This is a genomic window from Nitrosomonas sp. TNE100 (assembly GCF_055387135.1).
The window spans coordinates 125,001-182,331 of record NZ_AP040997.1; the positions used below are offsets into that span (position 1 = coordinate 125,001).

At 46.9% G+C, this 57,331-nt stretch carries 57 protein-coding genes, 2 rRNA genes and 2 pseudogenes (1 of these 61 running past the window's edge); 33 read left to right on the plus strand and 28 right to left on the minus strand.

The window, feature by feature from the left end; translation table 11 throughout:
• The first annotated feature begins 36 nt into the window (after positions 1–36).
• The 5 genes and pseudogenes from ACZ5EJ_RS00595 to tviB all read left to right on the plus strand — a co-directional run bounded on the left by ACZ5EJ_RS00595 (position 37) and on the right by tviB (position 7,436).
• Positions 37–2,920: ribosomal RNA gene (locus ACZ5EJ_RS00595) — 23S ribosomal RNA — on the plus strand.
• A gap of 66 nt (positions 2,921–2,986) precedes the next feature.
• Positions 2,987–3,099, plus strand: a 5S ribosomal RNA gene (gene rrf, locus ACZ5EJ_RS00600).
• 1,130 nt (positions 3,100–4,229) lie between these two features.
• Positions 4,230–4,957 (plus strand): annotated as a pseudogene (locus tag ACZ5EJ_RS00605) (IS5 family transposase).
• 188 nt (positions 4,958–5,145) lie between these two features.
• Positions 5,146–6,153 (plus strand): NAD-dependent epimerase, encoded by a 1,008-nt coding sequence (locus ACZ5EJ_RS00610; RefSeq protein ID WP_011633353.1) that lies wholly within the window; start codon positions 5,146–5,148, stop codon positions 6,151–6,153.
• Between the two features lie 8 nt (positions 6,154–6,161).
• Positions 6,162–7,436 (plus strand): Vi polysaccharide biosynthesis UDP-N-acetylglucosamine C-6 dehydrogenase TviB, encoded by a 1,275-nt coding sequence (gene tviB / locus ACZ5EJ_RS00615; protein WP_011633354.1) that lies wholly within the window; start codon positions 6,162–6,164, stop codon positions 7,434–7,436.
• Between the two features lie 6 nt (positions 7,437–7,442).
• Here the strand turns inward: tviB and ACZ5EJ_RS00620 are convergent, their stop codons facing one another.
• On the minus strand, positions 7,443–8,339 hold the full coding sequence (locus ACZ5EJ_RS00620) for a DMT family transporter (protein WP_011633355.1): 897 nt from the start codon (positions 8,337–8,339) through the stop codon (positions 7,443–7,445).
• 94 nt (positions 8,340–8,433) lie between these two features.
• Here ACZ5EJ_RS00620 and dapC point away from each other — a divergent pair, with 94 nt between their 5' ends.
• The 8 genes from dapC (at position 8,434) to hemB (ending at position 15,300) form a co-directional block, all read left to right on the plus strand.
• Positions 8,434–9,639 (plus strand): succinyldiaminopimelate transaminase, encoded by a 1,206-nt coding sequence (gene dapC, locus ACZ5EJ_RS00625; RefSeq protein WP_464557260.1) that lies wholly within the window; start codon positions 8,434–8,436, stop codon positions 9,637–9,639.
• A gap of 27 nt (positions 9,640–9,666) precedes the next feature.
• Positions 9,667–10,488 carry a 2,3,4,5-tetrahydropyridine-2,6-dicarboxylate N-succinyltransferase gene (gene dapD / locus ACZ5EJ_RS00630; RefSeq protein ID WP_011633357.1) on the plus strand — a complete coding sequence of 274 codons (822 nt, stop codon included), beginning with the start codon at positions 9,667–9,669 and terminating at the stop codon, positions 10,486–10,488.
• 188 nt (positions 10,489–10,676) lie between these two features.
• The gene (smbP, locus tag ACZ5EJ_RS00635; RefSeq protein ID WP_011633358.1) at positions 10,677–11,048 is read left to right on the plus strand and encodes a small metal-binding protein SmbP; all 372 of its coding nucleotides are present in this window, start codon (positions 10,677–10,679) and stop codon (positions 11,046–11,048) included.
• An 86-nt stretch (positions 11,049–11,134) separates the two neighbouring features.
• Complete coding sequence (smbP, locus tag ACZ5EJ_RS00640) at positions 11,135–11,482, plus strand: small metal-binding protein SmbP (RefSeq protein ID WP_011633359.1); 348 nt, start codon at positions 11,135–11,137, stop codon at positions 11,480–11,482.
• Positions 11,483–11,668: 186 nt separating this feature from the next.
• Positions 11,669–12,658: a biotin--[acetyl-CoA-carboxylase] ligase gene (locus tag ACZ5EJ_RS00645; protein ID WP_011633360.1), complete on the plus strand. Its 990-nt coding sequence runs from the start codon at positions 11,669–11,671 to the stop codon at positions 12,656–12,658.
• A 27-nt stretch (positions 12,659–12,685) separates the two neighbouring features.
• Entirely contained in the window at positions 12,686–13,459 is a 774-nt protein-coding gene (locus ACZ5EJ_RS00650; RefSeq protein ID WP_011633361.1) for a type III pantothenate kinase, read from the plus strand.
• An 18-nt stretch (positions 13,460–13,477) separates the two neighbouring features.
• Entirely contained in the window at positions 13,478–14,149 is a 672-nt protein-coding gene (yihA, locus tag ACZ5EJ_RS00655; protein ID WP_011633362.1) for a ribosome biogenesis GTP-binding protein YihA/YsxC, read from the plus strand.
• A 143-nt stretch (positions 14,150–14,292) separates the two neighbouring features.
• Positions 14,293–15,300: a porphobilinogen synthase gene (gene hemB, locus ACZ5EJ_RS00660; protein WP_011633363.1), complete on the plus strand. Its 1,008-nt coding sequence runs from the start codon at positions 14,293–14,295 to the stop codon at positions 15,298–15,300.
• A gap of 118 nt (positions 15,301–15,418) precedes the next feature.
• Here hemB and pstB read toward each other — a convergent pair whose 3' ends face one another.
• From pstB to pstC, 3 genes are all read right to left on the minus strand, one after another.
• On the minus strand, positions 15,419–16,216 hold the full coding sequence (pstB, locus tag ACZ5EJ_RS00665; protein ID WP_074455769.1) for a phosphate ABC transporter ATP-binding protein PstB: 798 nt from the start codon (positions 16,214–16,216) through the stop codon (positions 15,419–15,421).
• 9 nt (positions 16,217–16,225) lie between these two features.
• The gene (gene pstA / locus ACZ5EJ_RS00670) at positions 16,226–17,152 is read right to left on the minus strand and encodes a phosphate ABC transporter permease PstA (RefSeq protein WP_074455768.1); all 927 of its coding nucleotides are present in this window, start codon (positions 17,150–17,152) and stop codon (positions 16,226–16,228) included.
• A 78-nt stretch (positions 17,153–17,230) separates the two neighbouring features.
• Positions 17,231–18,166: a phosphate ABC transporter permease subunit PstC gene (gene pstC / locus ACZ5EJ_RS00675; protein WP_011633366.1), complete on the minus strand. Its 936-nt coding sequence runs from the start codon at positions 18,164–18,166 to the stop codon at positions 17,231–17,233.
• 219 nt (positions 18,167–18,385) lie between these two features.
• Between pstC and ACZ5EJ_RS00680 the strand changes: the two genes are divergently transcribed.
• Entirely contained in the window at positions 18,386–18,637 is a 252-nt protein-coding gene (locus ACZ5EJ_RS00680; protein ID WP_074455767.1) for a hypothetical protein, read from the plus strand.
• Positions 18,638–18,769: 132 nt separating this feature from the next.
• Here ACZ5EJ_RS00680 and ftsZ read toward each other — a convergent pair whose 3' ends face one another.
• The 17 genes and pseudogenes from ftsZ to ACZ5EJ_RS00765 all read right to left on the minus strand — a co-directional run.
• Positions 18,770–19,918, minus strand: a complete 1,149-nt coding sequence (ftsZ, locus tag ACZ5EJ_RS00685; protein WP_011633368.1) for a cell division protein FtsZ — start codon at positions 19,916–19,918, stop codon at positions 18,770–18,772.
• Positions 19,919–19,987: 69 nt separating this feature from the next.
• Positions 19,988–21,226 (minus strand): cell division protein FtsA, encoded by a 1,239-nt coding sequence (ftsA, locus tag ACZ5EJ_RS00690; RefSeq protein ID WP_011633369.1) that lies wholly within the window; start codon positions 21,224–21,226, stop codon positions 19,988–19,990.
• A 61-nt stretch (positions 21,227–21,287) separates the two neighbouring features.
• The gene (locus ACZ5EJ_RS00695; RefSeq protein WP_074709883.1) at positions 21,288–22,016 is read right to left on the minus strand and encodes a cell division protein FtsQ/DivIB; all 729 of its coding nucleotides are present in this window, start codon (positions 22,014–22,016) and stop codon (positions 21,288–21,290) included.
• 55 nt (positions 22,017–22,071) lie between these two features.
• Positions 22,072–22,992 (minus strand): D-alanine--D-alanine ligase, encoded by a 921-nt coding sequence (locus ACZ5EJ_RS00700; RefSeq protein WP_011633371.1) that lies wholly within the window; start codon positions 22,990–22,992, stop codon positions 22,072–22,074.
• The gene (murB, locus tag ACZ5EJ_RS00705; protein WP_177165353.1) at positions 22,989–23,987 is read right to left on the minus strand and encodes a UDP-N-acetylmuramate dehydrogenase; all 999 of its coding nucleotides are present in this window, start codon (positions 23,985–23,987) and stop codon (positions 22,989–22,991) included. Before murB ends, ACZ5EJ_RS00700 begins: the two co-directional genes overlap by 4 nt.
• A 9-nt stretch (positions 23,988–23,996) precedes the next feature.
• Positions 23,997–25,418 carry a UDP-N-acetylmuramate--L-alanine ligase gene (gene murC, locus ACZ5EJ_RS00710; protein ID WP_074709881.1) on the minus strand — a complete coding sequence of 474 codons (1,422 nt, stop codon included), beginning with the start codon at positions 25,416–25,418 and terminating at the stop codon, positions 23,997–23,999.
• Entirely contained in the window at positions 25,415–26,527 is a 1,113-nt protein-coding gene (gene murG / locus ACZ5EJ_RS00715; protein WP_011633374.1) for an undecaprenyldiphospho-muramoylpentapeptide beta-N-acetylglucosaminyltransferase, read from the minus strand. Before murG ends, murC begins: the two co-directional genes overlap by 4 nt.
• Positions 26,528–26,549: 22 nt before the next feature.
• Positions 26,550–27,710 carry a putative lipid II flippase FtsW gene (ftsW, locus tag ACZ5EJ_RS00720; RefSeq protein ID WP_011633375.1) on the minus strand — a complete coding sequence of 387 codons (1,161 nt, stop codon included), beginning with the start codon at positions 27,708–27,710 and terminating at the stop codon, positions 26,550–26,552.
• 4 nt (positions 27,711–27,714) lie between these two features.
• On the minus strand, positions 27,715–29,127 hold the full coding sequence (gene murD / locus ACZ5EJ_RS00725; protein ID WP_011633376.1) for a UDP-N-acetylmuramoyl-L-alanine--D-glutamate ligase: 1,413 nt from the start codon (positions 29,125–29,127) through the stop codon (positions 27,715–27,717).
• Positions 29,124–30,209, minus strand: a complete 1,086-nt coding sequence (gene mraY, locus ACZ5EJ_RS00730; protein ID WP_074455759.1) for a phospho-N-acetylmuramoyl-pentapeptide-transferase — start codon at positions 30,207–30,209, stop codon at positions 29,124–29,126. Before mraY ends, murD begins: the two co-directional genes overlap by 4 nt.
• Before the next feature lie 71 nt (positions 30,210–30,280).
• Positions 30,281–31,654 (minus strand): UDP-N-acetylmuramoyl-tripeptide--D-alanyl-D-alanine ligase, encoded by a 1,374-nt coding sequence (locus tag ACZ5EJ_RS00735; RefSeq protein WP_011633378.1) that lies wholly within the window; start codon positions 31,652–31,654, stop codon positions 30,281–30,283.
• Positions 31,651–33,213, minus strand: coding sequence for a UDP-N-acetylmuramoyl-L-alanyl-D-glutamate--2,6-diaminopimelate ligase (locus ACZ5EJ_RS00740; protein WP_074455758.1), 1,563 nt, complete (start codon positions 33,211–33,213; stop codon positions 31,651–31,653). The genes ACZ5EJ_RS00735 and ACZ5EJ_RS00740 overlap by 4 nt, the downstream gene beginning before the upstream one ends.
• Complete coding sequence (locus ACZ5EJ_RS00745) at positions 33,210–34,949, minus strand: peptidoglycan D,D-transpeptidase FtsI family protein (RefSeq protein ID WP_011633380.1); 1,740 nt, start codon at positions 34,947–34,949, stop codon at positions 33,210–33,212. Before ACZ5EJ_RS00745 ends, ACZ5EJ_RS00740 begins: the two co-directional genes overlap by 4 nt.
• Entirely contained in the window at positions 34,946–35,233 is a 288-nt protein-coding gene (gene ftsL, locus ACZ5EJ_RS00750) for a cell division protein FtsL (protein ID WP_011633381.1), read from the minus strand. Before ftsL ends, ACZ5EJ_RS00745 begins: the two co-directional genes overlap by 4 nt.
• Complete coding sequence (rsmH, locus tag ACZ5EJ_RS00755; protein WP_074455757.1) at positions 35,230–36,183, minus strand: 16S rRNA (cytosine(1402)-N(4))-methyltransferase RsmH; 954 nt, start codon at positions 36,181–36,183, stop codon at positions 35,230–35,232. Before rsmH ends, ftsL begins: the two co-directional genes overlap by 4 nt.
• A gap of 15 nt (positions 36,184–36,198) precedes the next feature.
• On the minus strand, positions 36,199–36,645 hold the full coding sequence (gene mraZ, locus ACZ5EJ_RS00760) for a division/cell wall cluster transcriptional repressor MraZ (RefSeq protein ID WP_011633383.1): 447 nt from the start codon (positions 36,643–36,645) through the stop codon (positions 36,199–36,201).
• A 345-nt stretch (positions 36,646–36,990) separates the two neighbouring features.
• Positions 36,991–37,338, minus strand: a pseudogene (locus ACZ5EJ_RS00765) (transposase); the annotation flags it as partial.
• 151 nt (positions 37,339–37,489) lie between these two features.
• On the opposite strand from ACZ5EJ_RS00765, the gene ACZ5EJ_RS00770 reads away from it, so the two are divergent.
• Complete coding sequence (locus ACZ5EJ_RS00770) at positions 37,490–37,759, plus strand: Rho-binding antiterminator (RefSeq protein WP_464557264.1); 270 nt, start codon at positions 37,490–37,492, stop codon at positions 37,757–37,759.
• A gap of 40 nt (positions 37,760–37,799) precedes the next feature.
• Here ACZ5EJ_RS00770 and ACZ5EJ_RS00775 read toward each other — a convergent pair whose 3' ends face one another.
• Both ACZ5EJ_RS00775 and ACZ5EJ_RS00780 read right to left on the minus strand, forming a co-directional pair.
• Positions 37,800–37,922, minus strand: a complete 123-nt coding sequence (locus ACZ5EJ_RS00775) for a hypothetical protein (protein WP_464557265.1) — start codon at positions 37,920–37,922, stop codon at positions 37,800–37,802.
• Positions 37,909–38,634, minus strand: a complete 726-nt coding sequence (locus ACZ5EJ_RS00780) for a glycosyltransferase (RefSeq protein ID WP_464557266.1) — start codon at positions 38,632–38,634, stop codon at positions 37,909–37,911. The genes ACZ5EJ_RS00775 and ACZ5EJ_RS00780 overlap by 14 nt, the downstream gene beginning before the upstream one ends.
• A gap of 187 nt (positions 38,635–38,821) precedes the next feature.
• Here ACZ5EJ_RS00780 and ACZ5EJ_RS00785 point away from each other — a divergent pair, with 187 nt between their 5' ends.
• From ACZ5EJ_RS00785 to ACZ5EJ_RS00810, 6 genes are all read left to right on the plus strand, one after another.
• Positions 38,822–39,271, plus strand: coding sequence for an NUDIX hydrolase (locus ACZ5EJ_RS00785; protein WP_464557268.1), 450 nt, complete (start codon positions 38,822–38,824; stop codon positions 39,269–39,271).
• Positions 39,272–39,548: 277 nt separating this feature from the next.
• Positions 39,549–40,160 carry a hypothetical protein gene (locus ACZ5EJ_RS00790; protein ID WP_011633388.1) on the plus strand — a complete coding sequence of 204 codons (612 nt, stop codon included), beginning with the start codon at positions 39,549–39,551 and terminating at the stop codon, positions 40,158–40,160.
• A gap of 146 nt (positions 40,161–40,306) precedes the next feature.
• Positions 40,307–40,789, plus strand: a complete 483-nt coding sequence (locus ACZ5EJ_RS00795; RefSeq protein ID WP_074455753.1) for a YbhB/YbcL family Raf kinase inhibitor-like protein — start codon at positions 40,307–40,309, stop codon at positions 40,787–40,789.
• 89 nt (positions 40,790–40,878) lie between these two features.
• Complete coding sequence (locus tag ACZ5EJ_RS00800; RefSeq protein WP_011633390.1) at positions 40,879–41,403, plus strand: adenine phosphoribosyltransferase; 525 nt, start codon at positions 40,879–40,881, stop codon at positions 41,401–41,403.
• Between the two features lie 194 nt (positions 41,404–41,597).
• Positions 41,598–42,911, plus strand: coding sequence for a serine--tRNA ligase (gene serS, locus ACZ5EJ_RS00805; protein ID WP_074455752.1), 1,314 nt, complete (start codon positions 41,598–41,600; stop codon positions 42,909–42,911).
• A 46-nt stretch (positions 42,912–42,957) separates the two neighbouring features.
• Positions 42,958–43,644: a DUF6781 family protein gene (locus ACZ5EJ_RS00810; RefSeq protein ID WP_011633392.1), complete on the plus strand. Its 687-nt coding sequence runs from the start codon at positions 42,958–42,960 to the stop codon at positions 43,642–43,644.
• Between the two features lie 44 nt (positions 43,645–43,688).
• On the opposite strand, the gene ACZ5EJ_RS00815 is transcribed toward ACZ5EJ_RS00810, so the two are convergent.
• Genes ACZ5EJ_RS00815 through ACZ5EJ_RS00835 form a run of 5 tightly spaced genes read right to left on the minus strand, consistent with a single transcriptional unit; the run spans position 43,689 to position 48,010 of the window.
• A complete protein-coding gene (locus ACZ5EJ_RS00815; protein WP_074455751.1) occupies positions 43,689–44,399 on the minus strand; it encodes a 2,3-bisphosphoglycerate-dependent phosphoglycerate mutase in 711 nt (236 codons plus the stop codon).
• A gap of 52 nt (positions 44,400–44,451) precedes the next feature.
• A complete protein-coding gene (locus ACZ5EJ_RS00820; RefSeq protein WP_074455750.1) occupies positions 44,452–45,519 on the minus strand; it encodes a fatty acid desaturase family protein in 1,068 nt (355 codons plus the stop codon).
• Between the two features lie 21 nt (positions 45,520–45,540).
• Positions 45,541–45,978 carry an HIT domain-containing protein gene (locus ACZ5EJ_RS00825; RefSeq protein ID WP_074455749.1) on the minus strand — a complete coding sequence of 146 codons (438 nt, stop codon included), beginning with the start codon at positions 45,976–45,978 and terminating at the stop codon, positions 45,541–45,543.
• A gap of 21 nt (positions 45,979–45,999) precedes the next feature.
• Positions 46,000–46,806: a phosphocholine cytidylyltransferase family protein gene (locus ACZ5EJ_RS00830; RefSeq protein ID WP_074455748.1), complete on the minus strand. Its 807-nt coding sequence runs from the start codon at positions 46,804–46,806 to the stop codon at positions 46,000–46,002.
• A 43-nt stretch (positions 46,807–46,849) separates the two neighbouring features.
• Positions 46,850–48,010 carry a cysteine desulfurase family protein gene (locus ACZ5EJ_RS00835; RefSeq protein WP_074455747.1) on the minus strand — a complete coding sequence of 387 codons (1,161 nt, stop codon included), beginning with the start codon at positions 48,008–48,010 and terminating at the stop codon, positions 46,850–46,852.
• A gap of 155 nt (positions 48,011–48,165) precedes the next feature.
• On the opposite strand from ACZ5EJ_RS00835, the gene ACZ5EJ_RS00840 reads away from it, so the two are divergent.
• From ACZ5EJ_RS00840 to glmS, 12 genes are all read left to right on the plus strand, one after another.
• Entirely contained in the window at positions 48,166–48,339 is a 174-nt protein-coding gene (locus ACZ5EJ_RS00840) for a hypothetical protein (RefSeq protein ID WP_464557749.1), read from the plus strand.
• Positions 48,340–48,617: 278 nt separating this feature from the next.
• Complete coding sequence (locus tag ACZ5EJ_RS00845; protein WP_011633398.1) at positions 48,618–48,998, plus strand: ATP synthase subunit I; 381 nt, start codon at positions 48,618–48,620, stop codon at positions 48,996–48,998.
• 31 nt (positions 48,999–49,029) lie between these two features.
• Entirely contained in the window at positions 49,030–49,839 is an 810-nt protein-coding gene (gene atpB, locus ACZ5EJ_RS00850) for a F0F1 ATP synthase subunit A (protein ID WP_011633399.1), read from the plus strand.
• 43 nt (positions 49,840–49,882) lie between these two features.
• Positions 49,883–50,155 (plus strand): F0F1 ATP synthase subunit C, encoded by a 273-nt coding sequence (atpE, locus tag ACZ5EJ_RS00855; protein WP_011633400.1) that lies wholly within the window; start codon positions 49,883–49,885, stop codon positions 50,153–50,155.
• Between the two features lie 39 nt (positions 50,156–50,194).
• Positions 50,195–50,668, plus strand: a complete 474-nt coding sequence (locus ACZ5EJ_RS00860) for a F0F1 ATP synthase subunit B (RefSeq protein WP_011633401.1) — start codon at positions 50,195–50,197, stop codon at positions 50,666–50,668.
• Positions 50,669–51,205 carry a F0F1 ATP synthase subunit delta gene (locus ACZ5EJ_RS00865; protein ID WP_074455746.1) on the plus strand — a complete coding sequence of 179 codons (537 nt, stop codon included), beginning with the start codon at positions 50,669–50,671 and terminating at the stop codon, positions 51,203–51,205.
• A 12-nt stretch (positions 51,206–51,217) separates the two neighbouring features.
• On the plus strand, positions 51,218–52,759 hold the full coding sequence (gene atpA / locus ACZ5EJ_RS00870; protein WP_074455745.1) for a F0F1 ATP synthase subunit alpha: 1,542 nt from the start codon (positions 51,218–51,220) through the stop codon (positions 52,757–52,759).
• A 3-nt stretch (positions 52,760–52,762) separates the two neighbouring features.
• Positions 52,763–53,647, plus strand: coding sequence for a F0F1 ATP synthase subunit gamma (gene atpG / locus ACZ5EJ_RS00875; RefSeq protein ID WP_074455744.1), 885 nt, complete (start codon positions 52,763–52,765; stop codon positions 53,645–53,647).
• A gap of 30 nt (positions 53,648–53,677) precedes the next feature.
• The gene (gene atpD, locus ACZ5EJ_RS00880) at positions 53,678–55,060 is read left to right on the plus strand and encodes a F0F1 ATP synthase subunit beta (protein WP_074455743.1); all 1,383 of its coding nucleotides are present in this window, start codon (positions 53,678–53,680) and stop codon (positions 55,058–55,060) included.
• A 25-nt stretch (positions 55,061–55,085) separates the two neighbouring features.
• Positions 55,086–55,508, plus strand: coding sequence for a F0F1 ATP synthase subunit epsilon (locus ACZ5EJ_RS00885; protein WP_011633406.1), 423 nt, complete (start codon positions 55,086–55,088; stop codon positions 55,506–55,508).
• Between the two features lie 247 nt (positions 55,509–55,755).
• A complete protein-coding gene (glmU, locus tag ACZ5EJ_RS00890) occupies positions 55,756–57,132 on the plus strand; it encodes a bifunctional UDP-N-acetylglucosamine diphosphorylase/glucosamine-1-phosphate N-acetyltransferase GlmU (protein ID WP_176752577.1) in 1,377 nt (458 codons plus the stop codon).
• Between the two features lie 39 nt (positions 57,133–57,171).
• Positions 57,172–57,331: the 5' portion of a glutamine--fructose-6-phosphate transaminase (isomerizing) gene (glmS, locus tag ACZ5EJ_RS00895; protein WP_074455742.1), read on the plus strand. 1,688 nt of this gene lie beyond the right edge of the window; 160 of the gene's 1,848 nt are visible here — the first part of the coding sequence; its start codon is at positions 57,172–57,174; its stop codon lies beyond the right edge, outside the window.

Sequence of the window (57,331 nt, forward strand, 5' to 3'; positions counted from 1 at the left end):
TTTTGTGATGGTGGTGGTAAGTTTTCAAGATTATAGGATCAAGCGAACAAGTGCATGTGGTGGATGCCTTGGCGATTACAGGCGATGAAGGACGTGGAAGCCTGCGAAAAGCTCCGGGGAGCTGGCAATAAGCTTTGATCCGGAGATGTCCGAATGGGGAAACCCACCCGTAAGGGTAATCACTCCTGAATATATAGGGGGTTGATGGCTAACCTGGTGAACTGAAACATCTAAGTAGCCAGAGGAAAAGAAATCAAAAGAGATTCCCAGAGTAGCGGCGAGCGAAATGGGAGCAGCCGGTAATATTTAGTATTTGAATTAATCGAATTATCTGGAAAGTTAAACCGTAGTGGGTGATAGTCCCGTAGATAAAAATTCAAGTATGGAACTAAGATTACGCAAAGTAGGGCGGGGCACGTGAAATCCTGTCTGAATATAGGGGGACCATCCTCTAAGGCTAAATACTCGTAATCGACCGATAGTGAACCAGTACCGTGAGGGAAAGGCGAAAAGAACCCCGGGAGGGGAGTGAAATAGATCCTGAAACCGCATGCATACAAACAGTGGGAGCCTCGCAAGGGGTGACCGCGTACCTTTTGTATAATGGGTCAGCGACTTACATTCAGTAGCAAGCTTAACCGATAGGGGAGGCGTAGTGAAAACGAGTCTTAATAGGGCGATAAGTTGCTGGGTGTAGACCCGAAACCAGATGATCTACCCATGGCCAGGATGAAGCGAGGGTAATGCTTCGTGGAGGTCCGAACCCACTAATGTTGAAAAATTAGGGGATGAGCTGTGGGTAGGGGTGAAAGGCTAAACAAATCTGGAAATAGCTGGTTCTCTCCGAAAACTATTTAGGTAGTGCCTCATATATCATTTTTGGGGGTAGAGCACTGTTATGGCTAGGGGGTCGTCAAGACTTACCAAACCATTGCAAACTCCGAATACCAAAAAATGTAAGTATGGGAGACAGACATCGGGTGCTAACGTTCGGTGTCGAGAGGGAAACAACCCAGACCTTCAGCTAAGGTCCCAAAGATACAGTTAAGTGGTAAACGAAGTGGGAAGGCATAGACAGTCAGGAAGTTGGCTTAGAAGCAGCCATCCTTTAAAGAAAGCGTAATAGCTCACTGATCGAGTCGTCCTGCGCGGAAGATGTAACGGGGCTAAACTGTACACCGAAGCTAAGGACTTGCAATTAGTTGCAAGTGGTAGGAGAGCGTTCCGTAGGCCTGTGAAGGTGATTTGTGAAGATTGCTGGAGGTATCGGAAGTGCGAATGCTGACATGAGTAGCGATAAAGGAAGTGAAAAGCTTCCTCGCCGAAAACCCAAGGTTTCCTGTGCAACGTTCATCGGCGCAGGGTTAGTCGGCTCCTAAGGTGAGGCAGAGATGCGTAGCTGATGGGAAACTGGTTAATATTCCAGTACCTTTATTTAATGCGATGCGGGGACGAAGAAGGCTAGCTTAGCCGGGTGTTGGATGTCCCGGTTGAAGCAGGTAGACATGCTATCTAGGAAAATCCGGATGGCTAAGTTGAGATGTGATAACGAAACTTCCTTAGGGAAGCCAAGTAAGTAATGCCATGCTTCCAGGAAAAGCCGCTAAGCTTCAGTTAAATAAAGACCGTACCGTAAACCGACACAGGTGGGAAGGATGAGAATTCTAAGGCGCTTGAGAGAACTCAGGAGAAGGAACTCGGCAAATTGACACCGTAACTTCGGGAGAAGGTGTGCCTTTAGTATGTAAAGTACTTCGCGTATGGAGCAGAAAAAGGTTGCAATAAAATGGTGGCTGCGACTGTTTAATAAAAACACAGCACTCTGCAAACACGAAAGTGGACGTATAGAGTGTGACGCCTGCCCGGTGCCGGAAGGTTAAGTGATGGGGTGCAAGCTCTTGATCGAAGCCCCGGTAAACGGCGGCCGTAACTATAACGGTCCTAAGGTAGCGAAATTCCTTGTCGGGTAAGTTCCGACCTGCACGAATGGCGTAACGATGGCCACACTGTCTCCTCCTGAGACTCAGCGAAGTTGAAATGGTTGTGAAGATGCAATCTACCCGCGGCTAGACGGAAAGACCCCGTGCACCTTTACTGTAGCTTTACATTGGATTTTGATTATTCTTGTGTAGGATAGGTGGGAGGCTGTGATATATGCTCGCTAGAGTATATGGAGCCAACCTTGAAATACCACCCTGGAATGGTCGGAATTCTAACTCAGGTCCATAATCTGGATCGAGGACCGTGTATGGTAGGCAGTTTGACTGGGGCGGTCTCCTCCCAAAGAGTAACGGAGGAGTGCGAAGGTACGCTAGGTACGGTCGGAAATCGTGCTGATAGTGCAATGGCATAAGCGTGCTTAACTGCGAGACTGACAAGTCGAGCAGATGCGAAAGCAGGTCATAGTGATCCGGTGGTTCTGTATGGAAGGGCCATCGCTCAACGGATAAAAGGTACGCCGGGGATAACAGGCTGATTCCTCCCAAGAGTTCATATCGACGGGGGAGTTTGGCACCTCGATGTCGGCTCATCACATCCTGGGGCTGTAGTCGGTCCCAAGGGTATGGCTGTTCGCCATTTAAAGTGGTACGTGAGCTGGGTTTAAAACGTCGTGAGACAGTTTGGTCCCTATCTGCCGTGGGCGTTGGAAATTTGAGTGGGGCTGCTCCTAGTACGAGAGGACCGGAGTGGACGCACCTCTGGTGTACCGGTTATGACGCCAGTCGTATCGCCGGGTAGCTAAGTGCGGGAGAGATAACCGCTGAAAGCATCTAAGCGGGAAACTTGCCATAAGATTAGATTTCCCGGGAGTATAACTCCCCTGAAGGTTCGTTGGAGACTACAACGTTGATAGGTCGAATGTGGAAGCGCAGTAATGCGTTGAGCTAATCGATACTAATTGACCGTGAGGCTTGATCCTATAATCTTGAAAATTGAGTTATATTTTATATATAGTTGCTGTTATTACCCAATTCTACCGTTTATGCTTGGCGGCCATAGCGCTTTGGACCCACCTTTTCCCATCCCGAACAGAGAAGTGAAACGAAGCAGCGCCGATGATAGTATGTTTTCACATGTGAAAGTAGGTCACCGCCAAGCTTCCTATTTATAGAGTATTTTGAAAGATTATTTTTTTAAAATACTCTATTGTTTTGTTGAGGCTAAAATTATTTTTAATTTTAGCTTGTAATATTTTTTACATATTTTATAAAAATAAACCTGTAGATCTTGCATGGATAATATTTAAATATTTTTGTTTAATGAATTAACAAACATCCTCGTAGTATTCTCATGCCTATTTATTTCATTTGTTGCAGCTATATTTTTACATGGCTGTAATGAATGATTTTTCTCTCTTCTCACCTAGCTATCTTCATAGTATCGTTTTAATTTCATGGATTGAATTTGAATTACCTAGGGTTACATGGATGTAATTCTAATTATCAATGTTCTTATGTGATTTCTGTTTCTATTGAAAACAGGAATAAGTTGGCCAAGATGTTTGGGTGTGATCTTGATGTACAGATCAAGTGACTTATTCTCTATGCTCATTATCCCGTATGATGATTACATCATTTTCCTTAACTGCCTGTCTGGTGGATTCTTTTTTATTTGTAAAACTTTGTAAACTATGGAGAAGCTTTATTTTCTAGTTTAATCTTCTATTTAAACAAATGAACAGTAGTGATAATCTAGGTTGTGGTGTTATCTTAAAATTTGTTCTGCATTCATAATAGAAGTTTTGGCCGCAATATCTGAGCTATGTGTTGCATATTAAAAACGCGAATATAAGGGCGATATGGTGGCCAGACAGTATTTGAAATTATGCAAATAGTGGTTGCAGGCGTTGATTATGTTGGGTTATCTAATTTAGTGTTGCTGGCAACATGCTGAAGGTTTGTCAGCGTCACTATCTATACGCCTACAAACATCAATCACTTCAATGCGAGTTTTATTAAGATAGGTTACCTCGAAAAATCCTGTTTTTGAAAATCTACTGATCACAATAAAATCAATGTGTTACGTACAAATATTTTCAGAATTTATAGATTTTTCGGGATAATCAGTAATCATTCGTGATGTCATAATCATCAATCCGTGAGCAGTGATGGCGATCAAATACGCCACCCAGCTGGTTATCTTGCCAAAATTAGTAAGGTATTGGGTTACAGATAACCTGTTTTTCTCATAAATTTTTAGTGAGGGTAGTAGAGTGCCATCAGGCAGGAATTCCACCGCTATTTATCGACAGTACCGAGATCGAGGCGATCAAGCCGTTGCTGGAGAGTGCGCTGGAAGACCCATCCCAGACGCATAGACCTGTCCGAAATATTCTGTGTGGTGTGCTCTCTGTATTTATTCAGGAGTGGCTGCCAATGACGCATGCTGCTCGAAAAGTTTCCCAAATAGCGCAAGTACACTCGTACTTTTCCATCTGGAGTGAAACGCGAAGGTGGCGGTTCTGCTAGAGCAGGCTTTAAAAATCAGGTTAGTGTGGTCCGAGAGAAGCTGGGTCCAATGCCAGCAACACGTTCTTGGTTGTGGGCGTACAAAGTGCCAAAAACACTGACACAGCACGGTTCAAGGGTTATGATGCGGGCAACGAAGTTTCGGGAATCAAACGCCACATTGCAGTAGATACTAAGGATTATCCGATGCAATCGCAGTCACTATAGCTGAAGAGGCCGTAAGGGAGCTTTGCTGGCGGCTGCGTCGAGGCTGCAGCAGGGACAAAGTTTGCTGTACGACAGCGATTATATGGACAAACCTTTCGCTCAAGGAAAGTGCGAAGTCCTGGAAAAGTTTGTGTCGGCACAAATCGCCAAACATAGCGAGCGGCCATACCTTTAAGGTCATATCCAAGCGCTGGATTATGGGATGTGGTTTCGCGTGGCTAGAAAAGAATCGGCGGCTGTGGAAAAACTGTGAGCGATTACTCAATATCAACATATCGTAGGACTTAAACAACTAAGATCGTAGGCGTCTATCAGCTGATTATGAAGACAGGATCGGATAATTTATTCAACGAGTCATGAAGTGCATCAGGGCTAAAGGAATTGCTGAGTTTTTCAACTTGCGGATCCCTTGTGTCAGGCAAGTTGCCACTTCAAGATTTATACACGTGATCTATTCGGGAGCAATTAATTGAAGATACTTATTACTGGTTCAGCCGGTTTTATTGGATCTGCATTGACGCTGCGGCTGCTTGAACGTGGTGACACCGTCATTGGTATCGATAATCACAATGATTATTATGATCCACAGATTAAGGAGGATCGTCTTGCCCGGTTTGCGGATCATCCTGCTTACACCCATTTGCGTCTTGACTTGGCAGATCGCGAAGGGATCAATTCCTGTTTTGAAATGCATAAACCACAACGGGTGGTGAATCTGGCTGCTCAGGCCGGGGTGCGCTATTCCATTGAGAATCCATTGGCTTATATTGACAGCAATATCGTTGGTTTTGCCCATATTCTTGAAGGTTGTCGTCATAACGGTGTCGAACATCTGGTGTATGCCAGCAGCTCTAGCGTGTACGGTGCCAATACGCAGATGCCGTTTTCGGTGCATCACAACGTTGATCACCCGCTCAGCCTTTATGCAGCCAGCAAAAAATCTAATGAGCTAATGGCGCATACTTACAGCCATTTATATAACTTGTCGACTGCTGGCCTACGTTTTTTTACTGTATATGGTCCTTGGGGGCGGCCGGATATGGCGCTGTTTAAATTCACTAAGGCTATTCTTGCCGGAGAAAAGATTCCGGTATTTAACTATGGAAAACATCGCCGAGATTTTACTTATGTAGATGACATTGTGGAGGGCGTAATCCGTGTGCTGGATCAACCCACTCGGCCTGACCCGGCCTGGAGCGGGGAAAATCCGGATGCAGGCACCAGTATGGCACCCTGGCGTGTTTACAACATTGGCAATAACAGCCCGGTAGAGCTGATGGACTATATTGCTGCACTGGAAAAAGCGCTTGGTAAAAAGGCCGCAATGGAAATGCTACCCCTGCAGCCAGGTGACGTACCGGATACTTATGCCGATGTTTCTGATCTCGTCGAACAATTCGATTACAGGCCCGCCACGTCGGTCGAACAGGGAATAGCCAGCTTTGTGACGTGGTATCGCAATTACTTCAATTTGTAGGAGACAACATGCAACTCCAGGATATCAAACTTGCCATTATCGGGCTTGGATATGTCGGCCTTCCACTGGCTGCTGAGTTTGGCCGCAAGCGTCCTGTGACCGGGTTCGATATTAACCAGCAGCGTATTGATGAGCTTAAAAATGGCAATGACTTTACGCTGGAAGTCACGCAGGAAGAACTTGCAGCGGCAAAGCATTTGACTTTTACCACCAATATAGACGATTTACGCACCTGTAATTGCTACATTATTACCGTTCCCACACCAATTGATGATCACAAGCGCCCTGATCTTATGCCACTTATCAAAGCCAGCGAGACTGTCGGTAAGGTATTGAGAAAAGGAGATATTGTTATTTATGAATCTACTGTCTACCCTGGTTGTACCGAAGAAGATTGTGTGCCTGTGCTGGAGCGTGTTTCTGGCCTGAAATTTAACCGGGATTTCTACTGTGGCTACAGTCCAGAGCGCATCAACCCAGGTGACAAGGAACATCGTGTCACGACTATCAAAAAGGTTACCTCGGGCTCCACTCCGGAAATCGCTGATCTGGTAGATAGCTTATACAACGAAATTATTACTGTAGGCACACACAAAGCGGAAAGTATCAAGGTGGCTGAAGCTGCCAAGGTGATCGAAAACACCCAGCGTGATCTGAATATTGCTCTTATCAACGAGCTGGCGTTGATTTTCAACAAAATGAATATTGATACTGAAGCCGTACTCAAAGCAGCGGGCAGTAAGTGGAATTTTCTGCCGTTTCGTCCCGGTCTGGTGGGTGGACATTGTATTGGGGTGGATCCGTATTACCTGACACATAAAGCGCAGGCAATTGGCTATCATCCGGAAATTATTCTTGCTGGACGGCGACTAAATGACAGCATGGGAGCCTATGTTGTTGCTCAGCTGGTTAAAGCCATGACCAAAAAACGTCTTCAGGTAGATGGCGCCAAGGTATTGGTCATGGGACTTACCTTCAAGGAAAACTGTCCGGATCTGCGTAATACCCGAGTGGTGGATATCGTGACCGAACTCAAGGATTACAACTGCGTAGTGGATGTATACGATCCATGGTTGTCTTCTGAAGAGGCACAACACGAATACAGTATCAAGCTGATTGAAGCACCCGAATCCGGTAATTATGATGCTATTATCCTGGCTGTGGCACATCGGCAGTTCAAGGATATGGGGGCTTCCTCTATCCGTGCACTGGGGAAACCCAATGCTGTTCTATATGATTTGAAGTATGTGCTTAATCCACAGGAATCAGATCTGAGGCTGTAAATAAGATTACTTTCGCAGATCCTGGTTCTGATTGATCCGGGCAGAAAACAGGCTGGCAGATGCAATCACGAGTCCTCCCGCCCAGTCTCTACTTGTCAGATGTTCGTCGGTCAGAAAACAGGCGGCTACAGCTGCGACCACCAGCTCAAACAGCATAATTACAATAGCCTGATTGGCCGGTACATGGGTCATTCCATACTGCAGCAATATACTGAGGGAAAAAACTAGCCCGCCTGCACCGAGCAATATCAGCCATACGTTGGCAGGCAGATGGGTGATATCAGAAGTATTTCCCATGAGCAGGGTGGCGACAAACCCGGTCAGGGCAGCGCCAGAGAGTACCGCCATCAGCTTTAAGTGGATGTTGTGCTGCTGATCTTTGCGAATCAGGACATTGGTCAGTGCAAAAGCAAATCCACCCGATAGCCCCATCCAGTCACCGTAGGAAGTTGGCAGGGGCAACCCGCCTTCCGGCTGCCAGAGCAGAAGTAAAGCACCCGTCAGAGATAACAGAATGATCAGATAACCTTGTCTGCTTAGCCGTTCTTGCAGCAGAATGCGGGAAAATAAAATAGTCCACAGCGGTGCCAGATAGAACAGGAGCAGAACCCGCATAACTTCGCCGTGAATAATCCCGAGCACATAGGCGATACTAGTCCAGCCTGCGCCCAGATTGATCCAGAGCAGAATCCAGGCTGTCGTATTAAGTACTTCAGAGATCCGGATTTGTTTCCTGAATAAAGCCAGGCTGATCAACAACGCAATGGAGTAAGTCAGCGCAGTGGATAATTCGCCCCGCATACCGGCCTGTTCCAGTAGACGGTAAGGATACCAGGCTACTCCCCAAGCGGCAGCACCCAGTAATAGACTGGCTATCGGCAATAATTTTTTTTGTTTGGTCAACGTTGCCAGTGCCCTTTATAATTGGTGCTTAACATTTTTACTGCCTCCCTAACCTGCTCCACAAGCACCACATTTGTGGATAATCCTGAAAAGTATGAACCCTTTACTGGAAAGCCTTCAGTTATACCCGTTTCAAAAACTTACCAGACTATTTGAGAATCTCGTGCTGAGTGATGCCTCTCTGACCCCCATTGGTTTGCATATTGGAGAACCAAGACACGATACGCCCGAGTTTATCAGACAAGAGTTAGTGAATAATCTTGAAGGGCTGGCACATTATCCCACAGTACTTGGAACCAGCCAGCTGCGGATCAGCATTGCGAGCTGGCTAACACAGCGCTATCGCTTGGCTGCTATCAATCCAGATACCGAAGTTATCCCGGTCAATGGCAGTCGGGAAGCATTATTTTCATTTGCCCAGGCGGTTATTGATACCGATGCGCGCGAGGTTATGCAACCTGTAGTGGTTTGCCAAAATCCTTTTTATCAAATCTACGAAGGTGCTGCATTGCTGGCTGGTGCCGAACCCTATTTTTTGAATCAGCTTCCAGAAAATGGTTTTTCAGTGGATGCCGCTCAGTTGCCTGATTCGGTGTGGAAACGTACTCAGCTGACTTATATCTGTTCACCCAATAATCCGACTGGTAAGGTGCTAACACTAGATGAATGGCAACTTCTGTTTAATTTGTCTGATCGTTATGGATTTGTAATTGCAGCGGATGAATGCTATTCAGAAATCTATTTCAATGAGGATCACCCTCCTCTGGGGGCGTTGGAGGCGGCAGAGAAGTTAGGCCGCAATGGTTTTCCCCGGCTGGTTGTGTTCAGCAGTCTTTCCAAGCGCTCCAATGTGCCGGGCATGCGTTCTGGTTTTGTGGCAGGGGATGCTGCCATTCTCAAAAAGTTTTTGCTTTACCGGACGTATCATGGCAGTGCCATGAATCCGGCTGTGCAGGCAGCTAGCACTGTTGCATGGGGTGATGAGCAGCACGTGGTTGAAAACCGGCGACTGTATCGTGAAAAATTTGCCGGTGCCATGCGTATACTGAGCGATACCTTGCCTGTTAGCATGCCGGATGCCGGGTTTTATTTATGGTTAAAGGTGCCTGTCAGTGGTATCGAATTTTCCGGGCGTTTATATCGGGAAGGAAGTGTTACTGTACTGCCTGGCAGTTATCTGGCACGAGAGGCACACGGCCTTAACCCTGGTGAGCATTTTGTGCGGATTGCGCTGGTTGCGCCGGTGGCAGAGTGCATGGAGGCAATGGAGCGAATCAAGGATATCGCTAGAAAGTTCTGATCTGATTATTTTTTAGTTAGGAGTCACATGGAGCAATTACAAGCTGTCATCGAAGATGCTTTTGAAAGGCGTGCTGAAATTACCCCTCGTAATGTTGAGGCCAATCTCAAGGAATCGGTCGCCCAGGTTATCAATATGCTGGATACCGGCAAGTTGCGAGTTGCCGAGAAAATTAACGACGAATGGGTAACCCGTCAGTGGGTTAAAAAGGCTGTTTTGTTGTCTTTCCGCATGGAAGATAATTATTTTATCAAGGGTGGATTCTCTAATTATTTTGACAAGATTCCATCCAAATTTGCTGATTACAGCTCACGTGATTTTCGTGATGGCGGATTTCGTGTGGTTCCACCAGCTGCTGTTCGTAAAGGAGCTTTCATCGCGAATAACGTGGTGCTGATGCCGTCCTATGTGAATATTGGCGCGTATGTTGACGAAGGCACCATGGTGGATACCTGGGCAACTGTAGGTTCCTGTGCGCAAGTTGGCAAAAATGTTCATCTGTCCGGTGGCGTTGGTATTGGTGGTGTACTGGAGCCAGTGCAGGCCAGCCCCACCATTATTGAGGATAACTGCTTTATTGGCGCACGTTCTGAAATTGTTGAAGGTGTCATTGTTGGTGAAAATTCAGTCATCTCAATGGGTGTATACATTGGCCAAAGCACCAGGATTTACAATCGTGAAACCGGAGAGGTTACCTATGGCCGGATTCCTTCAGGATCAGTGGTGGTTTCCGGGAGCCTACCGGCTGATAATGGCCGCTACAGTCTGTATTGTGCGGTGATTGTGAAACAGGTCGATGCAAAGACTCGCTCCAAAACCGGGATTAATGAATTATTGCGCGGTATCTGATTATTCAGATCGGTGAATGCTATCTGTTAATAATGATCTGTGGTATAAAAATAATCGTGTGAGTTCTGCACAAAATGTGGCGGGGTTTGTCTGTAACATCAGTTGGCTTTATTCCCTGCTTATTCGTCGTATTATTGTTACAAAAGATTCATACATCTTGACCAACCAATACAAGAGGAGAAGCTATTATGAAAAGAACTCTGATAAGTATGATCACAATCTTTGCTGCCGCATTGTTCTTGAACATGCAGGTGTATGCAGATTCGCATACTGCTCATTTGGATGAAGCGTTGAAGCATGCGGAAGAGGCTGTAGTACATGGTAAAGAAGGTCATGTTAACGAATTGCTTGAGCATGCAAAGGAAAGCCTGATGCATGCCAAAGCTGCCAGAGCGGCCGGTGAAGGCAATACACATACCGACCACGGTATTAAACATATGGAAGACGCTATCAAGCACGCTGAAGAGGGGCATGTTGATGTTGCCACCAAACATGCTCAGGAAGCGGTCGATCACCTGCGTGCTTCCGAACTTTCTGAACATGAACATTCTGGACATTAAAATCGTATCAGAAAATTGAAAAACTGATTGCTTCCTCTGATGTATTTTAGAGGGAGTAATCAGTTTACATAAGAGGAGAAGCTGTTATGAAAAGAACTCCGATAAGTATGATCACAGTCTTTGCTGCTGCATTGTTCTTGAGCATACAGGTATATGCAGATTCGCATACCGTTCATTTGGATGAAGCGTTGATGCATGCGGATGAGGCCGTGGTATATGGTAAAGAAGGTCATACCGATGAATTGCTTGAGCATGCAAAAGAAAGTTTGGCCCACGCCAAGGCTGCTGGTGAGAGTGGTGAGGCCAATGCACATGTTCTTCATGGAATTAAATATCTAGAAGATGCGATCAAACATGCAGAGGAAGGCCATGTTGATGTTGCTACCAAGAGCGTGCGAAAGGCTATCGAACATTTGCGTGCTTCAGAACGTTAAGTTAGATTTATTTACAAGGAGGGGTGTGCCGCTGATAAATTTTGCCAGAGGCATGTCAAGTAATGAAAAAAGCGGATTACTCCGCTTTTTTCATTATGGTATATCTGATCGGGAAAACCACAACAATAAGATTGCTCGAAGTGAATAAATCAGAAGTGCTCGCGAGATATTGGCAGGAAATTTAATATGAATCCGTTTGCATTTACTATCCTGAGAATGCTGAGTGATGGAAACTATCATTCCGGCACAGCACTGGGCCAGGCACTGAATGTTTCCCGCGCCAGCATATCCAATGCGTTGAATGATCTGGATTGCTACGGGTTGGTAATACACAGGATTCGTGGTCGAGGGTATCGCTGGTTGAATCCAACGCAATGGCTGGACAGTAAACAAATACGCCACTATCTTGCTGAATATGCGGATTCCATACAAATAGAAATCGTAGAGGCTGTTGAATCTACTAATTCACTGCTGCTGCAGCGCGTGATTGATCAGGGCGCTTCTGCTGGCAGATTAAAGCAAGTTCTGGTTACGGAGTTACAGACGCAAGGGCGCGGGCGACGCGGACGTACATGGGTATCGGGACTGGGAGACAGCCTGGTTTTCTCTGTTTTATGGCCATCGCAATGTGCAGTAAATACTCTTTCCGGGTTGAGTTTGGCAGTGGGTGTGGCAATTGTTCGTGCACTGACATTATTTGGAATTCGTAACATCGCACTGAAATGGCCGAATGATGTGTTATCTGGCTACAACAAGTTAGCAGGAGTGCTGATTGAGCTGCATGGGGATATGTTGAGTCCAGGTACCGTGATTATTGGTATCGGGCTGAATCTTAGACTTTCTAACGTTACAAAATCTCAGATTGATCAAAAGGTAACCGATGTTGCCAGTGTTGCAGGACAAATGCCGGACAGAAATCGGTTGTTGGCTATTTTGTTGAAAGAACTGGCCAAGATGCTTGATACATTTGAACAGCATGGTTTCGAGCCTTTTGTGGAGGAATGGGAGCGTCATCATGCTTATCAGGATAAAGCTGTGCAGATTAGTTTTCCGGATGGTGCTGTCAAAAATGGAATCGCAATCGGTATTGTGCCCGATGGTGCCTTACAGATCAATACCCCGACAGGTATCGTGCAATTGAGAAGTGGAGAGGTTTCTCTGCGCGGGCTGATCTGATACGGATATCAGAGATTCCCTAATTGAATGAACGTATCCTCTTTTCTGCTGGCGATTGATTCCGGTAATACTGCTATCAAATGGGGGTTGCACACGGGTGATCAGTGGCTGGTGCGTGGCAGTGCACTGCAAAGTGAACGCATGGTGCTGAAACAAGCCTGGGCGCTGCTGCCAGCACCACCTGCATCGGTGCTGATTTCCAATGTGGCCGGATTACAAGCTGCAGACGATTTAACAGCGTTGTTAAAACCATGGTATGTCCAGCCGCACTGGATTACGGCAAGTGCCAGTCAATGTGGTGTAACCAGTCGCTATACCAAACCAGAGCAGTTGGGCTGTGACCGCTGGGCAGCATTGATTGCCGCTTGGTATAGGGTACAGCGAGCGTGCCTGGTCGTGGATGTGGGTACTGCCATGACAGTCGATACACTGTCCTCCACGGGTGAATTTCTAGGGGGCATTATCGTACCCGGGCCGGATGCGATGAAACAAGCACTAGCAGGTTGTGCCGGAACATTAGCAGCACCTGTTTCCAGCTGTTTCCAGAATTTTCCAGTTAATACTGAAAACGCGTTGTACAGCGGCATGATTCAGGCATTAAGTGGTGCGCTGGAGCGAATGTATCGCCTGCTTTCCAGCTATTCGGAAAAACAAACCTTGACGGAAGTTATCATGACGGGTGGCGGTGCTGCGTTGCTGGCTCAGCATATTCACATTCCTCACCGGATTGTCGATAGCTTGGTGCTGGAGGGGCTGGCTATTATTGCGAAATCGGGTAACTTCGATTACAACAAAAAATAAACATCAGGACAACGCACTATGGTACACCCGCTTTTCAGGCATGCTGAATTCTACACGACAGTCAACCACATCAAGGATTTGCCGCAAGCAACTGGTGTTGAAATTGCTTTTGCCGGGCGTTCAAATGCAGGAAAATCAAGCGCGATTAATACATTGGTGGGAAGAGGGCGGTTTGCTTTTACCAGCAAAACACCTGGCCGGACGCAACATATTAATTTTTTCCAGCTTGGAGAGGAGCGTTTCATGGTCGATCTTCCGGGATACGGTTATGCGCAAGTGCCTCTAGCCATTCGTCAGCACTGGGTACATTTACTGAGCACCTACCTGCAAACGCGTCAAGCGTTGTACGGTATGATATTGATCATGGATATACGCCATCCGCTAACCAAGCTGGATTTGCAGATGCTGGAATGGTTTGCGCAAACGGGGAAATTGGTGCATGTTCTGCTGACCAAAGCTGACAAGCTAAGCCGAAGTAAGGCGCTCGCGGTATTAGATGAGATCAGGCAGTTCTTGTCTACTAGTTACTCTGGCTGCACAGTACAAATTTTCTCCAGTTTAACCTCCGAGGGAGCAGAAGAGGCTTCCCGGTTGTTGCAAGACTGGTTTGATGAAGGAGGGGCTAGGGTACAGCAGCTGAATGACAGTGAAATCAGCAATCAAAAAAAAACCCCGGCTAAAGGGGATTAAGCCGGGGAGAATCGCCTTGCTTGTAAGGCCTCGCCTCAGGGAGGGAAGGCGAGAGGCAGTTATTAACAACCACCTATTCATAAGAGAGAACTAATTGGAGTTAGTTCCGTGATGCATTAATTTTTTTATTTCCAGATATAAACATGACATTTTTCAGCCAGTTTCCACAAAAAAGAATGCGCCGTAACCGCCGAGATGATTTTTCCCGTCGCCTGGTTCGGGAAAATCACTTGCAGGTGGATGATCTGATCTACCCGGTATTTGTACTAGATGGCAGTAAGCGTGAAGAGCAAGTAGCATCAATGCCCGGTATTGTCCGACAGAGTGTTGATCTGCTTTTGTTTCAGGCGGAGAAATGTCTGCGTTTGGGAATCCCTGCACTGGCAATTTTTCCGGTTATTGATGCTTCCCTGAAAAGCTTGACCGCTGATGAGGCTTATAATCCTGAGGGCCTGGTGCCCCGCACCGTAAAGGAGTTGAAAAAACGTTTTCCGGAATTGGGTGTAATTACCGATGTGGCACTTGATCCGTATACTAGTCATGGTCAGGATGGTCTGATTGATGCAAATGGTTATGTGTTAAATGATGAAACTGTCAGTGTGCTGGAGCGGCAGGCGTTAATGCACGCCGAAGCCGGGGCGGATGTCGTAGCCCCTTCTGACATGATGGATGGCCGGATCGCTGCGATCCGGTCGATACTGGATCGTGACCGTCTCATTCATACGCGGATACTGGCTTACTCGGCCAAATATGCCTCCAGTTTTTACGGCCCCTTCCGGGATGCAGTTGGTTCAGCTGCTATGCTGGGGACGGGTAATAAATATACCTACCAGATGGATCCGGCCAATTCGGATGAAGCATTATGGGAAGCAGAGTTGGATATCCAGGAAGGCGCGGATATGATCATGGTCAAACCCGGTATGCCTTATCTCGATATCGTACGCAGAGTGAAGGACAAACTGGGTGTACCCACTTTTGTTTATCAGGTGAGTGGTGAATATGCCATGCTGAAAGCAGCGGGGATGAACGGATGGCTGGATGAAAGAGCCTGTGTTACCGAGGCATTGCTGGCGTGCAAACGTGCAGGTGCCGATGCGATCTTGACTTATTTTGCTCCGGTAGTTGCCAGCTGGTTACAGGAGAATACTTGAAGCCGGATTGTCGAGGTTGCGGTAGCATCCGTATCAGCTGATTCAGCCTTTGTGAATTGCTCCAGAAAGCCGATAAAACTTCAAAGAAATGTCACGAACATAAAAAACAGGAATTTTCCTAACCGAACCGACCGGTTATGTAATCTTCCGTCTGTTTGTTTTTTGGCTTGATGAAAATATTGTCAGTAGCACCAAACTCAATTAATTCCCCCATATACATGTAGGCAGTATAGTCTGAAACTCTGGCTGCCTGCTGCATGTTGTGGGTCACAATCAGAATCGTCACTTTATTTTTGATATCTGAAATCAATTCTTCGATGCTGGCAGTTGCGATTGGATCCAGTGCAGAAGTGGGTTCATCGAATAACAGAATTTCTGGATCGGTTGCCAGTGCACGGGCGATGCACAATCGTTGTTGCTGACCTCCTGAAAGGTTAAATGCGAGATCTCCCAGCCGATCTTTGACTTCTCCCCATAAGGCGGCATTACGTAGCGCATTTTCTACTCTTTCTTCCAGAATTGAGCGACGCTTGACGCCTCTTATCCTAAGACCGTAGGCCACATTTTCAAAAATTGATTTGGGGAAGGGGTTGGGTTTTTGAAATACCATACTGATCCGCATTCTGACTTCGATTGGATCAACCTCGGGCGAGAGAATATTTTCATTGTCCGGATACAGGAGAATCTCACCTTCGTAATGGTTGTGCGGATAAAGATCATGCATGCGGTTAAAGCACCGCAGAAAAGTTGATTTGCCACAGCCTGATGGTCCGATCAAGGCGGTTACCTGCTTTTCATGGACCACCATATTAATATTTTTAAGTGCCTGATAACCTCCGTAATAGAAGTTCAATTTATTAACCGCTGCCTTTTGAGTAGTTGGAGAAGCAGCGTTGGCGGGTTTAAATATTTGCATAACTTTGATTTACCACTTGATTTTTTTACGCAGATGGTAGCGTAGATAGATAGCTAACCCGTTCATCAATAATGTCATGAGGACTAACACCAAGCCGGCTGCGGCAGCATTATGCTGGAAAGCTTCCTGGGGCCTTGAGATCCAGTTGAACATCTGGATGGGCATGACTGTAAACGGCTCCATCAGCCATTCAAAGGACAGAAACGGAAATTGATCCTGAACAGGGGATGGGGGCAGAAAAGCGATAAATGTCAGTGCGCCGATAGTAATGATTGGCGCTGTTTCTCCGATCGCCCGCGCCAGTCCGATAATGATACCAGTCAGAATGCCAGCGGCAGAATAAGGCAATACATGATCTGCAACCGTTTGCCACTTAGTTGCACCCAGCGCATAAGCCCCTTCACGAATAGTAACCGGGATGGATCGAATCGCTTCACGTGTTGCCACGATGACAATTGGCAGGATTAACAGCGCGAGCGTTAATCCGGCTGCCAGGATACTCTGCCCAAGTCCAAGCTGATAAACGAATAACCCCAGTGCCAGCAAGCCGTAAATGATGGAAGGCACCCCTGCCAGATTGGTAACATTAATTTCGATAATTTCAGTAATGAAATTTTTTGGCGCGTACTCCTCAAGATAGACGCCAGCTGCTACGCCAAGGGGAACAGCCGCTGCTGCCGTTACCAGCATGACCAGTGTCGTACCAACCCATGCAGAAAGAATTCCGGCAATTTCTGGTTTGCGAGATGGAAAAGAAGTAAAAAATTCCCAAGTCAGGCGAGGCATTCCGTCGATCACCATGTTGCCAAACAACGCAATAAATGTCAGAACAGCGATCATCAATGCGATGATACCTGCTACTAGCGCGAGCAGATCCCAGCGTTTGTGGCGAGCAATAATGGTGCGAATTTCATTAATATTGTCTGTGTTATTCATGGGGGTCAGTGAATTAAATCATTCTGCATGCACTATCCTGTCAGTATTCGGTAGCGACTGTAAATGAATCATGGCACATCAATAAACTTCTCGGAATCGTTTACGCAGCAGATGTCCCAGGATATTGAAAACCAGCGTTAACAAGAGCAGCGTCAATCCCGCAGCAAAAATGGTTTGATATCCTACGCTACCATGCGGCAGATCACCCAAGCTGACCTGCACGATGTAAGTGGTGATGGTCGCAGCGGGCTCCATGGGATTCCATACTAGATTCGGCTGCATACCTGCTGCGATTGCAACCACCATAGTTTCACCAACTGCGCGGGAAATACCAAGGATATAGGCAGCGGCAATGCCGGATAGTGAAGCGGGCATCACCACCTTGACAGCTGTTTGGAAGCGTGTAGCACCGATAGCATAGGAACCCTCTCGCAGATGCATGGGTACAGAACGCATGGCATCTTCCGTCATTGAGCTGACGTAGGGGATGATCATAATTCCCATTACCAGCCCTGCAGATAAAAGACTGAAACCCGGCAGATTCGGAAAGATGGTTTGCAGCATGGGAGTAACGAACAGTAACGCAAAATATCCGTAAACAACTGTTGGAATACCGCCGAGCAGCTCAAGGAATGGCTTAGCGATCTCCCTCACGAGAAAGGGGGCAAATTCTGAGAGATAAATAGCAATGATCGTGCCGAAAGGAAGGGCAATGGCAAGCGCGACCAGCGAACTGACGGCTGTTCCGGAAACGAGAGGGAGAATTCCGTAATGAGCATCGTCAAACAGCGGTGTCCATTGCGTATCGGTCAAAAAATCCCAGAGGGAAACATGCTCGAAAAATACCAGTGATTCTGAGATCAGCAGGTAAATAATCGCGAACGTAATAAAAACAGAAAAAAAAGCCGCCAGAAACAGCAGCAGCTCTATTATTCGCTCTTTCAGATGGCGTTTGTGATTGTGATGTAGACTTTTAGGTCGATGACTGACAGCTGGGGCAGGTACTCTGACCATGAAATAGTAAGCTGGTTATGTTGAAAAAATTTATTCTAGAAACCAATTATTACAATTTGATGAAAATGAAGAACAAAATAGCAGTTGATATACCAGCCGGTACTGCGAGTTATTTCACTGGCGTATGATATATTCAGTTGTAAGCAGCTAAACCCATAATAAGCTCGAGCCGATACAGCAAATAGCTACCTTGTTGGAAATTTGAAAGGAGTAAGTTTTATGACGCTGAAAAGCACCATAAAAGAATTTGCCACTTTTCTGGGTAACCAGGAGTCAATTCTTGACAGGGATTATCCAAGGGTTGTGGATCAGATCAGACTATTGTGGGGCTACGCAGAATTTTCTCTTTATCTGGAGAAATTGCTGGTTACAGAAAAAGGGCGTGATCGAGGCGGTTTTTCATTTGAAATTATTCTGGAGTTGGATAAACTGAAAGAAATTCACGAACGTCACTTTCCCCGAAAGAGCTGATTTATCGATCAGCCTGATTGCTGACAGTATCGAAAATGCTACCGGGTCGTCTCCGAAGAGGCAGCCCGGCAAGCGTTATAAAATATAAAAATGCAGATTGCTTATAATTGAAATATCTCTATCAGGGGATCTTCAGTCGGCCTGTTTTCTGAGGAAGGCAGGAATATCCATCGGATCCATTCCTGCTTGCTGCATGGCAGTTACAGCAGCGTTGCTTCTTCTTCCGGTTCTCATTACAGCGGGCTCATCTACCTGATGAGAGGATACTCTGTCATCAGTACCGGTACGGGTATGGATGATGGTCATGGGTCTCTGGGATTGTTGGGAAATATTGCCAAGTCCTGTTGCAACGAGTGTGACACGCAGACTGTCACCCATATTTTCGTCAATAACCGTACCAACAATTACGGTTGCATCTTCAGCCGTCATTTTCTTGACAGTATCCATGACTTCCTGTACCTCACGCATTTTCATGGCTGAACTGGCGGTTATGTTGACCAACACTCCACGTGCTCCCGTTAGGGTGATTTCTTCAAGCAGTGGACTGGCAACGGCCTCTTCTGCGGCCATGCGTGCACGATCAACACCACCGGCAGCTGCAGAACCCATCATAGCCATACCCATTTCGGACATGACGGTTTTAACGTCTGCAAAGTCCACATTAACCAGTCCCGGGCAATTAATAACTTCCGCGATTCCTGCTACAGCACCATACAGCACATCATTTGCTGCCTTGAAGGCATCCAGCATGCTGATATCATTTCCCAGCACTTTCATCAGCTTGTCATTCGGAATAACAATCAGTGAATCGACATGCTCTGCCAGTGCTTCCATTCCAGCCTGTGCTGCTTTCAGGCGTTTGCCCTCGAACGAGAAAGGTTTACTGACGACTGCGACGGTCAGAATGCCCATTTCCTTGGCAATCTGGGCTACGACCGGGGCAGCGCCTGTACCGGTGCCGCCCCCCATTCCTGCGGTAATGAACAGCATGTCGGCGCCCTGGACAATTTCAGCGATGCGATCACGATCTTCCAGCGCTGCTTCTTTACCAATCTCCGGGTTGGCCCCCGCACCCAGTCCCCGAGTGACATTGTTGCCAAGCTGTAACAGGGTTTGTGCACGATTTGCCTGGAGTGCCTGTGCATCAGTATTCATGCAAATAAATTCGACACCTTTAACCTCGTTGCAAATCATGTGATCTACGGCATTGCCGCCACATCCGCCAATACCTATGACTTTGATGATAGCTTCCTGGGATTCGGTATTCGTGATCTCAAACATTACATTTCTCCTATTGCATAGTGAATTTTCAAACAATATTCCGTTGACAGAACATTTTTTAAATCTAATTTAGAAATTTTCCTGGAACCAGCTTTTCATTTTTGCCAAAATCTGTCTGGTGGAGCCGCTCTTCAGTTTTGCCTGGTGATGATGAAGGTGATCTTCCATTCCTGCCATCACCAGACCGATGGCAGTCGAGTATCTCGGTGTCTGCACAACTTCTTCCAGGCTGCCGTTATAAGCAGGTAACCCAAGTCGTACGGGCATATGAAAAATCTCTTCTCCCAGTTCAACCATGCCCAGCATGGAGCTGCTGCCACCAGTGATGACAATCCCTGATGAAAGCAGCTGTTCGAAACCACTACGTCTCAATTCTGCCTGAATCAGCAGATAGAGCTCTTCTACGCGCGGCTCGATAACCTCGGCCAGGGTTTGTCGCGACAGCGGGCGAACGCCACGATTGCCCACATCCGGCACTTCAACCATCTCCCGGATATCAGCCAGCGTACGCAAAGCGGTGCCATAACGGCATTTGATATCCTCTGCATCTTTTGTCGGTGTGCGCAATGCCATGGCAATGTCATTGGTGATCTGATCGCCAGCCACTGGAATTACTGCGGTATGTCGTATGGAGCCATCTGTAAAAACAGCAATGTCAGTAGTCCCGCCGCCGATATCAACCAGGCATACCCCCAGATCTTTTTCATCTTCGGAAAGTACAGCTGTAGCCGAAGCCAGTGGCTGCAGGATAAGGTCCCGCACATCCAGTCCGCAACGATTGATGCATTTGGCAATATTCTGGGCGGCGGATACTGCTCCGGTTACGATGTGAACCTTAACTTCCAGCCGGATACCACTCATTCCGACTGGTTCGCGCACATCTTCCTGGCCGTCGATAATAAATTCCTGTTGCAGAATGTGCAGTATTTGCTGATCAGCCGGAATATTGACCGCCTTGGCAGTTTCCATTACTTTTTCCACATCCGCCTGGGTGACTTCTTTGTCTTTGATTGCCACCATGCCATGTGAATTAAAACTCTTGATATGGTTGCCGGCGATCCCGGCATACACATCACTAATCCGGCAACCCGCCATCAGTTCAACTTCCTCAAGCGCACGCTGAATGGCGTTGACGGTTGCTTCAATATTGACCACCACGCCTTTTTTCAGACCTCGCGAGGGATGGCTACCCAGACCAATAATCTCGAAGCCACCCTCAGGCTTGATTTCGGCGACAATAGCCACGATTTTCGATGTGCCGATATCAAGACCGACAATCATGTTCTTGCCTTCCTTGACTTTACTCATTTGAAAATCCCCCGATTTCATAGTTATGGTGCTCTGTTTGCCTTGAATTGAATACACAAACTCAGTGTATGCGAACAGCAAACCCGTTGGCATAACGCAAATCTACATAAGTGGAGTTGCCGTACCAATCCAGACTTTCGTTATATTGCGTATGAACTGCCACATAACGTTTCAAACGTTGTTCCATCTGTTTCCTTCCCAATTTAAGCCAGGTTCCAGTGTTCAGTCGTACGTGCCATGCATGCCGTGGTGTCAGAGCGATCTCCGTGACCGTGTACCCGGTCGGCTGCAGTAGCTTGTTGAAAATATGATACTGGCGTGTAATCAAATGATTGCTTTTATCAGGGCCTGTGAATACCGGAAGACGTGCATTATCCATAATCGCGTGAAATATTTCTCCATTCGTATTGACCAGTGCTGCCTCTCCCCAAGATGCAAGCGGTTTATGCTCTTCGAGTAATATGTCCAATGCAGGTGGCCAATCGCGCGAAATTTTAACTGAACGTACCCATGGCAGCTCCATGAAAGCTTTTTGTAAAATCTTCAGGTCGATCATTATAAAATTACCATTCACCGAGTTGTGTATGACCTGTTCAATCTGATCCCGGGTGATATGTGCCAGACGTATATTGTTTGTCTGGCTCTTGTCCACAGCCTCTACCCGAACCTCCCGTAATGAAAAAAACGGCAATGCCAGCACCCTGATTCCTACTGCATAGATCATGGCCAGAAGAACGCCTGTCAGCAGTATGTTTGCTAGAAGATTTAAGGATTGATGATCGTTCCACATATGTCCTGGTTACAGTATCAATTTGCCCTGATCACCTTGATCTGGATTTCTATCTTTAAGCATACTCACAACTCAACTCCAGAATTTGTATAACAAGTTCATCAAAGGAAATACCTGCAGCCTGTGCCGCCATCGGTACAAGACTGTGATTAGTCATTCCTGGCGAAGTATTGGCCTCAAGGAAAAAAGGCTGGCCATTTTTATCCAGAATCAGATCCACTCTGCTCCAGCCGGTACATCCCAGTATCCGATGAGCATATAAAGCCTGTTCCTGTATGCGGGTTGTCAATATTTTCGACAAACCGCTTGGGCAAGTGTAGCGTGTGCTTTCAGAAAAATATTTAGCCTGATAATCATATAGACCTTCTGTCACATCAATTCGTACCAGCGGAAGAGGCACATCATCCAGAATGGCTGCTGTCAGCTCGATTCCCTGAATAAACTGCTCTGCTATTACAAGCGAATCGTGTTGTGCGGCAGTCTGATAGGCGGATTGCATATCTTGCGCGTAATCCACTTTGTTCAATCCGATGGTTGAGCCTTCCCGGGCAGGTTTTATGATGAGCGGTAATCCCAGCCTGTCAGTCACTTCCTGGAAATTGCTGTCAGCATCTAGCATGACGTAGTCAGGTGTGCTGATGCCTGCCGCCTGCCAGATCATTTTTGTGCGCCATTTATCCATTGCTAGTGCGCTGGCGAGTATGCCGCTGCCGGTATAAGGCAGATCCATCAGCTCCAGTGCCCCCTGAACAGAGCCATCTTCACCATAACGACCATGCAGCGCAATAAATGCCCGATCAAAGCCCTGTTTTAAAAGATCTTCCAGAGGTTGGCCGACCGGATCAAATGCATGCGCATCAACCTGGCTTCGCTGTAATGCTGCCAGTACGGCATGGCCGCTTTTAAGTGAGATTTCACGTTCAGCGGAACGTCCACCCAGCAATACAGCTACTTTCCCAAGGTCACGAATGTTCATAGCTCGTTTCCTTTGTGCTGTCCGATAATGCGTACTTCCGTGACCAGCCTGATCTCGGTTTTCTTGTAAACGATATCTTGCACAGTATTAATCACTGTCTCGATTTCAGTAGCAGTAGCGTGTCCGCAGTTAATAATAAAATTGGCATGTAACGTAGAAATCATGGCATCACCGATCCGAAATCCCTTCAGACCACATTGCTCAACTAACCGGGCGGCATAATCTCCTGGCGGATTGCGAAAAACCGATCCTGCGCTGGGAAATCCCAAGGGTTGCGTTTTGATACGTGTACCAAGCAATGCTTTGACCGCCTGACGGGAAGATTCCTGCTGACCAGGGCGAAGTCTGAACCAGCCGCCGACAAACCAGCTGCAAGATGTATCGGGCGACACGACTTCATGCAATTCGACCTGACGGTAGCCGATACGGTAATCCTCAGGTGTTCGCTCATGCAATGTACCGTCGCGATCAATGGTTTTGACCCGCTCTACCCGTTCCCATGTTTCAGAGCCGTAACACCCTGCGTTCATTGCCAGTGCGCCGCCGACCGTACCGGGAATGCCGGCCAGAAATTCCGCACCGGCCAGGTTATGTAATGAAGCAAACCTGGCCAGCTTGGCGCAGGGTATTCCCGCTCCGGCATAAATCAGGCCACCATCCTCCTCTTGTTCAACCAGCAGCAGGTCATTAAGTTTTGCATGCAATGCAATCATTACTCCCGGTAGTCCACCATCCCGAACCAGAAAATTACTACCAAGGCCAATCATCATGACGGGTTCATCTTTCGGCCAGAAGTGTAAAAATACAGCCAAATCTTCCAGATCTGCCGGTTGGTAAAAATAGGCAGCGTGTCCACCGGCGCGCCAGGAAACATGCTGCTTCATGGGTTCATGTTGACGTAATTCGCCGCGTAGCAGATGTGTGTCGATACCGAGTGCAGGAGACTGCAAGCTCGGAGCATTTATATCGACTGGCAGTCGGGCTTTTGTCTGCATGTTTTTCAATCAACCTGTTATCAGTGTCAGCTTCATCGTTGGCTCTGCCAGGCCAGGTGCGATTTTTCCAATGGATCCGGCCCCCATAATGAGAACTACGTCACCCTCCTGTACAACGGTATGAACGGCGGATTTCAGCTCGTTGATGTGTTCAATATAAATAGGCTCAACCTTTCCCTGCACCCGGATCGCCCGGGCCAGAGATTTGCTGTCGGCAGCAATGATTGGTTCTTCCCCAGCTGAATATATTTCTGTCAGCAGCAGCGCATCCACACTGGATAACACCCTGACAAAATCCTCGAATAAATCCCGTGTACGACTGTAGCGATGTGGTTGAAACACCAAAACCAGGCGGCGACCGGGAAAAGCATTGCGGGCAGCTGCCATCGTGGCAGCGATTTCAGCCGGATGATGGCCATAATCATCAATGAGTGTAAAAGATCTTCGATCCGGCAAACGGATTTCACCATACTGCTGAAATCGTCTATCGACTCCGCCGAAGGTAGCCAGCGCTTTTACCATTGCTTCATCCGGTATATTCAGTTCATTGCCAACCGCAATGGCTGCCAGCGCATTGAGAACATTGTGTTTGCCTGGCAGATTTAATGTGATGTCTAGTGTTCGTGCCGAGCCATTGACACCAATATGGGCACAGAAATGCATCTTGCATTGATCGTGGCGAATATCGGTAGCACGTATTTGTGCATTTTCAGATGTAATGCCATACGTGGTTACTTGCTTGGAAACCATTGGTATGATGGCGCGTACATGCGGATCATCTGCACAAAGTACTGCCATGCCATAAAAAGGCAGATGTTCGATGAATTCGACAAAAGTCTGTTTGAGCCGGTTGAAATCATGTTCGTACGTGCTCATGTGATCTGCATCGATATTGGTTACCACGGTCAACACTGGTTGCAGATAGAGGAACGAAGCATCGGATTCATCCGCCTCAACCACAATGAATTCTCCTTTGCCCAGCCTGGCGTGGCTATCGACTGTTTTAAGTCTGCCGCCTATTACAAACGTTGGATCTTGGCCTGCTTCCGCCAGAATACTGGCAACCAGGCTTGTGGTAGTGGTTTTACCGTGAGTGCCTGCGATTGCAATACCCTGGTGCAGGCGTAACAACTCAGCTAGCATCATGGCCCGAGGTACCACGGGTATACGGCGTTCACGTGCTGCAATAACTTCCGGGTTATCAGGATGGATAGCTGTTGAAATGACGACGGCATCTGCAGATTGGATGTTTTCAGCCGCATGGGTATGATGAATGACAGCACCCAGGCATTGCAGACGTTTGGTGGTCGAATTGCCATTCAGATCCGAGCCGCTGATCTGGAAGCCTTGATTGATCAGCACCTCAGCAATCCCGCCCATTCCCGAACCACCAATCCCTACAAAATGAATATGCTTGATTTTATGTTTCATGGGCCTGTCTCAATAAGTTGTTGACAAACTGTGACTACGCTTTGTGCAGCTTCAGGCATGGCCAGCATGCGTGCATTGATTGCCATTGTTTGTAGTTGTGTGCGTGTACAAGTCATCAGCCATTGTGCAAGTGAGTTTGCGGTCAGTTCGGATTGAGGCCATAAAACAGCAGCATGGTGTTCACTCAAAAATCGCGCATTAGCCGTCTGATGATCATCCACTGCGTAGGGGTAAGGCACCAGAATACTGGCTACTCCTGCCGCAGCCAGTTCAGCAATCGTTAGCGCGCCAGCGCGACAAACTACCAGATCACAATTCTGGTAATACACAGCCATATCCTCAATGAATGCGACCAGATTACCTGTGACACCATGCTCAGCGTAAGCTTGCTGCAACGCAGCCAGATGAACTTTTCCGGACTGGTGGGTAACAAATGGCCGTTGATTTCCAGGAATCATGCTCAAAGCCTGTGGCAGCACGGTATTTAATGCCTGTGCACCAAGGCTGCCGCCCACCACCAGGATGTTCAGCTTGCCTGCCCGTTTTGCATAACGCACTTCCGGTGACGGGAGCTGCGCGATCTCTGTTCGTACCGGATTGCCGGTAACCTGAATCTTGCCTGCCTGGTCCGTGATGGTACCGGGAAATGCCAGCAGGATACGGCTGGCAATTTTTGCCAGTATTTTATTGGTTAGTCCCGCGATTCTGTTTTGCTCATGAATCAGCAACGGCTTGCCAGACAAAACAGCCATTATCCCTCCAGGAAGCGCCGGGTAACCTCCCATCCCGAGTACAATCTGCGGGCGTTGGCGACGCAATATGCAGAAACTTTGCCAGCAGGCTTTTGCCAATCTCCAGGGGAGCAACAAATAGCTGACCGGTTTTTTGCCGCGCAGCCCGGAAAAATTGATCAGCTCAATAGTAAAACCATGTTGTGGTACCAATGTGGCCTCCATGCCATTACGAGTACCCAGCCAGATAACTCGCCAGCCCTCAGCCTGCATGGCACGAGCTACCGCAAGCCCCGGAAATACATGTCCACCGGTTCCCCCTGCCATGATCATGATTGTGCGGGACAAGCTGTGAACTCCACATGTGGTGTATGCCATGGACCGGATTGCAGGTGTTTATTCATACATTTAGCCCTCTGCGTTTTTGCCGATTTTCCCAATCAATCCGCAGCAATATGGCAATTGCAATACTGTTGATAACGATACTGCTGCCGCCATAGCTCATGAATGGCAATGTCAAGCCTTTGGTAGGAAGCAGGCCCATGTTTACGCCCATGTTGATGAAAGCCTGAAAACCCAGCCAGACCCCGATACCTTGCGCGACCAGTGCCCCGAATTGATCTCCCTGGGTGGCTGCCGCACGGCCGATTCTGAATGTGCGGATTAACAGAAAGAAAAACAGCGCTATAACAGTGGCCACGCCTGCAAAACCAAGTTCTTCGGCCAGTACGGCAAACATGAAATCAGTGTGGGCCTCGGGCAGATAATTTAATTTTTCTACACTGCCTCCAAGCCCCACTCCCCACCATTCACCAAGCCCGAACGCGATTAGTGCATGGGTGAGCTGGTAGCCTTTATTGAATGGATCATTCCAGGGATCAAAAATAGCGTTGATCCGATCCATACGATAAGGCTCAAATATAATCAGCAGAATTAGCGGGATTGGTATCAGGCATAACAGCCCCAGAAACATTTTCAGGCTCATTCCGTTGATAAACATGATGGATAGCACGATGGCAGCTATGATCACTGCAGCCCCCAGATCCGGTTCCATCAGCAAAAGTAGGGAAACAATAGCCAGTAATGTAAGGATGGGCAGAAAACCTTTGAAAAAGTGATCCTTGTAAGCGGTTTTGCGTACAACGTAATCTGCTGTAAAAATCAAAATGAGTAACTTCATCAGCTCGGAAGGCTGGAAATTAAATATCACCAGAGGCAGCCAGCGACGGCTGCCATTGATTTCAAGGCCGATACCCGGGATCAGCACTACGGTCAGCAGTACAATACCTATTGCAAGCAGATAGTGAGAATAAGTTTGCCACTGGCGTAACGAGACCTGGAAAGCGACCATCCCGGCAAATATTCCCAATAGGATAGAAAGAGCTTGCCGGACAAGAAAATAATAAGTACCGCCCTCACCATATTTTGATTCGGCGATCGCAATCGAGGCGGAATACACCATGACCAGTCCTAGGCCCAGCAACAGCAGAACAGCTGAAAGCAGATGCAGATCTAGTTCGGGCTGGATTGGCTGATTATGTGTAGTGGATGGACTTATCATACGGTTAGTGACATGTCTGTGCCGTGAGTATAAATTTGTGTTCGATTCCCTGGACAGCGGTCGTAAAAACCTCAGCGCGATGGATGTAGTTGTTGAACATATCAAGACTGGCACAGGCCGGGGAGAGTAGAACGCTATCGCCACGCTCTGCCAGCAAAAAACTTACCCGGACAGCCTCATCCATAGTTGCCACGCGATGTACCGGTACATTGCAGCCCTGAATTGCCTGTGAAATTTTCTCGGCATCTCTTCCCAGCAGTACAACACCGCGTGTATGTTTGCTGACAGGCTGTTCCAGAGGTGAGAAATCCTGCCCTTTGCCATCTCCGCCTGCAATCAGAATCACGTTTTTTCGGAAACCATTCAGTGCGGCAACGGCGGAGCCCACGTTGGTGCTTTTGGAATCATCATAAAAAGTCACGCCATTGAACTCGGCAATCTTCTGCATGCGATGCGGCAATCCCTTGAAGATGTGCAAAGCATGCAACAACGGTTCAAAAGGTAGATCAATGGCCCGACATAATGCCAGTGCCGCCAGTGCGTTGGCCGCGTTATGCAATCCCGCGACAGCAAGTTCGCTGACTTTCATCAAGCGAGTGGTGCCCTGTGCCAACCACAAATCTGATCCACTGGGTAACACACCGAATTCATCGTCGAATGCCGGTGCGGACAAACCAAAAGTTAATTGTTTGCTGTTTTCGTGAGCCATGGCGTATACCCGGGCATCTTCCCGGTTGAGTACCTGCACACAACTGTTATGTGGATCGGGAAATATCCTTGCTTTTGCGGCTGCGTATTCCTCGATAATGCGGTAGCGGTCCAGATGATCTTCGCTGAGGTTTAATACGACGGCAGCATTGGGACGTAAACTGCTGGTGGTTTCTAGCTGAAAACTTGACAGCTCAAGTACCCATAAATGCGGCCATTTTCCTGTATCTATTCGCTGCATCAGCGCATCCAGCGCCGCCAGGCCGATGTTACCCGCTACTTCAACATCCCATCCGGTATTCCTTGCCATTTCACCTACCATGGTGGCAACAGTGGTTTTCCCATTAGATCCGGTAATTGCCAGAATTTTCGTACCCGGTGGCGCGTGCTGATCAAGTGCAATGGCGAACAGCTCGATATCTCCTATTACTGATACGCCCTGTTGCAATGCAGCCTGCACCAGTGGCTCGGCAATTGCCACGCCGGGGCTGATAGCAATTGCATCAATGTCCTTGAACAGCTCTGCCTTGAATGGACCACAGAAAATCGTTTCAAGCGGCACTATCTGACTCAGCAGCTCAAGATTCGGCGGGGTGGTACGTGTATCGGCTACGGACACCCGAGCTCCGGCACGGGAAAGCCACTTGACCATGGAGATGCCGGTCTTACCCATACCCAGAACCAATATTTTTTTGTCGGCGTAATTCATCGTAGTTTCAGTGTTGATAAGCCGATCAGCACCAGAATGATGGTAATAATCCAGAATCTCACTACAACCTGGTTTTCCTTCCATCCCTTGAGCTCGTAATGATGATGCAACGGTGCCATGCGGAAAACACGCCGGCCGAATAACTTGAAGGAGGCGACCTGGATCATGACCGATAATGCCTCCATGACGAATACCCCTCCCATGATGACCAGTACTATTTCCTGGCGAACAATGACCGTTATCACTCCCAATGCTGCTCCTAGCGCCAGGGCACCAACATCGCCCATAAACACTTCCGCCGGATTGGCGTTAAACCATAAAAATGCCAGACCGGCGCCAGCCAGCGCACCACAGAAAACAGCCAGTTCACCTGCGCTGGGAATATGTGGAATACCAAGATATTTGGCAAATATGGCGTGGCCGGCAACATAGGCAAAGATGGCCAGCGCGCCACTGATCATGACAGTGGGCATAATAGCCAGGCCATCCAATCCGTCCGTCAGGTTGACTGCATTACTGCTGCCAACGATAACCAGATAGGTCAAAATGATGAACAGAAATGATCCCAATGGGATGGCGACTTCCTTGAAAAACGGCACGATCATATCAGTGTGCTGAGGAAGTTCAGCCGTCATGGCAAGATATACTGCGACCAGCAACGCAATGATTGATTGCCAAAAAAACTTGGCTGAAGCCGAAAGTCCTTTGGAATTATGCTGTACGACCTTGCGATAATCATCCACCCAGCCAATTGCACCAAAACCCAAGGTTGTCAGTAGTACGAGCCAGATATAACGATTACTCAAATCTGCCCACAGCAGTGTCGTAATGATAACTGCCATCAGAATTAGTGCGCCACCCATGGTCGGAGTGCCCGCCTTTGTCAGGTGAGATTGGGGACCATCACTACGCACGGACTGGCCAACTTTACGCGTAGTCAGGCTGCGTATCATGGCCGGACCGATCAAAAAGGAGATGCTCAATGCAGTCAGCGCTGCCAGCATGGTACGTAGCGTGATGTAACTGAATACATTGAAAGCTCGGATATCTTCCGCAATCCATTGAAAAAGCGCCAATAACATTTTACGGTTCCCGTTGCAATGTCCGGTCGCAGACACAAAAAACAGTTTTAATCAGAGGATCTACCTTGTTCCTACTCAACATATCTATCCTGCAGTTGCTCGATCACACGCTCCATGCGCATGAATCGCGAGCCTTTGACCAGAACAGAAACATTCTTTCCCAGGCAGTCTTTTGCTTTTTCCAGCAATGTATCCAGATCGGCAAAATATTGTGCCCCGCTGCCAAATCCTGCAACGGTTTGCTGGCTTAATTCTCCCAGTGCCAGTAACGCATCTATGCCAGCTTTTGCAGCCTGTTGGCCGATGGTGTAGTGGAATCCTGCAGCATCCGTACCGAGCTCCCCCATGTCCCCCATAATCAGAATTTTTTTGCCGGGCATCTCTGCCAGAACATTCAGCGCTGCCTGCATGGAATCCGGGTTGGCATTGTAGGTGTCATCAATCAGAATAGATTGATATAGCCCCACTTTTTTCTGCAAACGCCCAGGAGTGCCCATGAAGTTATGCAGACCCTCGGCAATGGAGGTTGTGCTGATGCCGGCAGCCGTAGCAGCTGCCGCTGCAGCCAGTGCGTTGTAAATATTGTGACGGCCTGGTACCTGCAGCGTTATTTCAACTTTGTCGTCTGGCAGTTGCAACAACCATGCAGCTTCTGATGAGCTGGACATTTGTTGCGCACGGATTGCAGCAGGATTCGTTATGCCGAAATCCAGAATCTGTCTGCTTCCTGCCAGTTGTCGCCACAGCTGGGCATAAGCATCATCCGCGTTGATGATTGCAATGCCCTGTGCTCCCAGCCCTGTAAAGATTTCCCCCTTGGCACGGGCAATCGCTTCGGTTGTACCCAGGTGTTCAATATGTGCGGTGCCGGCATTGGTGATGACGGCAATCGTGGGTGCAGCCAGTTGACTGAGATAGGCAATTTCGCCAGCGTGGTTCATGCCCATTTCAATAACCGCGCAAGTATGCCCGGTATTGAGCTGCAACAGCATTTGTGGAACACCAATGTCGTTATTCAGGTTGCCGGTCGTTGCAAGAACGTTTCCTGATCCGAATTCATGTCTGAAAATAGCTGCAATCATTTCCTTGACGGTGGTTTTGCCATTACTACCTGTCACGGCAACCAGCGGGAGTGTAAAGTGCTGACGCCAGTTTGCGGCCAATTGGCCGAAGCCAAGCCGAGTGTCGTTTACTTTGATCCAGCCGAAATCAGATTTTGTCGGAACGATGACCGTATCGGTCGAAACCATTGCGGCAACGGCACCTTTTTCGATGGCAGTAGAAATGAAGTGCTGACCGTCAAACTGCTCGCCGGATAGCGCGATGAAAAGATCGCCCGGTCTCAGGGTGCGACTGTCTGTGCTGACCCCAGTGAATATCGGGTTGCCACCAGACCAATTTGAATTTGCATGCAGGGCTAGTGCAGCTTCCTGTACGCTCATCATCCCTGCACCTGCAATTCTGGACCAGCCAGGTCATGCAATACCTGCCGCACTACCTCGCGATCATCGAATGGATATTTTTTTCCTTGTATTTCCTGATGAGTTTCTGCCCCCTTGCCGGCGATCAATACAATATCGCCCTTGCGCGCACCATGAATAGCCCGGTAAATGGCTGCAGTGCGATCCGCTTCAGCCGTGCAGTGCTTGCCACTGGCCCCAAGCATGATTTCATTGATAATATCTGCCGGATTTTCATTGCGCGGATTATCGCTGGTAATAATGACTTCATCAGCCAGGTGTGAAGCAATCTCTCCAATCAACGGGCGCTTGCCGCGATCTCTATCTCCTCCGCAACCGATCACGCAAACCAGTTTTGCCTGGTTTTTTCGTATCCGTTTTTTCATGCGCGTACCGGCCAGTGTTTCGCGCAAGCCGGTTAATACTTCGTTCAATGCATCGGGTGTATGCGCATAATCAACGATTACGATGGGCTGATCACCTCCTCCCAGTTTTTCCATTCGCCCTGGAATTGGTTGTACTTGTTGCAAGGCAGTTATTGCATCATCAAGATCAACATTACTGGCAAGTAAAGTGGCCAGTACAGCCAATAGGTTATATGCGTTATAACGACCGGTTACATTACATTGCAGACTGGCGCGCCGATTACAAAATTCAACATCGAAGCTAATATGCTGTGTGGTAAATCGCAGATTACTTCCGTAGAGTATTTTTTGGTTACCGGTTGTACGGGCTGATGGATCAGGTTGCCTGAAACCGTAACCAATGATCGACACGTCTTTCCAGGCCAGCTGTTGTGATAGTTCCACGCCCAGTACCTCGTCCAGATTAAGGACAGCGTGTTGCAGCCCCTCCCAGAAAAAGAGTTTTGCCTTAGCAGCAGCATAGGCATCCATACTGCCATGATAATCCAGGTGGTCACGCGTCAGATTGGTCAGTACGGCAATCGAAAATTCCGAACCAGCCAGCCTGTCTTGAGAAAGACCATGTGAAGAAGCTTCCATAACCAGGGAGCGAGCGCCGTGCTGTAAATAGTCAGCCATCAGTTGCTGCAGATATACTGCATCCGGCGTTGTATGGTTGGCATGATTCAACGCTCCCGGGAAGCCATGTCCCAGCGTGCCAATGATGGCTGTCTTTTCCCCCAGTGTCATCATGGCCTGGGCGTACCAGTGACTACACGTAGTTTTTCCGTTGGTGCCTGTGATTCCAACTAGCCGTAAATGTCTGGATGGGTGGTCGTACACCTGGCTGGCAATTTTCCCGGCTTCATGGCGTAATCCAGAGATACCCAGATTGGGTATCTTCCACTCCGGTTTCCAGGAAAATCCTTGTTTTTCCCAGATAACTGCATTGACGCCCAATGCAATTGCTTGTGGAATATCGTTGCGTGCATCATGCTGTTCGCCAGCACAAGCCAGGAAGGTATCGCCCGGTTTCAGGGTGCGGCTGTCTGCCGCCAGACGTTGTATCTTGACGCTCAGCCGATCCAGCAAGCAAGCAAGATAAGTTTCATCTGATCCAAAGCGGGACGAAGTGCTCATCCCTTATCTTCCAGCTCTGCAGGAACAGGTGATATAACCAGATTGCCCAGTGGCTCATCAAACGGCACGTTCAATATGCGCAACGTACCTTCCATTACCCGACTGAAGACAGGGGCGGCTACTGTACCGCCATAATAATTTCCGCTTGAGGGTTCATCAATCATGATGGCGATGATTACGCGCGGATCAGACGCCGGAGCGAAGCCGACAAATGAAGAGATATAGCGATCTTTGGCATAACCTTTCTGACCTTTCAGGCGTTTGTGTGCGGTACCGGTTTTTCCTGCAACACGGTAGCCGCTGATGCGTGCACTATTGCCTGTGCCTTCAGGTTGAACGGCAAGTTCCAGCATTTTTCGGACTGATTGTGCAGTTTCGTGCGAAATGACTTTCTGGCCAACGGCAGGCATATCACGCTTTAGCAGTGTGACAGGCTTTAATTCTCCATCAGTGGCGAACAGCGTATAAGCACGCGCCAGCTGCATTAAACTGGCTGAAATGCCATGGCCATAGGACATGGTGGCCTGCTCGATCGGTCGCCAGGTATTATATGCACGTAACCGTCCGCTTGCCTCGCCGGGAAATCCAATGCCGGTTTCAGTCCCAAAACCTGAGCGGTTGAGCATTTCCCAGAAAGTTTTTGGCGGGAGCAACAAAGCAATTTTTGCAGCGCCAACATTACTGGAAGCCTGAATAACCTGGGAAACGGTCAGGTTGCCCTTGTCACGCACGTCATGTATGACAGCTCTGCCTATTTTCAGTTTGCCTCCAGCAGTCTCCATCAGCGTATCCGGCTTGATCCGGCCGGTTTCCATTGCCACAGCCACGACGAATGGCTTTAATGTTGAACCAGGTTCGAATGTATCGACCAGCACGCGATTACGAATTACTTCATTATTCATGCTGGCGCGCTGATTGGGATTGAAAGCCGGGTAGTTCGCCATTGCCAGTACTTCACCAGTTTGTACATCCAACGCTACGATGCTACCTGCTTTAGCGTGCTGTTCTTTTACTGCGCGTGCCAATTCCCGGTAAGCGAGGTATTGTATTTTACTGTCAATTGACAGAACGACATCCTGGCCCGGTTTCGGAGATTGAATCTGCTCGACATCTTCCACAATACGTCCGATCCGGTCCTTAATCACGCGCCGTTTACCATCCTCGCCGGTCAGCATGTCCTGCCACGCCAGCTCCATTCCTTCCTGCCCCCGTCCATCTATATCAGTGAAGCCCAGAATATGCGCGGCCAGCTCGCGTGCTGGATAATAACGATAGAACTCGTGCTTGAGATTTACTCCTTTTATATTGAGTTCAGCTACCTTTTCCGCTAATTCTGGAGGGAGCTGCCGTCTCAGGTATACAAATTTTTTCCCGCTGCGAATGCGCTGCTGGATGACTGCTTCTTCTACGCCCGTCAAACTGGCTAATTGTCTAATTTGTTCCGGTGTTGCATTTACTCTTTGAGGTTCGATCCATACAGATCTGACAGGTGCGCTAACAGCAAGGATTTCACCATTGCGATCCTTGATATTGCCGCGCTGCATATTTTGTTCGATAACCCGCTCGTGACGTGACTGCCCTTGTTGCTGAAGAAAATCCTTGTTCAGTGCCTGTAAGTAAATTGACCGGGAGATTAGTATGATCAGGCACGTCAGTAGAAGTCCCTGCACCAAGCGTGAACGCCATTCTGGAACAGGAGAGATTGTTTTACGGGAAGGATTGAACAAAACTTTCATTCGGTTGTGCCCGGAGTGTAATCAGGATGAATAGCCAGAATATTTCCGGTCGTAGGTGGCGTAATCATGCCAAGTTCTTTCCGGGCGATTTTTTCTACACGCGCAGACATGGCCAGTGTGCTTTGCTCCAGTAGTAGCTGGCTCCATTCGGTTTCTAGCTGCTCAGTTAATTTTTGTTCCTTTTCCTGTTCCATGAAAAGTTTACGTGCTTCATACCGTGCGGTCACAATACCCAATCCACAGATAATCAATATTACAAATAGAAAAATATTTAGCTTGATCATCTGCTTATCGCGTTTCTGGTTTCCAGTTTTTCTGCCACCCGCATGACAGCGCTGCGTGCTCGTGGATTGGCGGATACTTCATCCGATCCTGGGCGAATTTTTTTACCGATAATTCTTAATTTTTGCTGATTGTGTAAACGGCTTTCCTCCTCCCTGATAGGCAATCTTCGCGGCAGAGTATCGGTACCGGTCTGCATACGCATGAAACGCTTGACAATGCGATCTTCTAATGAATGAAAGCTGATCACCACCAACCGGCCGCCTGTATTCAGCAACTCCACACATTGTGGCAATGTCATTGATAGTTCTTCAAGCTCCTGGTTAAGGTGAATCCGTATCGCCTGGAAAGTACGTGTCGCTGGATGCTGTCGATCATCCCGGTGACCGCGCTTACGCACAACTGCTGCGACAATCTCGGCAAGCCGAAGCGTGGTACTGATGGGCTGGCGTGCCTGCTCCATAACAATTGCACTTGCAATCTGTCCTGCGTACCGCTCTTCGCCGTAGGTTCTGATTATTTCCTTTAATTCTGTTTCTGACGCCATAGTCAGCCACTCTGCTGCTGTTTTACCCCGGCTGGAATCCATGCGCATATCCAGGGGACCATCATGACGAAAGCTGAATCCGCGCGAAGCTTCGTCCAGTTGAATTGACGATACACCAAGATCCAGCAGAATACCGTCAACCCGGTTTATGCCCAGCGACTGAAGTGCTGTGTACATTCCGGCATAACTGCTGTGTACTGCCTGAAATCTTTCATCCAGGATGGATCGAGCTTCGGAAATAGCCGCCGGATCCTTGTCAAACGCGATTAACTGGCCTGACTTGTCCAGTCGCGACAGAATCAGGCGGCTGTGGCCACCCCGGCCATACGTTCCATCCACATAGATGCCGCCTTTTTGAATATTTAGCGCATCTACAACTTCTTCCAGCAGAACGGATATGTGCACGGCGTTACCGGCACATTACAGTGAAAATCCTTCCAGTTCGGGAGGAATATCTCCGTCCTTGCAAGCAGTTGCCGTATCGATTTCCAGATCCCATTTTGCCATATCCCAGAGTTCAAATTTTTCGCCTTGTCCCGCGAGCACGACTTCTTTCTGTAAACCGGCAAATTGCCGCAAGGGGGCGCTGATCAGAATGCGACCGGAGCCATCCATTTCCACGTCACAGGCATTACCGATAATAAGTCTCTGCAAACTTCGAATCTGTGGGTTGAAGCTAGAAAAGCCGCTCAGTTTCTTTTCAATTGGTTCCCACACGGGCTGGGGGTATATCAGCAGGCATCTGGAGGGATCAGCAGTCACAACGATGTTGCCTCCACAATTGGCAAATAATTCATTCCGATATTTGGCGGGAATCGCGAGCCTTCCCTTGCTATCGAGATTTAATTGAGTGGAGCCACGAAACATTTCGTCCCTTTTGATTTCAATGGAGGTGGCTGTTTAATATTTGAATCGTATTTACTCCACTGGCATCCACAATTCTACATATTTCACCACTTTTTGCCACTTTACTCAATAAAATTTTCAGGGTCAAGTCGGGAGGAATTTTTATATTGTTGTGACAATTACTTAACAGATTTTTCCGGTAATCATTTCAAATAAAATCACCTTGTAAAGACAGCTTATTTCGGGATTTGAATATGGCATAGTACAAACCGGGAGAACATTTCAAACCAGACCGATATGGCTTTGGTATTTTGGGAACAGGCAGTTAATGACTTGTCGGGACGTGATCCGATGATGCACCGGATCATTCCGAGCATCTTGGTTATGCCCGGCATGATCCTGCCGGGCGTGGGGGGCGGTATCGGTCTCGATCCGCTGGATGATCTTGCACTTGTTATCGACATTGATCGACAGCTTGTAGCCGAAGTGGCTCTTCGGGCTTCTTCGTCCAGGTCACGTCGGTATCCTTCTTGCGCCGTGTCACCGGCTTCCAGTCGAATGCCTTGGGTAAATCTCTCCAGGAACAACCGGTATGCATGCGTACAGTATGCCTTCGACAGTTATCCGCAAATCTTGCTTGTTGTAGATGTTGTCGTGAAGCAAAATAGCCAATAGCTTCGACCAAAGTTCGGCATTGAGCAATAATCGGAGTATTGCAAGCTCGTATTGTTGTTGTTGTGTGAAAGCTACAACGATATGAGTGTTTCTTTAAATCAATGGCTTGAGACCAAACGGGAACAGGCCCTAGGCGCAGTATAATTACCGAAGAAAAACAGCGGTGATTCAAATCATTTGGACAAATACCATGACTCAACATATTTCCTGCGATTTACACGACTATATCGAAGTGGCTTGTATGTATGGCTATCAGGTCAGGTTGATCCTGAAGGACCAGTCAACTGCGGAAGGGAAGGCGAAGGATATTCTGGCGGATACTGAAACGCGTGAGTTTCTGCTGCTGGAAACTGAAATCGGATCCCAGCAGGTTGAATTAATTTTTCTCGATAAACTGCAAGTACTGACTCCGGATGCACGATTTACTGAAGTTGTCTTTTCCGGATCCTGTGAATCCTGAATCCGTTACGATCCGGAAACTGCCTGAATAATCAGGCTAATCAGGCGCGCAATCCGTCATCCGGCGGGCTGACTTTTCCAGATTCCGGCTTTCGCCGGAGTGACACAGCCTGAATTAACAGCGTAGCGGAATAACCGGTCTTTTCCCGGTCAGCGTCTACCATCGTACCACATCGACAGCTTCTTTTTATTACGCAATGAGCCCAAGGGAGACAATACCAGGTAAAAAAACTGCCTGGTAATCTCCCATCCACTGTAAAGCCTGGTTTTTCTGGAGGATGTTTCGAGCGGGTGTTTGCTCAAAATTGCAAACTTGAGCTTGTGCTGGCGGCCATATTTCTTGAGTTTCCGGCTCAATTCGATTTCTTCTGCCGCGTACAGTGTCAAATCAAACCCGCCTACCTCTTTGAATGCGATGGCATTGCATACTATCAGCGCCCCAGCAGCCCAGCCAAGCTGCACTGACAGCAGCGTCCATATTCGCAGCAATATCTCCGCCCATCTGGGCTGATCCGGCATATAAAGCGTGCTGCCCGCACCGACATGCCTGCCTTGTTTGATCAATTCAAACATATCACCTACCAGTCCGGCATTCATAAGGCAATCGGCATCCATAAATATCAGCCATTTCCCTTTGGCAACATCTGCGCCAGCAGTTCTGGCACGCGCAATATGATTGATCGGCTCAAAAACCACCCGGGCACCTGCTCGTTTAGCCAAACGAGCCGTTGCATCAGTAGAATTGTTATCCACTACGATGACTTCATGGGTATAGCCATAGGAGCGATTCGCCATCACTGCATCGGCAACTGAACGCAGGCACTGCTCGATCAATTGCTCTTCATTGAAAGCTGGAATGATAAAAGAAATGCGCATATAACCTATTTCAATAATAAAAATTCAGTAATTACTGCCATTACCGAGCGTTCATCGTAAATCGCAGAATTACAACCTTGTTCAGCTTACAATATAAAATTTGGGTAAGGATAGATATGCCCAGAAGCCTGCATTTATAATTACATCTTCCAATTTTAAACAGCTTGATTTCACGCGCCCCTGCCATATGATCTGGAAACCCAATGTTACAGTCGCCGCAGTTGTTGAACAGAATGGTAAATACCTGTTGGTGGAAGAAATTCCCAAAGGAACCGAGATAAAACTCAACCAACCAGCCGGTCATCTGGAACCCGGTGAGTCCATTATTCAGGCGTGCTGTCGAGAAGTACTGGAAGAAACTGGCCATACCTTTCAGCCTGAGGTGTTAACCGGCATTTATCATTGGACATCGACCTCGAATGGTATCACCTACCTGCGCTTTACCTTCTCCGGTCAAGTTACTGCTTTTGATCACGAAAGAAAACTCGATACCGGCATCATACGGGCAATCTGGCTCAATATAGATGAAATCCGTGCAAAACAGGCATTTCATCGCACACCGCTGGTAATGCAATGTATTGAAGACTACCTCGCCGGGAGAAACTATCCGCTGAATATCCTGAAGTACTACGGCTGAGAGCCAACCAGCTAACTACAAAATTCCGCACAAGGAATCTACATATGAACCGGTATGGTAACCCATGGGCTTTCTACACTCTTATCTAGCAAGGATAGAAACAGCAATCCCATAACCATACAAATCACGATGCTGCCCAGCTTGTTTTTTGTTATACAATCCGGTGGTGGTTTATGTTCTAACCCGAATCAAAAGAATCGAGCCAGAATCAAACGGCCCGGTTAAAAGGAAATACACTAAGCAGCACCAAAATTTGAAATCATAAAGTGGAGGAAATATGAAGAAGGTTTTTCGAAACAGATACGTTGCCGGGCTATGCCTCGCAATATCAATGTTTCTGGTATCGTTGCCCGCATCAGCTCAGCTGATGCTCGCGCACGAGGGGCATCATGATGACTCAGGGTGTAAAGTTGATGATGGAGATTTTCCTGTTGCGATCAGCATTTATGAAGTTCCGGAAGGGAATATTCCTCCTATGCATTCATATTGCAGTCATGTTCCCAATGCAGGCAAGATCAATATGACGATTGAGCTTTCCGATGCCAAGACACGTGAAGTTCCTATCGCTGTCAGGGTCCTTATGGAAGGACATGAAGGTAGTGAGCACGGCGCACATGAAGTGCTGTATATGCCTGCCGAGAAATATTCTTCCGGTATTATCGTGGTTGCAACCAATCTTGAACAAGTTGGGCAGTATAATGTTCAGCTGGAAACAGACGATGGTGCAGGCAATGTCAAAACAGCCGTCAAGATCCCGCTGCATATTGGAGAGGGGAGTGGCCACAGTCATGGATCCAACTTTGGTACGATGGAATTGATTCTACTTGCTGGTGTGGGCATAGCAGGTGCTTTCATTTTTCTTCGCAAGAAAGATCCCGCAAAAGCTTAACCAAGATAATATCAATTAAATATGAAAGCATGCAGCATTGTGTTGCCCAAATATAGAGCTGCATGCCTGAATACCTGGATACTCGAAAAAAGTGGCGCAAGCTATGCGTAAGCATACTCCCAACCATTTTCTTACAATAAAAAATCATGGCACTCAGTTTGATATCCCCATCGTTTTCTCATCAAGGCCTAATTCCAGCAGATCATACCTGCGACGGTGAGGACTCTTCTCCGAAGCTCATCTGGACAGGAGTACCAGAAAATACGAAAAGCCTGGTTCTGATCGTTGATGACCCGGATGCACCTGATCCACAGGCACCCAAAATGACATGGGTACATTGGGTACTTTACAATATTCCAATTACGGTTGATAACCTGCCAGCACAAGTAACCGTAGATAGATTGCCTGCCGGTACTTTGGAAGGTATAAACGACTGGGGAAGAACTGGTTACGGCGGACCATGTCCACCAATCGGAACCCATCGCTATTTTCATAAGTTGTACGCTCTGGATACTATATTGCCCGATTTGAACCAACCAACCAAAGCTGTTCTGGAAAAAGCCATGCAAGGTCACATTATTGCTCAGGCTGAATTAATCGGACGATATTGCCGCCCAAGCAACGCCTGAAACACAAACAGCCAAGTTAAAAGCCAACAAACTGCATCATCCTGTTAATCCTGGCTGCTGACTCCGATACTGCTATCACTCTTGTTAATATGTCTATCAAATCACGTATCCGTACTATCCCACACTACCCTCGCGAAGGGATTATGTTCCGGGATATCACCACTCTTCTGAAAGATCCAGTCGGATTGCGTATAACTATTGATGAGATTGCCGAGCGTTATCGGGCTGAAAAAATCGACAAAGTTGTCGGAATAGAATCTCGTGGTTTTATCTTTGCCGCACCGGTTGCTTATGCGCTGGGGGCCGGATTTGTTCCCATCCGCAAGCAAGGTAAATTGCCGGCAGAAACCATCAGCTGTGATTACCAACTGGAATATGGTTACGATAAGATTGAAATCCATGCGGATGCAATCGATAAAGACGACCGTGTGCTAATGATCGATGATCTAATTGCAACAGGTGGAACGATGGAAGCAGCGATCAAGCTGGTTCAGGAGATGGGCGGAAAAATAATCGAATGCTGTTTTGTGATTGATTTACCTGGTGTCGGTGGAAGTACACGGCTGCGCCAACAAGACCATCCACTGTATTCTCTGTGCAGTTTTGATGATTGAATCTGCTGGCGGCATCCTCGTCTCTGGATTAAACACGTATACAGATATCTAATTTCTGTTCAAACAGAATCGTTGCAATGCTAATATCCGCAGCAGATTAGCCGCAATCCTGCCGGTTAAGATGCCGGAGCAACTTTCCGCAATAACAAATTTTATATCGACCCAGCCTACTGGCTGCCGTGGAGTCCGTTCACATGTTAGATATCCAGCAATTACGTAGCGACCTACAAAATATTACTACTTGTCTAGCCCAAAGAGGTTACAACTTTCCTGTGTCCGATTTTGAGAATCTGGAAAGCCAACGTAAATCCATACAAACCCTGACTCAAACATTACAGGCAAAACGTAATTCAGCTTCTAAGCAAATTGGTATCGCCAAACAGCAGGGAGAAGATGTCAGTACGATCATGGCTGAAATAGCGAATATGGGAGATGCGTTAAAGCAGGCGGAAAATCAGTTCGAATCTATTCAAACCAAACTACAGCAATTGTTGATGGAAATTCCCAATCTGCCTCATAACAGCGTTCCGACAGGCAAGAATGCAGATGGCAATCTTGAAATAAGGCGCTGGGGAACGCCCAAGAATTTTGATTTTACAGTCAAGGATCATGTCAGCATCGGTGAGCATCTTGGGTTGATTGATTTTGAAACCGCGGCAAAGCTGAGCGGGGCACGCTTCTGCCTGCTGAAAGGCGGGGTGGCGCGGCTGCATCGCGCGCTGGCGCAATTTATGCTCGATGCCCATACGCAAGAAAATGGCTACAACGAGGTCTATGTGCCTTATCTAGTTAATGCGGACTGTTTGCGCGGAACTGGACAGCTACCCAAATTCGAACAAGATCTCTTTTCTGTACTGACCAACGCACAGGATGAAACAGATAATGTAGATAAAACAGGCATGGTTGGCCTGCGCCTCATTCCTACTGCCGAAGTCCCTCTTGCCAATATCGTTCGCAATACGATTGTTCCTCTTGAGCAGCTTCCGCTTAAGTTTGTCGCTCATACTCCGTGTTTCCGTTCCGAGGCGGGAAGTTACGGTAAGGATACACGCGGATTAATCCGTCAGCATCAATTTGATAAGGTCGAACTGGTACAAATCACCCATCCGGAAAAATCTTACGAAGCATTGGAATCGCTGGTAGGTCATGCCGAGAAAATTCTCCAAAAGCTGGAGCTGCCTTATAGGATCATGTTGTTGTGTACAGGAGATATGGGATTCTCTGCCGCCAAGACTTACGACATTGAAGTATGGCTACCCGCACAACAAACCTACCGGGAGATATCATCGTGTAGTAATTGTGAAGCGTTCCAGGCGCGACGCATGCAAGCACGCTTCCGTAAGGGGCAAGATAAACCGGAACTGCTGCATACACTTAATGGCTCTGGACTAGCAGTAGGACGAACGCTGGTGGCCATCTTGGAAAATTATCAGAATGAAGATGGCAGTGTTACTATCCCGGAAATTTTGCAGACTTATATGGGCGGCATCAAGCGGATCAGCCTATAATGTATGCATGTTCGTCTGTATTAACTACTAGAAATGGAGGATTCTGATGCAAAATGACAATCATGATGCCACCCATACTGATAAGGATGTTACCCAACTTGCCGAAGAAGTCAGGAAAGCAATAGAGCAGGGTGGTGATGTGGAAAATGCTGTCAGAAATCTTACACTCAAGACTATGCACTCTAACGGTCTGGATATCGAATCCCTGAAACAGATAGCAACCGCTGTAATGGAAGGGGCTCAGGCTGGTGCGCAGCAGAAAATAACGCATGCCACAGGGCAATCTCAAACAGCGCGATCACAAATCACCCAGGCAGTCAGCGGACTAGATGGTGCTTTTGCTCAATTGGCCGGTGCTTCCAAGCTGGCTCTGGAAGAAGCAGCAGGAAAAGCAAAGCAGTTCTCCGACAGCGACCTGGCCAAAGCCCGGGCAGATTTGGAAGATCTGGAAGATGTATTTCTGGATACCCTGAAACAGACGGCTTCCGCCACACAGGGTTTGATTGCTGAAACACTGCAGGACCTGCTAACACATGCACAACATAATGGCACCGCTGTGGGCAGACAGATCAAAGATACGCTGGCAGTTTTGGCGCATCAAGTAGCTTCAGCCGGCCGGGCACAATTTGAAGCGGGCGTAAAACTCACTCAAATGACTGCAGATCTTCTGTACAAAATTTCTACCGGGGTCTTATCCGGCATCACCAGTCAAACTGATCGGGATAAAAAATAATCATTTCTCCGATCCAGAAAATCTGTCGAAAATTCTGGCGCGCCTCAACCTGGTAAATAATAACGGTTAACTGGGTTGAGCAAGCTATCCAGCTCGTAACAAAGCGGCTGACCTGTCGTAATTGATAAGCGCATCACCTGTGCGCCTGTCAATCCTTCCAATTGCATAACTAAAGTTCTTAAAAGCCCCTTGTGCGAGACAATTAGCAAACGTTTCCCCTGCCTGATTTCAGGGAGAATCGTTTGCTGCCAGAAGGGCTGTACGCGCACCAATGCTTGTTGCATACTTTCTGCCAGAGGTAACTGGGCATGATTAACTGCTGCATAGCGCTGCTGGCTGGCGGGTACACGAGGATCATTTGCCATCAGCAATGGAGGCACCGCATCAAAATGGAGCTGGCTTTTCAGTACCGGCCAGATACCAAATCTACGAATGGCAGCCCAAGGACGCATGCCCTCCAGTGCGCCGTAATGACGTTCATTCAGCCGCCAGCTCCGATGAACCGGGAGATGGCTCAGGCTCATTTCCGATTGTACAAAAGCGAGCGTATCTCGTGCGCGCTTTAGCTCCGAACAGAAACAGATATCAAAACTAAAACCTGCCTGCTTGAGACGCTGGCCTGCTCTTCTTGCTTCCTCCTCACCTTGCAAGCTGAGTGCAATATCACTCCAACCAGTAAAGTGCCTGTCTTTATTCCAGACACTTTTCCCATGGCGGAGCAATACCAGCCGGGTTAACTTTTCTGTTTTACTCACAAATATGATTGTAAATTTTTAGAGACAGTAAAAGTTACAAAAATATTAAACATCAATCCCGTACATTATTTTTCTTTACTGCCGCCGTAGATTCCTGCCAGATTTGCCTCAATGCAGACCACAATCCATTACGATTGGCTTGTAAAATCAATTGGTTATCACCAAATTCCTGTGCAAGCCTCTTTTGAGCCTTGCCGAGATTGTGGTAGGGCATGCTCATGAAAAGATGGTGTGTAGCGTGGTAACGCAGCCCGACCGGCGCCCATAATCCAGTCATAAAATTACCGGGGACATTGATGGAATCAAGATACTGCTCAACCAGTGTCAGATGATAATCACCTCTATGACGATACGCATGGGCAGCCAGAGTGCGCAGTGAATTCAGGATAAAAATTGCGACAGCAACCACATACCAGAGCACCAATACCTGCCAGGATAACTTCCCCAATATCACACTGGCTACGACAATTACTGCAAACAAAAATGTCGCCAGCTCCTGCAGCTGCCAATGATGATCGTTACGTACAGCATTTGCTCGACGAATATAGGCTGGATTAATTGTTAGCGAAGAAGCACGCTCCCAGATAATTTTCCGCAAGGGTGGAATCAGATACGAAATTGGAGTCAGCAACAAAAACCGCATCACCAGCAGTAGCGGCAGAATCAGTGAAAGCAGTACATAACCTACTAACCCTACCGGATGTTGAGTGGCAAAGGGAAGATATTCCCCATCTTCAGAGGTGCCATAGATAGCCGGTTTATGATGATCATAATGCACGCCGTCATAGGTAAAAGACGGGATCATAAATGGAATGCCACAAGTCAGATTCCACACCAGTCGGAACATTTTGAACGTTCCTCGCTCAAGATGGGCAAGCTCATGGATGAAAATTGCAGCACGATAAAAGGCAAATATCGCTACCCAACAAGAAAGTATTTGCCAGATGGAAAACCATGACATGTGGAATGCCGTCGCGAAAGCTGCCCATCCCAGCATGATGTGAAACAGAAAATCTGACCAGTAAATTCCAGGATCAGGCGTCATTAGGTCACGCACCAATGCACGCGCCTCATATAAGGGAAAATTGACTTGTATCGTATTATCGTTATCAGCAGCCATGAGGGAAAATATTTTTCAAATTTATCCCCAGTTAGAAATCAGGTGTTTGATTATCAGCTGGTTTATATCTGGATTGGTTCCGTTAATTTTGCTGAAATCAGGCATACCGGGCCAACCAGCGTCAAAAAAAGTTTTACCAGCAAATTCTCTGGCTTGTGCATAACGAGGAATAACGTGAAAATGGACATCAGGGTCAACCATCATCAACATCAGGTAATTCAATTTGTCATACTGAAAGGCTTTTCTTAAAGCAACGTCAATCTTGCCAGTCACAATTTTCAGTTCAGTAAAACTGGCACTGCTCAACGCAGAAAAACTTTGTACCGGTTCATGCGCAATCAAAACCAAAGCACCCAAGGTCAACTGGGCTGGACGCAACAGCACGCTCCAATACTGAAACTGGCAAATAACTGTGTCTGGCGCGCCAAACTTCTGCATGGTGCCATTAAATATTTTCATACTCACTATCTTTTCTCCAGATCAGCCTGGTGCCTGCAGGAACTGATCAGATTGCGATTGATCTGCAGCAATCTCCACACAAGAGAAGTAGTTTCTCGCCCTCTGTAAATCCTGAATAAAGTCAATTTCACACCAGTGATTACCAACAACCGAGTGGCTACTTACTATACCTTGTTTAGCTAACGCACTGATAATAGCCAGATACCACGATCCAAGTTTCTCCGGTTCGCGTAATGCCTGCTCCACTGCATTACGGAAAAGCCGCGCACCTTGCCCGCTGAAACGAATCAGTCCAATTGATTCTGCATTGGTTTCCTCTACAGACAGTTTCTTGCTGACCTGTTTCACTTGGCCTAGCAGATCAAGCTGAACCTTCATGTCATCGTCATCAAATTTTTCTTTAAAATCAATGCATAAAGTGATTGGTGCTATTTGTGTGCGCAACACACCTGACAGCAAATTATCTTCCAGCAGCGTATCACCATTCAGTAATAGAAATCCGGTATTCATCTCTTCACGTGCAATCCAGCAACTGGCCAGATTATCCGCTACTTCGTAGAAAGGATTAAACACAACCCGAATATTAGAATGATTCGGATAGCGTTCGGCTAACAGCATTTCCACTTTGCCAATTTGGAAGCCGGCGACGATTACGATTTCCTGGATACCATTGGCCAGCAAGGTATCAATCTGCCAAACAATCACCGGTTTGCCTGAAACTGGCAACAGGCATTTAGGAGTATCTTCAGTCAAGGGTAATAATCGTCTGCCCTGCCCGGCACTCAGAATGATCGCCTTACCCGGAAAATCATCAATTTGATCAGTCATTTTTATATCCGGCTCTATTCAATTACGGGTTCTTTCGATATATTCACACATTTAGCAGTACGCTCATTTTTCTCAATTCATCCGCTATATGCCTGATAGCAGAAAGAAAAGCGTCAACTTCTTCAATTGTATTATCTGGCCCCAGACTTGCCCTTACCGCACATCGCGCCAGAATAGTTGGTACATTCATGGCTTCCAGTACATGACTTTTACCGGGTACAGTACTGGAACAGGCAGCGCCACTGGCAACTGCAAATCCTCTTTTATCCAGGCGAACAACTAAGGTATCGCCTTCTATATCTGGCAATGCAAAATAACAGGTATTAGGCAAGCGAGAAGCATCCAATCCAAATACCGTAGCACCCATCGCCAGCAAACCATGCTCCAGATGATCACGCAACTTCACCGTGTGTGCCATTGATTCAGTTAGCCTGGATATAGCAAGTTCACAAGCAGCACCAAATCCGACAATAGCTGGCACATTCTCGGTACCGGAGCGCAGCCCATCTTCATGGCCGCCTCCGTAAATGAGCGGTTTAAGTGGTAGACGCGCATCAATAATCAGCGCTGCAGCCCCCTTGGGCCCGCAAATTTTATGTGCAGACAACGTCATGGCATGTATGCCAAGTTCATCAAAATTTACCGGAACTTTACCAAATGCCTGCACTGCATCGGTATGCATCCAAGTACCCTGTGCCTTTGCAGCCTCAGCAATGGAAGTAACATCCTGAATCACACCAGTTTCATTATTTGCCAGCATTACTGAAACCATGGCTGGTTTTTCTGCAACCAGCATTTCCGTTGCTTCATCCGTATTTACCTGTCCTGCAGCATCCACTGACAGATAATGCAGTTGCCATTTCTCACCGTTTTTTCTTGTCAGTGCCTGCGCGGTACGCATGACGCATGGATGCTCAATTGCACTTACAATCAGTGCGGAAGGCTTCAGGCTATCTGCTACACCGCGAATAAACAAGTTATTTGCCTCAGAACCACCACTGGTAAAAATGACCTGTGCAGGCCGAGCTCCTACCGCCTGAGCCACCTGTTCACGCGCCTGATCAATTGCTCGGCGTGCAGCCAATCCAAGGGAATGACTGCTAGACGCATTACCATAATGTTCACGGAAGTAAGGCAGCATCGCTGTCAGCACTGCATCATCCACTTTAGTAGTGGCATTATGATCAAAATAAACTTGAGTCATGAGATGTAAGAATCGGTTAGTACACCGGATAGCTTGTATCCGGCAAACTCCTGATATAGAAATCAATAAAGAACGAGTATAGTCAAATTTGTGGACTGCGGATACGATCTTTCAAATATCTGCCTCAAATTAACTGGCAACAGATAAATCACTCGATGGTGCAATCACAAGATACCTGCCCAGAGGGTGATGCATCTAATTTGTACGGTGGCAAGAAAAGAAGAGGTGTTTTTGGCGTATCTTATAGCAAGCAAGCAAGCAAGCAAGCAAGCAAGCAAGCAAGCAACGCCATGCCAGTGGATAAAGCGATGGTGGGTATTCTCCCGTAGTCCGGCGGTAAATCCCTCCCTATGCCCCTTCTCTGCCCGGTAAATGCTCATCAAGTAGCAACCAGCTTATTTGAAATATCATGCCTGCGATGGGGTTGTGTTGTATGAGATCCTTTTAAAAATAAAAGAATCTCATATTTTCAATCTCGTGACTACGCCATCTAAGTTAAAATCGACATTTCTCATTCGCGTTGACTGGGTAGGGTGATCAGGGTAGAATCGCCGCACTTTTTTAGGGACATTTCACTTTTTAATTTTTCGACGTATCCGCTTGGATTATGTTTCTGATTAAGCACAGACCGCTTGGTATTGTTCTGCTCTGGCAACTGACATTTGCATTTGTGGTGGCGATTGTTTGTGGTTTGTTGTCAGGTGTAAGTGGCGCATTCTCTGGTTTTTTTGGTGTATTAGTCAGCGTAATTGCAGGAGGTGCTTACGCAGTTTTGGTATCCAGGCACAGCGGATATTCTGCAGGTGATGTTTTACGCACGGCACTTCGTGCGGAAGCTGTGAAAATATTTTTAATAGTAATGCTGTTATGGATCGTGTTTGCAGCATATAAAGATTTGAAGCCTGTTATATTTATTGGTTCGTTTACTGTTGCTGTATTGATGTCAAGCATGGCAGTGTTTGTTTCAGAAAAGCCTCCTGTTAAATGAACATATCAAATAACGTAATAAAGGTAAGTAGATGTCAACTGAAGCTGAGTTAAACCCAACATCGTACATACAGCATCACTTAACACATATGACGATGAGCATCGGAGAGGGTTCATTCTGGGTTTTGCATGTGGATACACTGGTGATGTCATTGATACTTGGCGTGATCAGTCTTGGTTTTATTTGGATGGTTGTTAGGAAAGCTACGTCGGGAGTCCCCGGTAAAACACAGGCTTTTGTTGAGTTGTTGATAGAATTTATAGATGATCAGGTAAAAAATACATTTCACGGAAATCGTCATGCCTTTGTTGCCCCGGCGGCGTTAACAATTTTTGTCTGGGTTCTTCTGTTAAATTCCATGGATTTTTTGCCTGTCGATATTATGGCGTGGATTTACGAGCACTTGTTCGGTCTGCATAACTGGCGAGGTGTGCCGACGGCAGATGTTAATACAACTTTTGCACTTGCGCTTTCTATCTGGATGCTAACAATTTACTTCAGCATCAAAGTAAAGGGTTTTGGAGGGTGGATTAAAGAGTTGTTTTGCGCCCCTTTCGGCAAGAATCCTATATTGTGGCCGTTTAATTTGTTGTTGAATCTGATTGAATACATCTCAAAGCCTTTATCTCATTCTTTGCGACTTTTTGGGAACATGTATGCGGGTGAGATTATTTTTATGTTGCTCGGTATGTGGGCGGCAACAGGGATCGCCGGTACAATTTTTGGAGCTGTCCTTGGTGTTGGTTGGGCAATTTTTCACATACTGATCGTGGTGTTGCATGCGTTTATATTTATGATACTGGCTGTGGTTTATCTTTCCATGGCGCATGAATCACATTGATTTAAAAGGTTTTTTGTTATTAACTTGAACTAAAGGGAAAAATATGGATAACGTTCAATTTCTTGCAATGATTCAGGCGTATACCGGAATTGGTATTGGATTAATGATTGGTTTGGGTGCAGCGGGTGCGTGTATTGGTGTGGGTGTGATGTGCGGCCGATTTTTGGAAGGTGCTGCTCGTCAGCCTGAAATGATTCCTACCTTGCAGGGTAAGGTGTTTTTGTTGCTGGGATTGACTGATGCTTCATTTATTATTGCCGTAGGTTTAGCAATGCTTTTTGCATTTGGTAACCCATTGTTAGCTGTTGTTCAGTAAATTATTGAATTAGTTGCCGAATGTAAATAAGGGGCTGTTATGAATATAAATTTCACATTGGTCTCGCAAGCGATAGCTTTTTCCATATTTATATGGTTTACCACAAAATTTGTGTGGCCGTATTTGTTGCGTGCTATTGAAGAGCGTCAGCAGAAAATAGCGGATGGCTTGGCAGCAGGTGAGCGTGGTAAGAAGGAATTGGAGCTTGCCAGCCAGCGTTCATCAGAGGTATTGAAAGAAGCCAAGCAGCGTGCGGGTGAGATCGTTATTCAGGCGGAAAAAAGAGCTTCTGACATCATAGAAGAAGCTAAAAAGAATGCTCGAGTTGAGGGTGAAAAAATTCTAGCCGGAGCTAAAGCGGAAATTCAGCATGAGATTTTTAGTGCGCGTGAATCATTGCGTCAACAGGTGGCGGGGTTGGCAGTGCAAGGTGCTTCAAAAATTCTACGTCGTGAAGTAAATGCCAAGGCTCATGCTGATCTACTGGCATCAATAGAGACAGAGTTAAAATAAATGGCTGAAGCGATAACAATTGCACGACCGTATGCAGAGGCAGTTTTCAGACTTGCTCAAGGAAGTGAATCTTTGTCACTCTGGTCGGAGATGCTTGGGATTGTCAGCTCTGTTATTCAGGAATCTCAGGTAAATGCTTTAATCGGTAACCCACAAATCCCATCAATAAAACTGCGTGAAATCGTTTTCAGTATTTGTGATAAAGAACTAAATGAAGATGGAAGGCGTTTAATTTCATTGTTGATTGAAAATGGACGGCTACTTGTATTGCCGCAGATAAGCGAGCTGTATGAGCAGCTTAAGGCGCAACATGAGAGTGTGCTTGAAGCGGAAATAGTATCAGCATTTCCTCTTGAATCGTATCAGCTGGAAAAGCTCATATCGGTTCTGGAGGCAAAATTTCAGCATAAAGTAAAGGCTCAGGTAAGTGTGGATAGTGGGCTTATTGGTGGCGTAAAAATTGAAATCGGTGACCAGGTGATTGACAGTTCTGTGTCCGGAAAGCTGGAAGCTATGGCGGCGACTCTCAAAAGCTAGGAGTGATATAAAATGCAGTTAAATCCATCAGAAATCAGTGAATTAATCAAGAGTAAAATTGAAGGCCTTTCTGTTACATCGGAATTTCGTACACAAGGAACTATTGTATCGTTAACGGATGGTATCGTTCGAGTGCACGGTCTTTCTGACGTAATGCAAGGCGAGATGCTGGAGTTTCCGGGTGGGACGTATGGCCTGGCGTTAAATTTGGAGCGTGATTCGGTTGGTGCGGTTATCTTAGGTGCTTACGAACATCTTACGGAAGGGGATATCGTAAAATGTACTGGCAGAGTTCTTGAGGTTCCTGTAGGAGAGGCTTTGCTGGGTCGTGTCGTAAATGCTTTAGGGCAGCCGATTGATGGTAAAGGACCTATAGCTGCACAGGGAATGGAACCAATAGAGAAAATTGCTCCTGGCGTCATATCACGTAAATCAGTTGATCAACCAATGCAAACTGGCTTGAAATCGGTTGATTCAATGGTTCCGATCGGAAGAGGGCAGCGTGAGTTGATCATTGGAGATCGGCAGACAGGTAAAACAGCAGTTGCAATTGATGCGATCATTAATCAAAAAGGTGAAGATATGATCTGCATCTATGTTGCAATAGGTCAGAAAGCCTCATCAATTGCAAACGTGGTGCGTAAACTGGAAGAAGTTGGTGCCATGGCATATACCATTGTGGTAGTGGCTTCTGCTTCTGAATCAGCAGCTATGCAGTATATTGCACCTTATTCTGGCTGTACCATGGGTGAATATTTTCGTGACAAGGGGCAAGATGCGCTGATTGTCTATGATGACCTAACTAAGCAGGCATGGGCTTATCGTCAGATTTCTTTGTTGTTGCGCCGACCTCCTGGTCGTGAGGCTTATCCGGGAGATGTTTTCTATCTTCACTCTCGTTTATTAGAAAGAGCAGCAAGAGTGAATGCTGATTATGTTGAAAAAGCTACTGGTGGAAAAGTAAAAGGAAAAACAGGATCGCTAACCGCGTTACCTATTATTGAAACTCAAGCAGGTGACGTAACGGCATTTGTACCTACTAACGTAATTTCAATTACGGATGGTCAGATATTCCTTGAGTCTGATTTATTTAATGCAGGTATACGGCCGGCAATCAATGCTGGTGTTTCGGTTTCCAGAGTCGGGGGCGCTGCTCAGACCAAGGTCATCAAAAAACTAGGCGGTGGTATTCGTTTGGCTTTGGCGCAATATCGTGAACTTGCTGCTTTTGCACAGTTTGCTTCTGATCTTGATGAGGCCACACGTAAGCAACTGGAGCGTGGAAAAATGGCTACCGAGTTAATGAAGCAGGCGCAGTACGCTACATTAAAAGTTTCAGAGATGGCATTAACACTGTTTGCGTTAAATAAAGGTTATTTTGATGATGTTGACATTAAGCGCGCTCTTGCTTTTGAGTCTGCATTAAAAAGCCATGTTCGTAGTCATCATGCTGCAATACTGGATAAGATCGAGACAACCAAGGAGCTTGACGCTGAAACAGAAAAGGCGTTAGAAGCAGCTATTCAGGAATTTAAGCAGAACGGGATATACTAACCCATGGCAAGCAGCAGAGAAATACGAAACAAAATCAAGAGTATTAAAAATACGCAAAAGATTACGCGTGCGATGGAAATGGTTGCTGCCTCCAAGATGAGAAAAGCACAGGATCGCATGAAAAAGGCGCGTCCTTATGGCGAAAAGATTCGTAATGTGGCCGCACATATGAGCAAGGCGAGTGTTGAGTATCGTCACCCTTTTCTGATTGACCGTAATTCTGTTAAAAGAGTAGGAATTATTGTTGTGACATCAGATAAAGGGTTATGTGGCGGGCTGAATACTAATGTATTACGTAGAGCTCTCAATGAAATACGAGTTTGGGGAGCCGAAGGCGAGCAAATAGAAGTTTGCTGCATAGGTAACAAAGGTTTGGGATTCATGAGTCGTCTCGGTGTCCAGGTGATTTCACAGGTTACTGGTTTAGGTGATGCACCTAATATGGAAAAATTGATAGGCGCAGTTAAGGTTGTCTTGGATGCTTATACTACTGACCATTTTGACAGGGTATATATTTTCTATAACCGTTTTGTCAACACTATGAAACAAATACCGGTTATGGAGCAACTTCTCCCGCTGACTGACGAGCATATGAGGGATGATAGTAATGAAGCCAAGCCTGCTCGCGCTCCATGGGATTATATTTATGAACCTGAAGCTAAACCTGTTATTGACGATATTATGATCAGGTATATAGAGGCACTCGTATATCAGGCAGTTGCTGAAAATATGGCTTCCGAGCAATCAGCAAGGATGGTTGCTATGAAAGCAGCCTCCGATAATGCTGGTAATCTAATTGACGAACTGACACTCATTTATAACAAATCTCGTCAGGCAGCTATTACCAAAGAACTTTCAGAAATCGTCGGTGGAGCAGCGGCTGTTTAAGTATTGTAAATTTGTATTTAGGGAAAAGTGATGAGCCATCAAGGAAAGGTCGTTCAATGCATTGGCGCGGTAATCGACGTAGAATTTGCATCAGAGGGAATACCAAAAGTATATGACGCTCTGGTAATGGAAGGGTCGGAGTTAACATTGGAAGTACAGCAGCAGTTGGGAGATGGCGTTGTCAGAACCATTGCACTTGGATCGTCAGATGGTCTGAGGCGAGGGATGATGGTTACCAATACACAAAAGCAGATATCGGTTCCTGTTGGTACCAAGACGCTGGGGCGCATTATGGATGTTCTCGGTAGGCCCATTGATGAAATGGGAGAAATTGGTGCAGAATCATTCATGCCCATTCATCGGACTGCCCCTGCTTTTGATGAACTGTCAGCCTCGACGGAGCTGCTGGAAACTGGAATCAAAGTTATTGATTTGATTTGTCCTTTTGCCAAGGGAGGCAAGGTTGGGCTTTTCGGCGGTGCTGGTGTAGGAAAAACTGTCAACATGATGGAGCTTATCCGTAATATCGCAATTGAGCATAGTGGATACTCGGTATTCGCTGGTGTGGGCGAGAGGACACGGGAAGGAAACGATTTCTATCATGAAATGAAAGATTCCAATGTATTGGATAAAGTAGCATTAGTTTATGGACAGATGAACGAGCCACCCGGAAACCGTTTACGTGTTGCGCTAACAGGTTTGACAATGGCTGAGGCATTTCGCGATGAAGGGCGTGATGTCTTATTCTTTGTAGACAATATTTATCGTTACACTCTGGCGGGGACGGAGGTTTCTGCATTATTAGGGCGTATGCCATCTGCAGTTGGATATCAGCCGACACTTGCAGAAGAAATGGGGCGTTTACAGGAAAGAATTACTTCTTCTAAAACGGGTTCAATTACGTCAATTCAGGCTGTATATGTACCGGCTGATGACTTGACCGATCCGTCTCCGGCAACGACGTTTGGTCACCTTGACGCTACTGTAGTGTTGTCGAGGGATATCGCTTCTCTTGGGATTTATCCTGCTGTTGATCCACTCGATTCGACTTCACGTCAATTAGATCCCCTGGTTGTTGGCGAAGATCACTACAACACAGCGCGTGAAGTTCAGCAGACATTACAGCGTTACAAAGAGCTGCGTGACATCATTGCTATTTTAGGTATGGATGAGCTTTCACCAGAAGATAAATTATCGGTTAGTCGCGCACGAAAAATACAAAGATTCCTGTCGCAGCCATTTTTTGTTGCCGAAGTCTTTACAGGATCACCCGGGAAATATGTTTCATTAAAAGAAACCATTAAGGGCTTCAAAGGAATTATTAATGGTGAGTATGATGATATTCCCGAACAGGCTTTTTATATGGTGGGCGGAATTGAAGAAGTGCTAGAGAAGGCTAAATCATTCCAATAATAAATATCTATTTTATAGGTAATCAATGGGTACGATATTCCACTTGGATATAGTGAGTGCAGAAGAATCGATTTATTCCGGACCTGCAGAATTCATTGTTGCTCCGGCAGTGATGGGGGAGGTAGGAATATATCCTCAGCATACCCCTATGCTTACTCGTATCAAATCAGGTGTGGTACGGGTAAAGGCACCACTTCAAGATGATGAAGAAATTTATGTTTCGGGTGGTATGCTTGAAGTACAGCCCGATGTTGTAACAATTCTGGCAGATACTGCTGTGCGGGGGCAGGACTTAGATGAAGCCAAAGCCTTGGAGGCGAAGCGCAAAGCAGAAGAAATCATGAAAAATAAGACTTCTGATATTGAATATGCACGGGCACAAGCTGAATTAATTGAAGCAACAGCCCAGCTGGCAGCTATTCGGAAACTAAGAAAAAGGAGACACTAAAGTTATCTAATTAGTGTTCAATGGTAGTGTGTTTATAAAAAAGGGCGATTCATAATCGCCCTTTTTTATAAACAAAAGGCATTTTTGCTAGCTGTCTTATTTATTCCATCCTTTCCCTTTCCAGTACACTTAATTTGCGTGTGTTTGCCACTGATAATTGTGCAAGAGTGATAGATAATTCTTGGTTTAGCAGATACGCCTTTGACTGCATAACCATAAACAAAGCATTTCAAGTAAGGATTAACTTGTGTTACAAATTGATGTTGTCATACTGGCAGCCGGGATGGGTAAGAGAATGCGGTCAACTTTACCCAAGGTTTTACATCCTTTGGCCGGAAAACCTATTTTATCCCATGTTTTAGATACTGCGCGTACCTTGTCTCCTACAAAAATATGTGTGATTTACGGGCATGGCGGAGAGCTGGTTCGGCAAACTGTTGGTAATGATCCTAATCTTATCTGGGTAAAACAGATACAGCAGTTAGGGACGGGGCATGCAGTAAAGCAAGCTCTGCCTTGCTTGGGGAAGAATGGTATTACGCTGGTTTTATTCGGTGATGTACCATTAGTAAAGAGTAATACACTCAAATCCCTGATTGATAAAGCATGTGAAGATAACCTGGCTTTGCTGACTGTAGAATTAAATGACCCTGCCGGTTATGGGCGTATCATACGCGACCCTAAAACAAATCGTGTCCAAGCAATTGTAGAAGAACAGGATGCCCTGCCATCGCAGAAGAAAATTCGTGAAATTAACACGGGTATCATGGTTCTTCCGAATATGTATCTGGAGAGCTGGCTCGATAGGCTAAGTAATGCCAATACTCAGGGCGAATACTACCTTACCGATATTATTGCAATGGCTGTTAATGATGGGGTCCAAATCGAGACTTCCAGCCCCGCATCTGATTGGGAAGTGGTTGGTGTAAATGACAAGATTCAATTGTCTGCCTTGGAGCGCGCCCATCAGCAGGATGTTGCAAAGAGGCTTATGGAGCAGGGGGTGATGTTTGCTGATCCTGCGCGCTTTGATGTGCGCGGCCAGCTGATTTGCGGACATAATGTTGAAATCGACATCAACTGCGTATTTGAAGGTAATGTACGCTTGGGTGATAACGTGAAGATTAGCGCAAACTGCATACTTAGAAACGTGGCCATCTCGGATGGATCGATTGTCCATCCTTTTAGCATGATAGAAGATACAGAGGTAGGTAAAAATTGCCGTGTTGGCCCTTATGCTCGCATCCGACCGGGGACACAACTCGACGACGCTGTACATGTTGGAAATTTTGTCGAGATTAAAAATAGTCATATAGCTTCTGGGAGCAAGGTTAATCACCTCAGCTATATTGGTGATACTGAAATGGGCAGACGGGTGAATATTGGTGCTGGTACGATTACTTGTAATTATGACGGAGCCTTTAAACACCAAACGATCATTGAAGATGACGTGTTTATTGGCTCTGATTCGCAGTTGATCGCTCCGATAACGGTGGCCAAGGGATCGACAATTGGCGCTGGATCCACTATTACGCGTGATACGCCTGAAGGTCAGCTAACATTATCCAGGATTAAACAAATAAGTATTGCCAACTGGAAGCGGCCGAAAAAAAACAAGGATTGATGCTGTTTATACAAGGTAGAGCTGAGTAGAGGATAGGTTATGTGCGGTATTGTAGGTGCAATTGCGAAAAATGATGTTGTACCATTTTTATTGGAAGGATTATCCAGGCTTGAGTACCGTGGTTATGACTCGGCAGGAATCGTAGTTGCAGATGGTACGTTGCATAGATTGCGGACAACGGGCCGTGTTTCTGAGCTGA

Bases quoted from the DNA above. Each gene is read 5' to 3' on its own strand.
- tviB (WP_011633354.1), top strand. From the start codon at position 6,162: ATGCAACTCCAGGATATCAAACTTGCCATTATCGGGCTTGGATATGTC.
- dapC (WP_464557260.1), top strand. From the start codon at position 8,434: ATGAACCCTTTACTGGAAAGCCTTCAGTTATACCCGTTTCAAAAACTT.
- dapD (WP_011633357.1), top strand. From the start codon at position 9,667: ATGGAGCAATTACAAGCTGTCATCGAAGATGCTTTTGAAAGGCGTGCT.
- smbP (WP_011633358.1), top strand. From the start codon at position 10,677: ATGAAAAGAACTCTGATAAGTATGATCACAATCTTTGCTGCCGCATTG.
- smbP (WP_011633359.1), top strand. From the start codon at position 11,135: ATGAAAAGAACTCCGATAAGTATGATCACAGTCTTTGCTGCTGCATTG.
- ACZ5EJ_RS00645 (WP_011633360.1), top strand. From the start codon at position 11,669: ATGAATCCGTTTGCATTTACTATCCTGAGAATGCTGAGTGATGGAAAC.
- ACZ5EJ_RS00650 (WP_011633361.1), top strand. From the start codon at position 12,686: ATGAACGTATCCTCTTTTCTGCTGGCGATTGATTCCGGTAATACTGCT.
- yihA (WP_011633362.1), top strand. From the start codon at position 13,478: ATGGTACACCCGCTTTTCAGGCATGCTGAATTCTACACGACAGTCAAC.
- hemB (WP_011633363.1), top strand. From the start codon at position 14,293: ATGACATTTTTCAGCCAGTTTCCACAAAAAAGAATGCGCCGTAACCGC.
- pstB (WP_074455769.1), bottom strand. From the start codon at position 16,216: ATGCAAATATTTAAACCCGCCAACGCTGCTTCTCCAACTACTCAAAAG.
- pstA (WP_074455768.1), bottom strand. From the start codon at position 17,152: ATGAATAACACAGACAATATTAATGAAATTCGCACCATTATTGCTCGC.
- pstC (WP_011633366.1), bottom strand. From the start codon at position 18,166: ATGGTCAGAGTACCTGCCCCAGCTGTCAGTCATCGACCTAAAAGTCTA.
- ACZ5EJ_RS00680 (WP_074455767.1), top strand. From the start codon at position 18,386: ATGACGCTGAAAAGCACCATAAAAGAATTTGCCACTTTTCTGGGTAAC.
- ftsZ (WP_011633368.1), bottom strand. From the start codon at position 19,918: ATGTTTGAGATCACGAATACCGAATCCCAGGAAGCTATCATCAAAGTC.
- ftsA (WP_011633369.1), bottom strand. From the start codon at position 21,226: ATGAGTAAAGTCAAGGAAGGCAAGAACATGATTGTCGGTCTTGATATC.
- ACZ5EJ_RS00695 (WP_074709883.1), bottom strand. From the start codon at position 22,016: ATGTGGAACGATCATCAATCCTTAAATCTTCTAGCAAACATACTGCTG.
- ACZ5EJ_RS00700 (WP_011633371.1), bottom strand. From the start codon at position 22,992: ATGAACATTCGTGACCTTGGGAAAGTAGCTGTATTGCTGGGTGGACGT.
- murB (WP_177165353.1), bottom strand. From the start codon at position 23,987: ATGCAGACAAAAGCCCGACTGCCAGTCGATATAAATGCTCCGAGCTTG.
- murC (WP_074709881.1), bottom strand. From the start codon at position 25,418: ATGAAACATAAAATCAAGCATATTCATTTTGTAGGGATTGGTGGTTCG.
- murG (WP_011633374.1), bottom strand. From the start codon at position 26,527: ATGGCATACACCACATGTGGAGTTCACAGCTTGTCCCGCACAATCATG.
- ftsW (WP_011633375.1), bottom strand. From the start codon at position 27,710: ATGATAAGTCCATCCACTACACATAATCAGCCAATCCAGCCCGAACTA.
- murD (WP_011633376.1), bottom strand. From the start codon at position 29,127: ATGAATTACGCCGACAAAAAAATATTGGTTCTGGGTATGGGTAAGACC.
- mraY (WP_074455759.1), bottom strand. From the start codon at position 30,209: ATGTTATTGGCGCTTTTTCAATGGATTGCGGAAGATATCCGAGCTTTC.
- ACZ5EJ_RS00735 (WP_011633378.1), bottom strand. From the start codon at position 31,654: ATGATGAGCGTACAGGAAGCTGCACTAGCCCTGCATGCAAATTCAAAT.
- ACZ5EJ_RS00740 (WP_074455758.1), bottom strand. From the start codon at position 33,213: ATGAGCACTTCGTCCCGCTTTGGATCAGATGAAACTTATCTTGCTTGC.
- ACZ5EJ_RS00745 (WP_011633380.1), bottom strand. From the start codon at position 34,949: ATGAAAGTTTTGTTCAATCCTTCCCGTAAAACAATCTCTCCTGTTCCA.
- ftsL (WP_011633381.1), bottom strand. From the start codon at position 35,233: ATGATCAAGCTAAATATTTTTCTATTTGTAATATTGATTATCTGTGGA.
- mraZ (WP_011633383.1), bottom strand. From the start codon at position 36,645: ATGTTTCGTGGCTCCACTCAATTAAATCTCGATAGCAAGGGAAGGCTC.
- ACZ5EJ_RS00770 (WP_464557264.1), top strand. From the start codon at position 37,490: ATGACTCAACATATTTCCTGCGATTTACACGACTATATCGAAGTGGCT.
- ACZ5EJ_RS00775 (WP_464557265.1), bottom strand. From the start codon at position 37,922: ATGGTAGACGCTGACCGGGAAAAGACCGGTTATTCCGCTACGCTGTTA.
- ACZ5EJ_RS00780 (WP_464557266.1), bottom strand. From the start codon at position 38,634: ATGCGCATTTCTTTTATCATTCCAGCTTTCAATGAAGAGCAATTGATC.
- ACZ5EJ_RS00785 (WP_464557268.1), top strand. From the start codon at position 38,822: ATGATCTGGAAACCCAATGTTACAGTCGCCGCAGTTGTTGAACAGAAT.
- ACZ5EJ_RS00790 (WP_011633388.1), top strand. From the start codon at position 39,549: ATGAAGAAGGTTTTTCGAAACAGATACGTTGCCGGGCTATGCCTCGCA.
- ACZ5EJ_RS00795 (WP_074455753.1), top strand. From the start codon at position 40,307: ATGGCACTCAGTTTGATATCCCCATCGTTTTCTCATCAAGGCCTAATT.
- ACZ5EJ_RS00800 (WP_011633390.1), top strand. From the start codon at position 40,879: ATGTCTATCAAATCACGTATCCGTACTATCCCACACTACCCTCGCGAA.
- serS (WP_074455752.1), top strand. From the start codon at position 41,598: ATGTTAGATATCCAGCAATTACGTAGCGACCTACAAAATATTACTACT.
- ACZ5EJ_RS00810 (WP_011633392.1), top strand. From the start codon at position 42,958: ATGCAAAATGACAATCATGATGCCACCCATACTGATAAGGATGTTACC.
- ACZ5EJ_RS00820 (WP_074455750.1), bottom strand. From the start codon at position 45,519: ATGGCTGCTGATAACGATAATACGATACAAGTCAATTTTCCCTTATAT.
- ACZ5EJ_RS00825 (WP_074455749.1), bottom strand. From the start codon at position 45,978: ATGAAAATATTTAATGGCACCATGCAGAAGTTTGGCGCGCCAGACACA.
- ACZ5EJ_RS00830 (WP_074455748.1), bottom strand. From the start codon at position 46,806: ATGACTGATCAAATTGATGATTTTCCGGGTAAGGCGATCATTCTGAGT.
- ACZ5EJ_RS00835 (WP_074455747.1), bottom strand. From the start codon at position 48,010: ATGACTCAAGTTTATTTTGATCATAATGCCACTACTAAAGTGGATGAT.
- ACZ5EJ_RS00840 (WP_464557749.1), top strand. From the start codon at position 48,166: ATGGTGCAATCACAAGATACCTGCCCAGAGGGTGATGCATCTAATTTG.
- ACZ5EJ_RS00845 (WP_011633398.1), top strand. From the start codon at position 48,618: ATGTTTCTGATTAAGCACAGACCGCTTGGTATTGTTCTGCTCTGGCAA.
- atpB (WP_011633399.1), top strand. From the start codon at position 49,030: ATGTCAACTGAAGCTGAGTTAAACCCAACATCGTACATACAGCATCAC.
- atpE (WP_011633400.1), top strand. From the start codon at position 49,883: ATGGATAACGTTCAATTTCTTGCAATGATTCAGGCGTATACCGGAATT.
- ACZ5EJ_RS00860 (WP_011633401.1), top strand. From the start codon at position 50,195: ATGAATATAAATTTCACATTGGTCTCGCAAGCGATAGCTTTTTCCATA.
- ACZ5EJ_RS00865 (WP_074455746.1), top strand. From the start codon at position 50,669: ATGGCTGAAGCGATAACAATTGCACGACCGTATGCAGAGGCAGTTTTC.
- atpA (WP_074455745.1), top strand. From the start codon at position 51,218: ATGCAGTTAAATCCATCAGAAATCAGTGAATTAATCAAGAGTAAAATT.
- atpG (WP_074455744.1), top strand. From the start codon at position 52,763: ATGGCAAGCAGCAGAGAAATACGAAACAAAATCAAGAGTATTAAAAAT.
- atpD (WP_074455743.1), top strand. From the start codon at position 53,678: ATGAGCCATCAAGGAAAGGTCGTTCAATGCATTGGCGCGGTAATCGAC.
- ACZ5EJ_RS00885 (WP_011633406.1), top strand. From the start codon at position 55,086: ATGGGTACGATATTCCACTTGGATATAGTGAGTGCAGAAGAATCGATT.